This window comes from Acholeplasma laidlawii PG-8A, from assembly GCF_000018785.1.
Taxonomy (GTDB): domain Bacteria; phylum Bacillota_I; class Bacilli_A; order Acholeplasmatales; family Acholeplasmataceae; genus Acholeplasma; species Acholeplasma laidlawii.
Window position 1 is genome coordinate 749,729 of the sequence record NC_010163.1, and the last position, 57,671, is coordinate 807,399.

The 57,671-nt window shown below is 31.4% G+C and carries 55 protein-coding genes (2 of these 55 running past the window's edge); 8 read left to right on the forward strand and 47 right to left on the reverse strand.

Translation table 11 applies throughout. The features are described from left to right. The 20 genes from ACL_RS03560 to ACL_RS03655 form a co-directional block, all read right to left on the reverse strand. On the reverse strand, positions 1-825 hold the 5' end (the start) of the coding sequence (locus ACL_RS03560; protein ID WP_012242662.1) for a glycoside hydrolase family 3 protein. It extends 1,026 nt beyond the left edge of the window; only the first 825 of its 1,851 coding nucleotides appear in the window; it begins with the start codon at positions 823-825; its stop codon lies beyond the left edge, outside the window. Positions 826-829: 4 nt separating this feature from the next. Further along, positions 830-3,934, reverse strand: coding sequence for a hypothetical protein (locus tag ACL_RS03565; RefSeq protein WP_012242663.1), 3,105 nt, complete (start codon positions 3,932-3,934; stop codon positions 830-832). Between the two features lies 1 nt (position 3,935). Beyond that, positions 3,936-4,829 (reverse strand): glycoside hydrolase family 16 protein, encoded by an 894-nt coding sequence (locus tag ACL_RS03570; protein WP_012242664.1) that lies wholly within the window; start codon positions 4,827-4,829, stop codon positions 3,936-3,938. A 1-nt stretch (position 4,830) separates the two neighbouring features. Then, positions 4,831-5,958 carry a carbohydrate ABC transporter permease gene (locus ACL_RS03575; RefSeq protein ID WP_012242665.1) on the reverse strand — a complete coding sequence of 376 codons (1,128 nt, stop codon included), beginning with the start codon at positions 5,956-5,958 and terminating at the stop codon, positions 4,831-4,833. Next, positions 5,955-6,962, reverse strand: a complete 1,008-nt coding sequence (locus ACL_RS03580; protein ID WP_012242666.1) for a carbohydrate ABC transporter permease — start codon at positions 6,960-6,962, stop codon at positions 5,955-5,957. The genes ACL_RS03575 and ACL_RS03580 overlap by 4 nt, the downstream gene beginning before the upstream one ends. Before the next feature lie 12 nt (positions 6,963-6,974). Then, positions 6,975-9,497 carry a DUF5696 domain-containing protein gene (locus tag ACL_RS03585; protein WP_012242667.1) on the reverse strand — a complete coding sequence of 841 codons (2,523 nt, stop codon included), beginning with the start codon at positions 9,495-9,497 and terminating at the stop codon, positions 6,975-6,977. After that, entirely contained in the window at positions 9,484-11,526 is a 2,043-nt protein-coding gene (locus ACL_RS03590; RefSeq protein WP_012242668.1) for a YIP1 family protein, read from the reverse strand. Before ACL_RS03590 ends, ACL_RS03585 begins: the two co-directional genes overlap by 14 nt. 5 nt (positions 11,527-11,531) lie before the next feature. After that, positions 11,532-12,407, reverse strand: a complete 876-nt coding sequence (locus ACL_RS03595) for a carbohydrate ABC transporter permease (RefSeq protein WP_012242669.1) — start codon at positions 12,405-12,407, stop codon at positions 11,532-11,534. Between the two features lie 15 nt (positions 12,408-12,422). Next, positions 12,423-13,352 (reverse strand): carbohydrate ABC transporter permease, encoded by a 930-nt coding sequence (locus ACL_RS03600; RefSeq protein ID WP_012242670.1) that lies wholly within the window; start codon positions 13,350-13,352, stop codon positions 12,423-12,425. Further along, positions 13,336-16,326 carry an extracellular solute-binding protein gene (locus ACL_RS03605; RefSeq protein ID WP_012242671.1) on the reverse strand — a complete coding sequence of 997 codons (2,991 nt, stop codon included), beginning with the start codon at positions 16,324-16,326 and terminating at the stop codon, positions 13,336-13,338. Before ACL_RS03605 ends, ACL_RS03600 begins: the two co-directional genes overlap by 17 nt. Positions 16,327-16,405: 79 nt before the next feature. Further along, entirely contained in the window at positions 16,406-18,037 is a 1,632-nt protein-coding gene (locus ACL_RS03610; RefSeq protein WP_012242672.1) for an ABC transporter substrate-binding protein, read from the reverse strand. Between the two features lie 173 nt (positions 18,038-18,210). Continuing rightward, positions 18,211-19,572, reverse strand: a complete 1,362-nt coding sequence (locus ACL_RS03615) for a glycoside hydrolase family 30 protein (protein WP_049751949.1) — start codon at positions 19,570-19,572, stop codon at positions 18,211-18,213. Between the two features lie 100 nt (positions 19,573-19,672). Beyond that, a complete protein-coding gene (locus ACL_RS03620; protein ID WP_012242674.1) occupies positions 19,673-20,383 on the reverse strand; it encodes a glycoside hydrolase family 16 protein in 711 nt (236 codons plus the stop codon). Further along, positions 20,380-20,778: a hypothetical protein gene (locus tag ACL_RS03625; protein WP_012242675.1), complete on the reverse strand. Its 399-nt coding sequence runs from the start codon at positions 20,776-20,778 to the stop codon at positions 20,380-20,382. The genes ACL_RS03620 and ACL_RS03625 overlap by 4 nt, the downstream gene beginning before the upstream one ends. Continuing rightward, positions 20,768-23,260, reverse strand: a complete 2,493-nt coding sequence (locus ACL_RS03630) for a GH36-type glycosyl hydrolase domain-containing protein (RefSeq protein ID WP_012242676.1) — start codon at positions 23,258-23,260, stop codon at positions 20,768-20,770. Before ACL_RS03630 ends, ACL_RS03625 begins: the two co-directional genes overlap by 11 nt. Positions 23,261-23,265: 5 nt before the next feature. Further along, positions 23,266-26,331, reverse strand: coding sequence for a glycoside hydrolase family 3 protein (locus ACL_RS03635; protein ID WP_012242677.1), 3,066 nt, complete (start codon positions 26,329-26,331; stop codon positions 23,266-23,268). A gap of 152 nt (positions 26,332-26,483) precedes the next feature. Continuing rightward, a complete protein-coding gene (locus ACL_RS03640) occupies positions 26,484-27,179 on the reverse strand; it encodes a DsbA family oxidoreductase (RefSeq protein WP_012242678.1) in 696 nt (231 codons plus the stop codon). Between the two features lie 91 nt (positions 27,180-27,270). After that, entirely contained in the window at positions 27,271-27,483 is a 213-nt protein-coding gene (locus tag ACL_RS03645) for a hypothetical protein (protein WP_012242679.1), read from the reverse strand. 65 nt (positions 27,484-27,548) lie between these two features. Continuing rightward, positions 27,549-29,345 carry an oligoendopeptidase F gene (gene pepF / locus ACL_RS03650; RefSeq protein ID WP_012242680.1) on the reverse strand — a complete coding sequence of 599 codons (1,797 nt, stop codon included), beginning with the start codon at positions 29,343-29,345 and terminating at the stop codon, positions 27,549-27,551. 395 nt (positions 29,346-29,740) lie between these two features. Further along, positions 29,741-29,944 (reverse strand): helix-turn-helix domain-containing protein, encoded by a 204-nt coding sequence (locus tag ACL_RS03655; protein ID WP_012242682.1) that lies wholly within the window; start codon positions 29,942-29,944, stop codon positions 29,741-29,743. Positions 29,945-30,094: 150 nt separating this feature from the next. Between ACL_RS03655 and ACL_RS03660 the strand changes: the two genes are divergently transcribed. From ACL_RS03660 to ACL_RS03670, 3 genes are all read left to right on the forward strand, one after another. Continuing rightward, positions 30,095-30,934, forward strand: a complete 840-nt coding sequence (locus ACL_RS03660) for a DegV family protein (RefSeq protein WP_012242683.1) — start codon at positions 30,095-30,097, stop codon at positions 30,932-30,934. Positions 30,935-31,087: 153 nt separating this feature from the next. Beyond that, positions 31,088-32,923 carry an MAG1210 family protein gene (locus ACL_RS03665; protein ID WP_012242684.1) on the forward strand — a complete coding sequence of 612 codons (1,836 nt, stop codon included), beginning with the start codon at positions 31,088-31,090 and terminating at the stop codon, positions 32,921-32,923. A gap of 4 nt (positions 32,924-32,927) precedes the next feature. After that, positions 32,928-33,593: a LemA family protein gene (locus ACL_RS03670; protein ID WP_041634008.1), complete on the forward strand. Its 666-nt coding sequence runs from the start codon at positions 32,928-32,930 to the stop codon at positions 33,591-33,593. Positions 33,594-33,619: 26 nt separating this feature from the next. On the opposite strand, the gene ACL_RS03675 is transcribed toward ACL_RS03670, so the two are convergent. The 10 genes from ACL_RS03675 to ACL_RS03715 form a co-directional block, all read right to left on the reverse strand. Further along, positions 33,620-34,513, reverse strand: a complete 894-nt coding sequence (locus ACL_RS03675) for a cation diffusion facilitator family transporter (protein ID WP_012242686.1) — start codon at positions 34,511-34,513, stop codon at positions 33,620-33,622. A gap of 95 nt (positions 34,514-34,608) precedes the next feature. After that, on the reverse strand, positions 34,609-35,544 hold the full coding sequence (locus tag ACL_RS03680; RefSeq protein ID WP_012242687.1) for a DUF561 domain-containing protein: 936 nt from the start codon (positions 35,542-35,544) through the stop codon (positions 34,609-34,611). Continuing rightward, positions 35,525-35,965 carry a MaoC family dehydratase gene (locus tag ACL_RS03685; RefSeq protein ID WP_012242688.1) on the reverse strand — a complete coding sequence of 147 codons (441 nt, stop codon included), beginning with the start codon at positions 35,963-35,965 and terminating at the stop codon, positions 35,525-35,527. The genes ACL_RS03680 and ACL_RS03685 overlap by 20 nt, the downstream gene beginning before the upstream one ends. A 194-nt stretch (positions 35,966-36,159) precedes the next feature. Further along, positions 36,160-36,981 (reverse strand): ZIP family metal transporter, encoded by an 822-nt coding sequence (locus tag ACL_RS03690; RefSeq protein WP_012242689.1) that lies wholly within the window; start codon positions 36,979-36,981, stop codon positions 36,160-36,162. Positions 36,982-37,107: 126 nt separating this feature from the next. Further along, positions 37,108-37,761, reverse strand: a complete 654-nt coding sequence (locus tag ACL_RS03695) for a metal-dependent transcriptional regulator (protein ID WP_012242690.1) — start codon at positions 37,759-37,761, stop codon at positions 37,108-37,110. A 72-nt stretch (positions 37,762-37,833) separates the two neighbouring features. After that, entirely contained in the window at positions 37,834-37,965 is a 132-nt protein-coding gene (locus ACL_RS07560; RefSeq protein ID WP_012242691.1) for a hypothetical protein, read from the reverse strand. A 34-nt stretch (positions 37,966-37,999) separates the two neighbouring features. Next, positions 38,000-38,272 (reverse strand): SRPBCC family protein, encoded by a 273-nt coding sequence (locus tag ACL_RS03700; protein ID WP_012242692.1) that lies wholly within the window; start codon positions 38,270-38,272, stop codon positions 38,000-38,002. Then, positions 38,269-38,649: an SdpI family protein gene (locus tag ACL_RS03705; protein ID WP_049751951.1), complete on the reverse strand. Its 381-nt coding sequence runs from the start codon at positions 38,647-38,649 to the stop codon at positions 38,269-38,271. Before ACL_RS03705 ends, ACL_RS03700 begins: the two co-directional genes overlap by 4 nt. A 72-nt stretch (positions 38,650-38,721) precedes the next feature. Continuing rightward, on the reverse strand, positions 38,722-39,375 hold the full coding sequence (locus ACL_RS03710) for a peptidylprolyl isomerase (RefSeq protein ID WP_012242694.1): 654 nt from the start codon (positions 39,373-39,375) through the stop codon (positions 38,722-38,724). Positions 39,376-39,558: 183 nt separating this feature from the next. Continuing rightward, positions 39,559-39,789 carry a PF20097 family protein gene (locus tag ACL_RS03715; protein WP_012242695.1) on the reverse strand — a complete coding sequence of 77 codons (231 nt, stop codon included), beginning with the start codon at positions 39,787-39,789 and terminating at the stop codon, positions 39,559-39,561. 148 nt (positions 39,790-39,937) lie between these two features. On the opposite strand from ACL_RS03715, the gene ACL_RS03720 reads away from it, so the two are divergent. Together ACL_RS03720 and ACL_RS03725 are read left to right on the forward strand one after the other, a co-directional pair. After that, a complete protein-coding gene (locus ACL_RS03720; RefSeq protein WP_012242696.1) occupies positions 39,938-40,147 on the forward strand; it encodes a hypothetical protein in 210 nt (69 codons plus the stop codon). Between the two features lie 87 nt (positions 40,148-40,234). Further along, positions 40,235-40,801: a hypothetical protein gene (locus ACL_RS03725; RefSeq protein ID WP_041634018.1), complete on the forward strand. Its 567-nt coding sequence runs from the start codon at positions 40,235-40,237 to the stop codon at positions 40,799-40,801. Between the two features lie 16 nt (positions 40,802-40,817). On the opposite strand, the gene ACL_RS03730 is transcribed toward ACL_RS03725, so the two are convergent. From ACL_RS03730 to ACL_RS03775, 10 genes are all read right to left on the reverse strand, one after another. Beyond that, positions 40,818-41,618, reverse strand: a complete 801-nt coding sequence (locus ACL_RS03730; protein ID WP_012242698.1) for a TrmB family transcriptional regulator — start codon at positions 41,616-41,618, stop codon at positions 40,818-40,820. 135 nt (positions 41,619-41,753) lie between these two features. Further along, positions 41,754-42,005 (reverse strand): metal-sensing transcriptional repressor, encoded by a 252-nt coding sequence (locus ACL_RS03735; protein WP_012242699.1) that lies wholly within the window; start codon positions 42,003-42,005, stop codon positions 41,754-41,756. Continuing rightward, positions 41,995-42,300: a rhodanese-like domain-containing protein gene (locus ACL_RS03740; RefSeq protein ID WP_012242700.1), complete on the reverse strand. Its 306-nt coding sequence runs from the start codon at positions 42,298-42,300 to the stop codon at positions 41,995-41,997. The genes ACL_RS03735 and ACL_RS03740 overlap by 11 nt, the downstream gene beginning before the upstream one ends. Before the next feature lies 1 nt (position 42,301). After that, positions 42,302-43,933: an FAD-dependent oxidoreductase gene (locus ACL_RS03745; protein ID WP_012242701.1), complete on the reverse strand. Its 1,632-nt coding sequence runs from the start codon at positions 43,931-43,933 to the stop codon at positions 42,302-42,304. A 4-nt stretch (positions 43,934-43,937) separates the two neighbouring features. Next, on the reverse strand, positions 43,938-44,216 hold the full coding sequence (locus ACL_RS03750) for a rhodanese-like domain-containing protein (RefSeq protein ID WP_012242702.1): 279 nt from the start codon (positions 44,214-44,216) through the stop codon (positions 43,938-43,940). Positions 44,217-44,439: 223 nt separating this feature from the next. Further along, a complete protein-coding gene (locus ACL_RS03755; RefSeq protein WP_041634023.1) occupies positions 44,440-44,682 on the reverse strand; it encodes a thioredoxin family protein in 243 nt (80 codons plus the stop codon). A 15-nt stretch (positions 44,683-44,697) separates the two neighbouring features. Next, complete coding sequence (locus ACL_RS03760) at positions 44,698-45,708, reverse strand: permease (protein ID WP_012242704.1); 1,011 nt, start codon at positions 45,706-45,708, stop codon at positions 44,698-44,700. Next, positions 45,705-46,031: an ArsR/SmtB family transcription factor gene (locus tag ACL_RS03765; protein WP_012242705.1), complete on the reverse strand. Its 327-nt coding sequence runs from the start codon at positions 46,029-46,031 to the stop codon at positions 45,705-45,707. Before ACL_RS03765 ends, ACL_RS03760 begins: the two co-directional genes overlap by 4 nt. A 143-nt stretch (positions 46,032-46,174) precedes the next feature. Further along, positions 46,175-46,978, reverse strand: a complete 804-nt coding sequence (locus tag ACL_RS03770; RefSeq protein WP_049751952.1) for an ABC transporter permease subunit — start codon at positions 46,976-46,978, stop codon at positions 46,175-46,177. Beyond that, positions 46,975-47,850, reverse strand: coding sequence for an ABC transporter ATP-binding protein (locus ACL_RS03775; protein ID WP_197711667.1), 876 nt, complete (start codon positions 47,848-47,850; stop codon positions 46,975-46,977). Before ACL_RS03775 ends, ACL_RS03770 begins: the two co-directional genes overlap by 4 nt. 140 nt (positions 47,851-47,990) lie before the next feature. On the opposite strand from ACL_RS03775, the gene ACL_RS03780 reads away from it, so the two are divergent. After that, positions 47,991-48,485, forward strand: a complete 495-nt coding sequence (locus ACL_RS03780; RefSeq protein ID WP_012242708.1) for a GNAT family N-acetyltransferase — start codon at positions 47,991-47,993, stop codon at positions 48,483-48,485. 43 nt (positions 48,486-48,528) lie between these two features. On the opposite strand, the gene ACL_RS03785 is transcribed toward ACL_RS03780, so the two are convergent. The 3 genes from ACL_RS03785 to ACL_RS03795 form a co-directional block, all read right to left on the reverse strand. Further along, entirely contained in the window at positions 48,529-49,035 is a 507-nt protein-coding gene (locus tag ACL_RS03785; RefSeq protein WP_012242709.1) for a hypothetical protein, read from the reverse strand. Positions 49,036-49,157: 122 nt separating this feature from the next. Next, positions 49,158-50,147 carry a diaminopimelate dehydrogenase gene (locus ACL_RS03790; RefSeq protein WP_012242710.1) on the reverse strand — a complete coding sequence of 330 codons (990 nt, stop codon included), beginning with the start codon at positions 50,145-50,147 and terminating at the stop codon, positions 49,158-49,160. 132 nt (positions 50,148-50,279) lie between these two features. Next, positions 50,280-51,767, reverse strand: coding sequence for a CotH kinase family protein (locus ACL_RS03795; protein WP_012242711.1), 1,488 nt, complete (start codon positions 51,765-51,767; stop codon positions 50,280-50,282). A gap of 152 nt (positions 51,768-51,919) precedes the next feature. On the opposite strand from ACL_RS03795, the gene ACL_RS03800 reads away from it, so the two are divergent. Further along, a complete protein-coding gene (locus tag ACL_RS03800) occupies positions 51,920-52,738 on the forward strand; it encodes an aldo/keto reductase (RefSeq protein ID WP_012242712.1) in 819 nt (272 codons plus the stop codon). 226 nt (positions 52,739-52,964) lie between these two features. Here ACL_RS03800 and ACL_RS03805 read toward each other — a convergent pair whose 3' ends face one another. Further along, positions 52,965-53,189: a hypothetical protein gene (locus tag ACL_RS03805; protein WP_041634029.1), complete on the reverse strand. Its 225-nt coding sequence runs from the start codon at positions 53,187-53,189 to the stop codon at positions 52,965-52,967. Positions 53,190-53,340: 151 nt separating this feature from the next. Then, on the reverse strand, positions 53,341-54,375 hold the full coding sequence (locus ACL_RS03810; RefSeq protein WP_012242714.1) for a M42 family metallopeptidase: 1,035 nt from the start codon (positions 54,373-54,375) through the stop codon (positions 53,341-53,343). 209 nt (positions 54,376-54,584) lie between these two features. On the opposite strand from ACL_RS03810, the gene ACL_RS03815 reads away from it, so the two are divergent. After that, positions 54,585-55,994 carry an MATE family efflux transporter gene (locus ACL_RS03815; RefSeq protein ID WP_012242715.1) on the forward strand — a complete coding sequence of 470 codons (1,410 nt, stop codon included), beginning with the start codon at positions 54,585-54,587 and terminating at the stop codon, positions 55,992-55,994. A 44-nt stretch (positions 55,995-56,038) separates the two neighbouring features. Here ACL_RS03815 and ACL_RS03820 read toward each other — a convergent pair whose 3' ends face one another. Both ACL_RS03820 and ACL_RS03825 read right to left on the reverse strand, forming a co-directional pair. After that, the gene (locus ACL_RS03820) at positions 56,039-56,644 is read right to left on the reverse strand and encodes a hypothetical protein (RefSeq protein ID WP_012242716.1); all 606 of its coding nucleotides are present in this window, start codon (positions 56,642-56,644) and stop codon (positions 56,039-56,041) included. A gap of 165 nt (positions 56,645-56,809) precedes the next feature. Continuing rightward, positions 56,810-57,671, reverse strand: partial view of a leucine-rich repeat domain-containing protein gene (locus ACL_RS03825; protein ID WP_012242717.1) — the 3' portion only. It continues 827 nt past the right edge of the window; 862 of the gene's 1,689 nt are visible here — the last part of the coding sequence; the start codon falls outside the window, past its right edge; its stop codon occupies positions 56,810-56,812.

Genomic DNA, 57,671 nt, shown 5'->3' on the forward strand with positions numbered 1-57,671 from the left:
TACCATAATTGATTTTACACCAGCTTCTATAGCGGCTTCGTATAATGGAAAATGAATGGTTTCTAAGTCTTCTTTAGAAATGGTTGAATTACCTCTGTCTAGTTTATTATCTAAACCAGTACCAAAAGTTGTATAACCATCTCCCACGAAGTGTTTTGCTGAACCAATAACGCCATAACTTTGAATGCCTTCTATATAAGAAGGTATTAAATTTAATGCGATATCTGGTGACTCACCTAATGTTTCATAAGTTCTACCCCATCTTTTATCCTTGATAAGTCCTATCGAAGGGGAAAAGTTCATATTCATGCCTGTTTGACCCATCTCATAGGCAGTGATCATACCAATTTCTTTCATTAATTCTTTATTGTTAGCAGCAGCTAGACCAATATTATGAGGAAATATGGTGGCACCATAAAGATTATTATGACCATGAACTGCGTCCACACCATAGATAATTGGTATTTTTGATGAACTTTCTAAGGATGCATTGAGCATATTTTCATACATGGATACCCAACCAAAAGTTGTGTTTGACGATGGCCTGTTACCACCACCATTTAATACGGAGCCAAGATTTAAGTTTCTTACATCTGTAGGTTTAACACCGGATGCACCATTGTTATTAGAGCGCTCTCCTTGAACCATTTGACCTGCTTTTTCAGCAATCGTTAATTTATCTAACCACCAGTTTATTTTTTCATTCATAGTTAAATTTGAATCAGGATAATCATTATCATGAATGACTGGTGGTGTGTTATCACAGGATACAATCATTACAACAAAGCATATGATGATTGCAATCGTTATTAGTTTATTTTTCATACATTTAACCTAAATATGCATCTATATGACTATATTTTAGATTTCTAATATCATCAGCATGTTCACCCAGAATACTATCGCCTTGAATTTTAATACGCTCATTTTGATTGGATAGTGTGTAATGTGTTACATTTAAGTTAAATGTGTCAACATGATGTGGGTTATGGATAGTAATCGTGATATGAGAAAGGAATTTAAAGGATAACCTACCTTCTTTAAAGAAATCCTTTATAACTTTTGGATTCACTTTAAAAGTTAATTTATTTTCTTTATAACTAAAAGGTTGTTTACCTAGAAACATTAAATACATTAAAGTCATAGCTTCTGATGTCGTACCTGTGAGTCTGGCAACAAAACCCTGACCATGTACTTTTGGATTTGGATTGTTGGATGTAGCAATAAAACTTACATTTTCTAAAGTACTTCTACCATAAACTAAAGGATCCATAAAAGGTGGCATACTTGTTTTAATATCTTTGTAAAACTCATCATAAAGACCTGATTTAAACATGCCTATTAAATATTTATAACTCATATGTACAAAAGAAGACTCACGTTCAAGCCAGCCTTTTGTAAAAGCACGTGCTCGACCAATTTCTAAAGTCTCATCCTCTAAAGATGCAGATGTTTTATATACACCTAAAGTTTCATCATAAATACCTGATGCTTTTACATGTTGATGTACACTATGAGCATCTATTACATTGAGCATTGATTTTAGATAGTGCGCGGGTGCTTCTAAATAATGAGGTAGTGGTCTAACCTTCCAGTTCGTCACATCAATACACTCTAAATTCAAATGAGGATGTCTTAAACCATTTTTTTGATAAGTGGTAGCTTCAAATGTTAAATAAGTAGGAATTAATCCTTTACCTAGTTCAAATGCATTTTTAATACCCCTATGAATATAGTCATTTAATCGTTCAATCAATGGGATTAATTGGGCTATTGTAATATCCACAAATGCATCAGACAGATAGAGGTTTGTTTTTGCATCAAAACTTTCTCTAATGTCTTGTATCTTATCAAATCCATCATCAATATGATGAGTTAAGTTCGTAAAAAAATCATATATATCTGATTGAATAGATACAGTTTTAGATTTAAATAGATGACTAAACTCAATTAAGTATTTAAATAATCGAGCTAAATTTATAGTTTCAGTCGTACCTGATCCAAAAATGGCAGGTAAACCGTTCATTGCATCATTCCAACCAGGTTTTTCGCTATCCATCATTACACCCATACCCATTGGGTCTAAACTTGCTGTTTTGATCGTTGCTAAATGTAATAATTTTGAATATAAATTGACTGATACAGTTTTACCGTTTGTAAATTTATGAAAGTTTGAACCTTGTTTTAAATCTAAAGATTTTACTTTTTCTTTATCTTCATAAAGTCCACCTAATTGACGTGGAAAACCTTCTTTGTTAAGAACATACTTATATTTTCTTGGATAAACACTCATTTTTGACTGATAGAATTTAATAGGTTGGTCAAAAAGCATAAAATCTATTTTATCAGGAAAAATTGCTAGATATTGTTCAATTAAATCTAGATTATAAATCCAGTGATCTGACCAATAACCTGTTCCAAAGCTACTTTGAGTCGTTTGATCAGTATAATACATGATTAAGTCTAATAATGTTTGAGGTGAAATGTTAGTTTCTATATTGTTTTCAATAAACATCAATAAAGAGCCTGGAGTAAAAGGCTTTTTAAGATAATCTATGAGTTTATTCTCACCCTTAACAACATGTTCTAATAATTTATTTTGATACTTTTGATTAAACGTAAATCTTGAGCCTTCAATGGTCAATGGATTGTGTCCATCTAGTTGAATTAATTCTAAAAACTGTACTATATTAAAAATACCAGCTTCTTTTACAAAATACACATCATTTCTTCTATTTTGATTTACATCTCTATAACTACCATTACCATGAGAGTAATATCTTGGTTCTATATAAAAATTATTGTATTCTCTTTCCATATCACCGTGAATTCTAGAATATGTATGGTAAACATGATCTTTATTTAACCCCTTAAATATATATGGAAAACCACCTCTTAGTAAATTATCTAAGAACGATTGTTTCATATATTGATCAAATAAAGGATAATTCGTCTGTGTATCCATAGGAGCAACGAGTTCTTCAATAAATGATTCACTTAACGCTTCAAGTGACTCAAAATAATTAAAATCCCAATGACGTGCAGATTCATTCAATGAATCTAAATTGCTATAAGACCCTAGTAATGTATAAAATGTATAAGTTTCATCTTTTCTTAAATGAACCTCATGTGTTGAAAATCCGGAAAGTAGCTGGTTTGTTGATGCTTGATTTTGACGTATAAACTCATCATATGGCATCTGATTAAATACATGTGGTACTGCAAGTTCATTTTGGTATCCAAAGATGATAGATGAGTCATAAATTGGTTTTAATCGCTTATGATGTTGGTCCACACTTACATAGAAATTACCTGCTTCTAATGCACTAATTTCTTCTGTATCTTCCGTTGTAGAGCGATTTTTCATAAATGGAATGTGGTTTTCTTGATTAAATACATCAAACCATGCTACAGCTAAATTTGACATGTTTTTTTGTGCATATAAACCAGTTCCATAGGGCCAGAATGTTGCTAACCCATCGATGAAGCTTAACTTCATATCTTTAAGTGCTTTAAACTGAACTTTCCTTACTAATCCAGGATACTTTTTCTCAGTTACGTGAAAGTATTTAACAGTAGTTTGAACATCATTGTTCGTTTCTTCAATAGATACTTTATTTCTTCCAATGAATAATTTTCTATTGCTATCTGTTGTACCAAAGGGTTCAAAACATTGATCATTAACCTTTAAAAAAGTCCTAAAACCATTTACTGAAGTATTTCTATAACTTAAATTTGCAGGTGTGAAATCTAATATAGCGTGGTCTTTATTCTCAATACCAAAAGATGCAATTAATTGACCTCTATTGACATAATAAGTCCACATAGGTACGCCATTTTTACCTGCAATACCTGGTAAAAATGAAGCAAAAGGTTTTAACTTATGATAGTTTTCAAATATAAATTCTTTTGTTTCCTCATTAAAATATGTCATATTAATCAATTTCCCTTACTAAATTTTGAATTGTTGGTGATTGATACACTCTAACAAAATCAATTTCCATTTTGGCATAGCTCAATTCAGGATCTATACCTTGAGCTGCACCCCAATCACCACCTATTGCGATATTTAATAATAGATGAAAACGTCGATCAAATGGCCAGTGTCTGTTTTTTGGTATATCAACCAAATTAAAAGGATTATAAGTATAATACACTTCGTTATCAATTGAAAAAATTATCAAATCTGGAAACCATTCAACTGTATAGGTATGAAAAGCTTCACTTGCAGTTGGAATCACTTTAGAACCACCTTTTTGAGTGCCTATTTTGTGATTATATGCTTGGGTATGGATACTCGCATGAATACGGTTTTGGTCATAACCTACGTGTTCCATGATATCTATTTCACCACTATTTGGCCAACTACCATACTGCCAATCAGTAGGTAACATCCATATTGCAGGCCACGTTCCGCGACCTGTTGGAAGTTTAGCTCTCACTTCAATCTTACCCCACTTCCAATCACCTTTATTTCTGGTGACCATACGTGCTGATGTCCAACTTCCTTTTTCATCTTTTATCGCTTCTATGGTGAGTATGCCATCTTTAACAAAGGCGTTTTGATCACTTGTGTAATTTTGTAGTTCATTATTTCCCCATCCGTGTCCGCCTACATCATAACCCCATTTATCATCATCAGGTAAACCTTCATAATCAAACTCATCAGACCACACCAAAGCATAATCAGTAATATTGTCTTTATCATAAGTATAACCTTCAATTTTAGAGCGTTCTACTACAATGGGTGGTTCATCTTCTCTTTTATCACAAGCAATTAGCAAGGATGTAAACAATAATACACATAATGCAATCACAGTTTTTTTCATGTTATTCACCTGTCATTCCGGTACGTTCAATACCTGCAATAAATTGCTTTTGTGCAACTATATAAATAATAAATAAAGGTAAGATAGACAAGAATGTTGCTGCAGATTTATAACCTTCGTTAATTAAACCGATACCAACATCACCTGGTGCACTATTTGCTTGATCTGCAAATATTGAATCAAATAGACTTAATCTCATGACTACAAGCGGATTACCAGATTGATAATAAATAGTTGCTGTATAGATATCATTCCAATTCCAAATAAATGAAAATAGAAATACGATTAAAATAATTGGGACAACTAACTTAACATAAATATGCCAAAATACTTGGAATGAAGATGCTCCATCAATTCGTGCTGCTTCATCTAATGTAATTGGAATCATTTTAAAGAAATTATAGAAAATTAATATAAGAATAGCTGAGTTGATACCTTGGCCAAAAAATGAAAATAGTACTTGAGGAATTAGTGTGGAAAATAACGCTCTACTGAAAAATGAACCTAAGAAATTATTAGCAAATAAAGCATCATAAATAGGAATCCAAATATTTTCTTGTATACCGCTTATAATCATAATTCTAGGTACTGTGACCATTGGTAGTGGAATAATGAAGGACACTAATAACATCACAAAGAAGAATTTCTTAAACTTAAAATTATATCGTGCAAAAGCAAAGCCTGTAAATGCAGCAATAACTGTTTGAATTAGTGCAAGTGTAGTCATGTTAAATAAGCTTTTAATCAAGTTACCTGGATTTGTAAATGTACCTAAAAAACGATCGATAAAACTTAAACCTGGTGCAAACCAAGAAGGTGGTAGTAACTGTAGTACATGATTAGAAACAACAAAGTTACTAAAAGTTAATCCAGTTGGAATCCATGAAACCTCAGGACTTAATAAGTCCTTTCTCGTCATAAATGAGAGTAAAATCATACGAATAATTGGAAATAAAAATACATAACTAATACCAATTAATAATACATAGATGACAAGTTTACCGATAACACCACCACTAGCTTTATGCCCAAATAAGTATTTTCGTATTTTACTTATAGAAATGTGTGAGGTGACTTTTTTAAATAGTAATTTAATTTTACCAAATAGGTCATTCATATATTTAATCATGACATGTCACCTTTATCTTTCTTCTTCTTAAATACACGATCAAACCATTCTTTAAGTGTTTCTTCATCTCTTAATTTCTTCAATTGAACACGATTGATACGTGCGATATGTTTGAGTTGTTTTTCCTTTAATGTATCTAGATATTTTGTGTCATCTTTAGTTCTTAGAACTAAGAATATAACACCAACAAATGCAAGTACTATCGCAGAATAAACAATAACAACTGCAGCAGCAAATCCTAAACCATTCGTATAGTTGGAGTTGATAGTACCGACGACAAATGAGTAAATCGGATTCACTTCAAAGATTGCTATTTGTACCACAGTATAAATACCTACAACAAGTCCAGTAGATCTTAAATTTGGTAGCATAATCTTCCATAGCATTTGCCATGAATTAGCACCATCGATTTGTGCTGCTTCATATAAACTATTATCAATTTTTTGTAAACCATTTAAAAATAATATAATTGGTATCCCTGTAAACCAAAGTATTAATGTAAAATTATCAAAAATCGACATTAAAATGTTACTAAAGAAAGGCGAAATATTGTCGATCATCCTAAATATGAGTAATTCTGATATATCCATGAGTTGCATGGTATTAGAACTTCTTAATTGTGTCATAACAGGTCCACTAATAACAACTACAGGGAAGAAAAATATTAATCTGAAACCCGTTCTAAATTTAATTTTACTATTAAGTAGTATTGCTAGGATTAAAGATATAACTAAAATCATAGGCACATAAGTAATTTCCATAGAAATAAAGCCTACAACTAACTGGTTAAACTCAGTATTTCTAAAAAATGCTGTTACATAATTTTCAGTTCCAATAAATGAATATGTCCAACCATAGACGTCTTTAGATACTAAATTAAAACTTAACCAGATTGTATTGATGAATGGATAGATAATGAAAAATATCAATCCTATCAACCAAGGAAGTAAAAATAAGTATGCTACATTTTCATTTTTCGGTTTTCTAACCCTTAATTTTGACATACAAATCCTCCTTTAAATAACAAGCTTATAGTTAAGCTTTTCAACGGTTATACCTTTATAGATTACAGTATCTTCTGTGTAGTTAATTACAACTTCATAGCCGTTTGCATAGGTATTTACAATAACACCTGGTTGTAGTACGCTTCTACCTACCCACACCTCATTCATCACACTTGCGAGTGCACTGTTGACATCATTATAGATATCTTTTATCATCTCTTCATATAATGTAAATTCAGTAGAATAATAGTTAGATGAATGTGTTGCAATTAATTTATAGGCAGGATCGTGTGTTAATACAAATGATGGGAATGTATTGTAGTCTATCATTCTTAATACATCTTTTTGTTGGTAGAATGAGAAGTTTGAATAGGTCGCATAATTCTCCATAGCACCATTCAATACCAATTGTAAGAATGGTACAGTATCAGTTTCAACAAGGTGTTGAGAACTAAATAGGGGTGTACTTAAATGTCTATCAACGTATGGCCATAAATACATATTAGGCATGATGGCATTAATCTTTGTTGATGCATCAATCTTAGTAAAAGTATCTTCATAAAGTTTTATTGTATCTGTAACAGTAGTAATATTTTCATTACTTCTATAATGGCTATACAAGAGGTTTGAAATGCCATCATAAGTATAACTTTCAAAGCCCATTTTAGAGGTCTTATTATAAGTATTTAAGACCCATGATGATGCTCTATTAGGTGTAGCATAATACTGCTTTTCTACCGGGCCAGTTGTTCTTCTATAGTTATATTCACTATACCAACCTCCGATATGTTTCATCGCATTATCTATTAAGAACATATTTTCAGAGTAAATTGTTGTATAGTCTTGATGTAAGGATACATCGATACCAAGTTCATTTAGATACTTAACTGTTTGAGTAAATTTAGATTTACTACCTATTGAATCACTCCAATTAGGGCTTGATTTTCGACCGAGAGTTACACCACCTTTTTGGTAACCGAGTAACCCTGAATTAATATTATAGACACCTTCATTTTGTAATGTTTCTAAAATCTTTTTTACTTCATCAATTGTTGTAACAACAACATCTTCTGTTCCGATTAATGCATTTTTTGCATCACTCATTAAGAAGTCAATTCTCATTGGAATATTTATAAACTGTTCATTTTTATAACTTAATACGCCTGATTCATGTAAATAATCACGATATTTAATTGCCATACCGACATAATCTGCGCGATAAGGGTTATCTAGAGTTGTACCATCTCCTGCAAGCATATAAAAATGTTGATGGATGTCAAAGTGATTTCTTTCCTCAAATAAGGACTGATAGCTTGCTCCAGACTGATTATAAACTTGAGTATAGACTCGATTATATAGATATCTTGAATGTGCAATCATATAATCAGTTAAGTTATAGGCATCACTTGAGTTAGATGGTCTAGCATATATTTGCATATACTCATCACCACTACTAGTGTGTGATAAAAATGCTGCTTGAGTTCCATCGCCATAAGAGATACCAAATACTGGCATAGATGGATCTTTATGAGGTATAAAATTGGGTTCTGTGCGGCTATGTGATGGTAATTGTGCAATATCTTGTCCATATACATGACCAGTATAACCATTTAATGAGGATTGGTAATCTGTAAAACGGATTAATGCGCCACTTCCATCTGGAACGAATATGTAGCCTTCATTTCTAGGTTTATTGACTACCGTGTCCCACTTTACTTCTTTTTCTGTTATTGTGCCTTCTTCGGATTCAAAGGTTTCAGTATGTACACTTGGTAAAGAAATCTTACCACCGTAAGAACCCATAAAAGGTGCGATGGAGATTGATCCAATTAAATCTGTGTCATCTCCCTCAATTTCGCTATCTCTAATTTCAATAGAAAATCCATCTAAAGTTAAATGTAGATGTACCTTAACCTCTACATCAATGGCTTTAAATTTAAAATCAAGTCTAAAATGGTTAGGATCGTTGTTTACATTCTTTAAAACGTCCGTATTCACAGAATTAGATACACGTTCTTGAACTGTTTCTATTTCAGGATTGTTTAAATCTGGTGCAATAATGAAGTTCTTTGTACTACTTCCTGTTTGTGTTAAAGGACGATTTGGACTTAAGCGATTGAGATATTCAATCATGATTAAAGAGTTTGCAATACCTTCTCTAGAGTTGTTCATTTGTTCCTCTAAAGGTTTTGCAATAGCTAATATGTCTTCATCTGATGCACCTGGATTATTTTTAATAAATAATTCTACAGTACTTTCAATGTAACCATCATAGTCATGATCAATACCACTTTTCCAAGTAAAACCGTTTCTTTTATCATAGACAGCAAATATACCATTATGTTTTTTATAATAGTATTCAAAGTTGGCATTTTCTTGAATGAGTGTAAAGCCATCCTTATTTAGTGGTACGATTACGACTTCATCAGGTGGCATTTTAGTATCTTTACTAGATTCAATATATACCGCATTCACCGTGAAACCAAGTAATATAACGATACAGATTACTAGAATAGTTCTTTTAATTGAAAACATTTCTAATCAACTCCTTAATAATTGCATCTAAGAATAGATAGAGTTGTTGCCACATGGTGATGATGATGATTAAGACAACAACAATGATAATTGCAAACAGTAAACTCATAAATATACTTCGTATGGTTTCCTTACCAGAATATTCATGTATTTCACTAATGCCTAGATAAATTAATATGAACGACCAAATGGTGCCAAAAGTCATTATAAAATCTAAGAAAAAGACTTCATTATATGTAAGTACGTGTGATAGTAGTGTAACGAGTAATAAAGCTAAGAATAAAGGTCCTAGAGCATATACAAACATCATAAAGATCTGTTTAAGTTTACCGATACCATCATTAATTGATGTATCTAAATAATTACAGATTACAAACAATAAGGTTACTGCTGTAAACCCTAAAACAAGTGCAGTGATATCAATATCTTCTACTAATATGTATTGATAGATGAACCCTTTAGATGTATTAAAGAAAATAAAGGTGATAAAGATAGCTACATATAAAATGAGTGTGGCTCTAAAAGAACCTTGATGTCCATGTTTTAAGTCTTCAAAACTATCGATTGGTTTTCTCATGACTTTAAACATGAAACTTAATTCTCTTAAGATAGGTTTATCAAATGATTTTTTAATCGGTTGTGTGAATTGAGTTACTTTACCTGTTTTTTTATCTACTTTATGTAATACTAAATTACTAAAGTAAATAAAGATAAGTGCAATAATAAATATACCTAAATAACTTTGTATCACAAGATTTCTAACTTCCCAGGATGCTTCTGAATAACCTGTACGATTACCTGCAAGTTCAAAATGATGCATTGCAGATTCATAATCCTGTAACTGTAGATAAGATTTTGCAATGTTATTATGAGCAATCACAGACATTTGATTTAAATTAAGTACTTCGCTCCATGCATCAATAGCTTCTTGGTATAATCTGTCTTCATATAGATTAATAGCTCTATATATTTCTTTTGCATATGCGGTTGGTTCAAAGGATTGTAGAAATGATTTTGCATCATCTAAGGCAAATATAACACCATCATCTCGTACTGCAATCGAAGAAAGTCTTTGGAAGACACCAGAGATATCTTGATTTGAGGAGATATCAGAGTTACTTGCACCAAAATAGAAAATAAAATCACCGGTTTGATCATATACAAATATAGCACCTGATTGCATACCGGCATATACGATACCTTCTTTGTCAACATAAATATCTCTTGCATCATCAAAAGATATCATACGTTTGAAAATATTACCGCCTTGTGTGTTATGTTTTTTAACAGCATTGAAATAAGTACTCATCGTTGTAGTATAAACCATCGAGTTATCGTCGATAAATATGCTTGAGAATGTTTGTGGACTTCTCGCAAGTAAATTATCAAACTGTTCTGGTGTTAGTATGAGTTTTTGAAATTGTTGAACGACTGAAAGTCTGATTTTATTTGTTGTGAAAAATCCTAAGAATTCACCAATGTTAGATAATTGGATAATACCGTTTGAAACACCTTCACCATAGATATATAAATTTCCGCGATTATCCACTGCGATTTTACTTGGTTCAAAACTCGTTTCACCAAATGATAAGGAATCCGGACGTTCAAATTTTTCAATAAAAGTACCATCAAGATCAAATCTAAAAACTGCTTTAGCTGCACTATCTGCAACATATAATCCACGACTGGAAATATATAAACCTTTAGGTGCTAAAAATTCAGGATAGGTCAGTTCGAATAATAACTCATTTGTTACTGAGTCATATTTTAAAATACGCATATTTCCAGTATCGGCTATCCATAAAAACCCATCATCATCAAACATCATATCTTCTGGTTTGTTTAAATTTAATTCCATTGTAGTTCTTAGTGGTAAATACGCATCTTGAGTTCTTACAAACTCGCCCTTCGCATTTAAAGTCAACGTATAACTTGTAGCTGCTGATGCAAATACTGGTGTGGCGTATATGACTATGAATGCAACTATGAATAGTAAAATTGTAATTATTCTTTTAGTATTTTTCATCATATCACCTACTTAATCCCTGCATGAGCCATAGTGTTCATAACCCTAGACTGCATAATGATAAAAATAATTAAATTCGGTAAGAACATTATTAATCCGGCAGCTGCAGCCATACCAACACCTGCTAGTGCAGAACCTGTGTTTGCCAGTGCTAACGTATTTAAATAAAATGCAAAGGACTTCATAGATTCATCCTGAATGTATAAATTAGATGCTTCAACTGCTCCCCATGTAGCTTGAAAGGTTAAAATAGCTACTGTCGCAATCGCATTTTTAGTGAGTGGATAGATTATTTTAAATAGGATCTGAAAGTCATTTGCCCCATCGATTCTTGCAGCTTCAATTAATGCATCTGGAACTTGATCAATAAACTGTTTCATTAAAAATACATTCACTGGTACTGCTAAATAAGGCAGTATATGAACAAGTGGATTATTATTCAAACCAACTTGAACAATAATAAAATAAGTTGGAATCACAACTGCTGTTCTAACAAACATTAGGGCAGTTTGATTTAAACCAAATAACGCCTTTTTAGCTCTGAAGTGTTTCTTTGATAGCACATAGCCTGTCATGACACTTAAAAATATTGTTAAAAATACAAGAATGATTGTTACTACCAGTGTATTAAATAAGTATCGGATTAAAGGAACCCCGGTAGATGTAGCTGTTCTAAAGAGTTCAGTAAAATTTCCGAAAGTAGGATTTTGAACAAAGAATCTTGGAGGAAATAAGAATAATTCATCTAAAGGTTTAAATGCTTGATTAATTATAAATAGTACAGGAAGTAACATAAATATAGCCATCGGAAGCAAGATTAGATAAAAAGGGATTTGTGATTTAGAAAAACTCGTTGGATTTATTTTAGTTCCTTGAAAACTCATATCATCACCCCTCCTTTAATCTTTTTCCGCAAATAAGCGGTATGCTATTTTAGAAAATACCCATATTAGTAAAAGTAAAACTACTGATAATGCCGCAGCATAGCCCATTTCATAGCGAATAAATCCAAAATCATCAATATGGTTTGTGATTAGCTGTGCTGCATTTTGAGGTGTTGGATTAGATCCAGATAATGCAACGCCAATATATCCGTTTGTGAAAGTTGCCACGATCGCCATAACAGCTCCGAATAACATTTGAGGTTTCATCATTGGTATTGTTACATAGACAACTTCTTGAAATTTATTACGAATCCCTTCAATATAAGCTGCCTCATAAAGTTCTTCATTCCCATTTAATATACCAGCCAACATTGCTAAAAACCCTACACCCATACTACTCCATAGAGCAACTACGATAATAATTGGCATTAAATATTGTGGTGATTGTAGAAACTGTATCGGTCGGTCCAATATATTCATATCCATCAAAATAGCATTAATATAACCGGATTCATCACCTGAAAAAAGTGTACGCCAAACAACTGAAATAAATACTCCACCTACCATGGAAGGTGAATAAACTGCCAGTGCAATGATCGTTCTTGGTACTACTTGTATTTGTGCGAGCATCCATGCAAGTAGGAAAGATAGCATGTAGCCACCTGGTCCAACAATTAGTGAAAACATTAATGTATTTGGTAAAATATATTTTAAAAATACTGGGTCTTGTGTAAATATATTAATGAAATTTGTTAATCCCAAGTATTGAGGCATTTCAATTACATTAAAGGATGTTAAAGATAGGTAAATTGCAATTGCTACAGGAAATGCTATAAATAAACTAAATAACAAGACATAGGGTAGTAACATGAAAAATACTGTGAGGCTATCTTTAAACTTTGCATTTTTGAAAAATACATTTTTACGCTTAATCGTTTGATCCATGATAGCCTCCTGATGCATCTAACATTTGATTTCTAACCCATGTAATATCTCTAATTACATATGGTTTTATTAGGTTTCCTTCATTATCAAGAAAACCAAATTCAATCATTTTCTTTCGCATTTCTCTGTTTATTAAAATGGTATATCTGTCTACAGCAATACCTGTAGGTGTTCCATCAAACACTGCTGTATTCCATATATCTGAAATCGATCTTTCTAACATATATTGACCAGGTGTTCTCGGTACATCTATTAACCATTTAATTTGTTCTAAAATTACTTCTTTATCTTTTTCGGAAAAAGGTGATGCCATAAATGCATTAATATTACCAGAAATCCATGCATAAGTAGGTCCATAAGTAGACTGTAAATTAAATGAAAATTGTGATTGAGTTTCAGTTGACATCCACCACTTTAAAAAATCCCATGCATCATCAGGTTGATCAGTTTCATTCATAATCATACCTGCTGTACCATTAGCAATATAGTGACGGTTCGTACCAGCTGCTTCAGTAGTTATACTAGGATAAGGTGCTATTTCCCACATCCCAGTTAATTCAGGTGCAGCATTTTTAATAAGTTGATAAGTTCCAAAGTCCGCGATTCCAATTGGTAGTGTTGCATATCTAAATGAATTATAAAATGAAACTACTTGCTCAGGTAAAGCATAGTTTGTAAATAATTGATTTAAGAAAGTTAAACCTTGAACGGCTTCTTTTTCATTAATACTTGTTCTTAAGCCATCTTCAGAGTAAATATTACCACCAAATTGATATATAAACCCAGAGGTTTGATAAAACCACTTAATTGCAGTTCCACCTGCAATTGGATGGTAGAAATTCATACCATACTTTTGTAATTCAGGTAGAATTTGAATCACTTCTTCCCATGTATCTGGTACCATAAAATTTAAAGCATCAAATATATCTTTTCTATACATGACAACATTAAAGTCCAAAGTTTCAGGTAATGCATAAGCTTTATCATTTAAAATATAAGGAACAAATGCGCCTGGTGCAAATTGTGATGCGAATTCCCAATAATCATCAAAACTGGTTAAGTCATACGCTGAATTTCTAATTGCTAAGTCAAAAGGCATATAACTTGCTAGTCCTAGTGCAACATCCGGCTGTTGATTTGCAGCAGATGCCATAACAAGTTTATTTGCATCAGGCATTACTGAAATCTTAACTTGAATACCAGTTTGAGGTGTAAATGTTTGATCTGCCATCTTTTGCATCATATCTACATAAGTTATGGGTCTGTTTACCCAAACATCTAAAACACCATCTTCTTTAGTTAAGGCATATTTATTCGAACTAAAACTTGCGATAAATGATTGTGTTCCAGCATAAAGTGATTCAAAAATATTCGGATTTGCCTTTCTCAATCGCGTGTTATTATATAAATGCAATTGATTCAAATACATTTGTTGATTATTTAGTGTATCTAAAATATCACCTAAAAATTGATTAATAGAGCCAGTTCCCCCAACAAGATCCTCTAAATATAATGGCAATCTATTGTAATCTTTATAGATGTTTTCTGCTCTTGATAATGATTTTTGAAGGTTACTAATTGTTGCTGATTTTGCACCATTTGGTGCAAACAAACTGAGTTCATCAATACTAGCCTTTAGAAGTAAGATATAACTTTCCAAATATGCCTTAGATTCAGGCATTTGTTCACTAAATCTCCAAGTTCTATTCTTATCAACTTCTTTACCTGTAATTTTTCTGATTTCCAAAGTAAATGTATTGATATGATCTATAAGCATTTGTATGTTTCTAACAGCTTCTTGAACGGGTTCGCTTTCCGCTCTTAAAGTAATTGTATTTTTACCTGATTGGAAATAAAAATAGTAATCTGTTTGTTCATTGCCCAATGTTTCTACGCGCCAATTGCCTGCTTTTGTAGATTTAAACTGGTATGCTCTTACTTCATTAAACGGAATCTGTCCATTAATTTTAATAGATCTAAAAACAGGAAAATCAGCTTTAGGATTAGAATATCTAAATGCCAGTTTATAAAGGCCTGATTTTTCTACGTTGACTTCATAGGTTAAAGATTGACCTGGACGTTGCCAAGTTCTTCCGTCAATTACATTTAACTTTTTATAAACTGGGTCAAAAGGTAAAACACTAGGATTTACCTCACTGTATGCTTGTACATAACTTGAGTTTTTATAACTATAATTGGTTGCATCTATATCAATAATTCCATCAATAATCTCATAGTTGTTTTGGTTAATATATGTATCGTAGTCGATTTGTAAAACAGGTTTAAATACATCAATATCTCCTATTATAAATTTAGAGGAGGATGTATTTTCAATGGTTAGTTGATTTAAACCTTGTTTAAAATAAAATAAGAGTGGATCAATAGAAATATAGGTATTATTATATGCAGCTACATACTGCCAATCATCCATAATTATTTGATTTGGCAACACTTCATCACCATAGCGATCTGTCAGATAATTTTTTGACTCATCTTGCCAAATGATAGGTAGTTCGATAGTCTGCATTTCTTGATAATAACTTTCATCATTAATTTTTAGTGCAATAGTAATTTGATTCAGTGTAGCATTCGATACTTTATAGTTCATACCTACATGATAATAACCAGCTTCTTGTATTTCTATTTCGTAAGTAGCTATTTTATCTTTTGTCATTATCAAACTATATTGCATATTCTCTGAATCTATTAATGCATCAGAGTTTGTTAAACTTGCTGTAATTGTACTTAAGCCATAATCAACATTTTGTTGATGATCGCTTAAATAATCGACATACGTATATCTTGCATTATTAATGGATGCATTTAATAGTGTTTTTGTTTCTGAAACTAAATCATTTGTTATAGTTCCATCTGGCTTATAAATTGAAGTACCTCTTGTAAAGTAAATGATAGCAAAAACTAATAAAACAGTCGCTAAACCCCAAACAATAGATCGTTTAATTTTACCCATCATGATAAAAAACCTCCCTTTTTCATTATGAAGGCACCAAACAATTGTCTAGTGCCAACATAATAAAGATTACTAAAATTTATTATTTAAAATCAGCGTCTGTCTTGCCGTAATGTGTTTTAAGTCCGGCTTTCAACTTAGCCCATTCATCAGCAAATCTTTGGTTTACCTGTGTATTCCATTCAGGCAACTTAGCTAATACAGCATTTGTAAATCCAGCATCTGTACGACGTGGAGAAGTAGCTTCAGGGTTACCAGTTAAGACGGTTGGTAAGTTAAAGTTATTCCATTCATATAGAATTTCAGATCTTACACCATCTTTATCGTAATACCAAGGGTAAGCTTTATCAGAGACGTCAATAACTTTACCTGATGAGAATACTTCCATCATATAGTGGAAACCAGGGAATTGTTCTTTATCTGCAAGCATTGTATGATTTTCTGCAGAGAACCAAATATCCATTTGACGTTCAAATGCAGCACCAGTTACTAGAGGTACAGAGTCATTCATAGCAGTTTTAACTGTAGCACCATTTGTATACATTTGGTCAGCTCTTGCTTGCCATGCACGGTCATCACCAATCCAGAATGATGCAAATGTATAAGCAATTTGTAATTTATTAAATTCTTCATCAGATAATTCTGAATTATTATCATCTAAAGCATAATTATGAATTGCAAGTGGGTCAAGTACTACACCTACTGTATTATCAACGTAATCTGTACTAGGTCTTGGATAAATATCCCAATTGTTTGATTGAACAGCACCCCAATGTAATGGATCAGGGTTTGCAGCATCACCTAACATCCAAGGATCTCCATCAAGTGTTAATAATGCACCATTTTTAAAGAAGTTGAAACTCCACCAACCATTAGCATCCATAAATGGAGCCATTGGGTCGCCTACTTTATCAAATTGTGGCCATACTGAGTGTTCTGACCATTCAGCGATATAAGGAATTAATGATCTAACTTGTGCAGAATTAAGATCAATATATGGATCATTTCCAGTATGATTAACAAGTGATTGTGCCATTGTAGTTGATCCTGTGAATATAAAACTCTTTGGAGTATCCATAGAACCATACCAAGAATTAGCTACAGAATGGCTAACAAAGTCTGTATATTCATCAATTGTCCAATCTGGATCAGGAATATCAATATTGTTATCATCTGCTAATTGCTTATTGATATATACGCCCCAAGGTTGTAAGAATTGTGGTAAACCAGCTTGAACTCCATAGTAATTCATCATGCTCATAATACCTTTATTAAATGATTTATACATAGGGTCATCACTAAATACAGATAAGTCTGATACCATACCACGTTGAACTTCACCAGGTAAATCTGTTGATGCCCATATATCAATTGTTTTACCATGTTCTAAAATGAAGTTTTCTCTAAACTGAGACCAACTCACACCATCATCATGTGGACCATTGACTTTAGTGATAACATTGATCTTAACATTTGGATAATCTTTGTTAAACTCTTTAGCTACTGCATAAATAGTTGCAGCATTTTGAGAGACTAACTGATCAGGTGTTAGATTTTTCTTACCGATATCTTGGTAGAATTCTCCGTCTCCTGACCACAACATAATTGTAATTTCACCACTAGCCGCTTTATCTAATCCTTTATAACTAGGACCACAAGCTACTAATAGTAATACTACCATTGCAAGTAAACTTGAAACAAAAATCTTTTTCATACTTTTCCTCCTATTTGGAATGTATAATTAATAGACATTTTTATTATATCACCTTATGAAAACGATTACAACTATAGTATTCATCATTTTACAACGTTTTCGTATTTTACTAAATCGTTTTCTCAAAAATGGTCATTTTTCCGCAAAACTGTTAGTTTTTAACTGGATGTTTCTTAATTTTCGTTACTAATATTTTCGTTTAAAACAAATGTTGTAGTTGCTTTTGCTGGTAGTTTATAATTCATTTGGCTACCATTTATATCTAAACTAAACATCATTGAATTAGAAGATTTATTATGTACCACGACTGTAATACTACCATCAGGGTTTAAAAATGCTGTGTTTAGTAAATTTGCATTACTTGTTTTACTATCTATTCTATATGCTCCAACCTCTACAAATTTAGAAAAATGTCCGATCATATAGTATTCTTCATTTTTAATAACCTCTGAAGTTTCACTATGAATAGTTAAAATGCCACGGCAATTTTGGCACCCACCATTGATAGGTCCATTGTTTTCATTTAAGGCAATGTTCCACATCAATACACCTTTAGCGCCGCGATTTAGAGAACCCATAAAAATATTTTCCATATTCCACGATATATTGTCTCCAAAATTCGTAGCCCATAAACCACCGGATATTTCTGTGAACCAAATACCTTTATCAGGAAATATGTTACCTAATCTTGAAGTTTCTGATACATTTCCACCATAACCATGTAATGCAACCCCTGCAATATATTGATTTGCTTTACTATTTAGTACAGTTATTGGGTAGTCCATTCGATCCCAATTATGGTCATATGCCATGATTAATGTATCGATATTGGCTTCATTAAATTGGATGCCCATAGACTCAATTAAATTTATTTGTTGATCTGGCAACATTTTCATTGTAGGATAAGTGTTTGATTCATGAAGTGGTTCATTTTGCGGTGTAACTGCATATATATCGATGCCTTGAAGCTTCATAGCTTCAATATATTTAACAAAATATTGTGCATAGACATCGATGTACTTATCCAGTAAACTACCACCATTAAGGTGTTTATTATCTTTCATCCAAGCTGGTGCACTCCATGGAGATGCCATAATAAATAGGTCGTTATTTCTTATGAGTGCTTCTTTTAAAACTGGTATAAGATGTTGCATCTCTCTATCGATAGAAAAGTTATTTAATGCTAAGTCTTCTATGTTACTTGGCGTATCATTATACGTATAATTGTCTAAGGAAAAGTCAGATGCACCTATAGTAAGTCGCATAAATGACATATTTAACCCTTCTTTGTTAAATAGTTCATCTAATACATTATGTTTATCATTTTCATCCAAATTATTAATGACTAAAGCACTAGATTCTGTCATCGCTGCTCCAAAACCATCAATTACTTGGTATTTTATACTAGGATCAATATTGATTTTTGTGTACTCTGAATCTAAATCTATAGTGGTATTTGAAGCCTCTTCTTTTTTAAGTAATTTGCTTTTATCAGCCCATGTTGTAAAGCTATCCACTGAATAAGTTTTTTTCACGATAGGGGGTTCTCCATTATTCGTATTATCACATGCAATAAGCATCATTAAACATATACACACTAAGCATAACAAGAAGATACGCTTATGTATCTGTGTGCTAGCTTGTAACTTTAACATAATCGATTAAAAATTCTACTGGGAAAATTGAGTCATCTATTTTACCGCCCCAGTTACCACCTATCGCCAAATTAATTATCATGAAAAACGGTTCATCAAACGGCCAATTATCTAACCCTTGCTTATCTTCTTTAGGTGCTTTAAATAATAGTTCATTATCTAAATAATAATTAAAACCTTCTTTGGACCATTCTAGTTTATAGACATGAAAATCATCACTCAAGTTTTTAATTTCTTTTTTTAGATGTAGATTGTTTGATTTTGTATGATTGAAGTTTTTAGAGTGTAATGAAAAATGTAATGCGTCCGGTTCTTTACCTACATATTCCATCAAATCAATTTCACCACAAGTTGGCCAACCAACTTTATGAATATTATCCCCCAACAACCAAAATGCTGGCCAAGTTCCTAATCCCTTTGGTAACTTCATACGCACTTCAATTGCTCCGTATTGAATACTCACTTTATTTTTTGTAGTTATTTTCGCAGATGTATATTTTCGATGTTCAAAATCTTCTTTACGAGCCACAATATGTAGTAGGCTATCCTCTATATAAATGTTATCTAAGCGGTCTGTGTAAAACTGATCTTCATTGTTTCCAAAACCACTACCACCAACATCAATATTCCAGTATGTTTGATTAGGTTTTGTTCCTACATCAAAATGATCATAAAAAACTATTTTTTTCATAATATCTCCTTTATTTTTGTTCTAAGTTTGGAATCTATATAGTATTTCGTAGAATTCAGATCTCCTGTATTATCTTCTTCTATAATCAGTAGTTTTGCATCAATAGATAATACTTGTGTATGATATACATCTTTTTTAACATTATAAATTTTATTTTTTTCAAGATGAACTGCTTCAATACTTAATGATTTTTCATCATTAACATCTAAAAATAATAAAGTTGCAGAACCATCTAATAGAACAAATACTTCATCCGTTTCATGATGTGCTTCAAAATATATCAAGCCATCCAAACTACAGTCATCAATATAATTTAGTATGGCAACACGCCAATTTTGGTAAGTCATTAAACTTTTGTAGCCCTCTTGACTAAATTCAAATAGTTCATAATTCATCTAGATATACCTCGATGTCTCCCTCAATTTTTGTATGTTCAATGTTGATAGGTTGTCCTTGATATAAAACTTTATCAATTTTATAAGCGCCATAATCTAAGTTTTTCAAGTTAATATACGTGATTTTAATTAGTTTTCCATGAATAAAGGTTTGAATGCTTGCTCTATGATTTATAAAATCTTCTCGAACTAATTTTGGATTAAGTGTTAATTTTCCGTAATAAAATGTAATTCCGAACACCTGTTCTTGTAAGAGTTTTAATAGCCAACTTGCACTTCCAGTTAAATAAAGATATTTGCCAACACCTTTGTCAGTAAAATACTCTGGAATTCCAAGCACCGTATGTGCATCAGGGTGTATCGCACGCATTATCAGTGATTTATAACCTTCATTACCTAGTTGAACTAAATTATAATTATATAACCCATAGACATACATGATGGCCATATGTGAGAATACAGCACCATTTTCTTTGTGATTATAACTAAACCCGAATGCTCTGCCCATGTCCATCATAATTTTATGATAGTTAGAGTTTAAATGATACCCTCCATTATCTTTATTAAATAATAGTTTTTTTGTTGTATCTGCTACGCTTTTAGCCTGAGACATGGTTAGTGTTTCATTTAGAAGTGCCATCGCCTGGCCCGTTAAGTTCATCGTATCTGCAGTATCTAAAAATACATTACTATCTGTTATATAACTTTGAAGATGTGTATCCTTAATCCAAGCGTTTTCATTTATATGATCAATTCTTTTTTTATAGAGCTCAACGAGTTGATAAGATAACTTAGTGGCATCCACTTCAACCGTAGTATCTTTAAAATCAGAAACGTTATCAAAGAATGTTTTTAGATCAATTGTTTCAAAGATTAGATCATAGAGTGATTTAAATAGGCGAACAGGTCTATTAATTTTTTCAATCACTTCTGCCATCTTCATTAAATTACTTGCATAAAAATGGGTAAATGCTATCGTTTCACCGTTATTTTTGGCCATATCCAAACCATCATTCCAGTCAGCATTTTCTAATCTTACAAAGCCAAATTTACCGGTGTTAAAATGTGCAACAATATTTTGTAATAGTAAATGTTCCAAAATAGTGCCTAGATAAGGTTTGTTATGTACTCTTAGAATATGTTCACTTGTTTCTATATCTCTTGTTTTATTCGTATAGTGTGTGAATTGATCATGAAAGTAAGTTTGCTGCTTAAATAAGAACTCGATATGCCCAGTACTATGAATGTATGATAATGTAGTAAGTAATGGCCAAGCCCCATGATCAGACCATACACGGACTATTTTATTTCTATCTGCTAGGAACTCTCCAGGTTTATCGCCAATAATTGTTGCGTTAGAACCATCAATTCGTATCCCTTGAAAATTATTAAATAATAAGGTTTCGACGGATTCATCATTAATAAGGATTAAACTGAGTAAATCTTGCCAAAGATCACGCCAACCCCTTCCCCCTCTACCATAATCATGATGTGGTAGGTAGGAATTACCAAAAATTCGTCTTAACACAGGTTGAAATCTTACCCATCTTAGAAGTAATTCAACATCCTTATTTACCATGCTAATAGAGAGTTTGCTACTTTCTGCTTCAAAATAATTACGCATGTGTTTAAATGCTTCTTCAACAGATTTTTTTGTTTTGTACTTGTTTATAATATGTAATGCATCTTCATTTTGATTAAAAATACCCATACTTATATTAAATGTTGCTGTTTCTTCAGGTTTTAGTATGAAGGGTTCAAATCCAATCGCGCCAATAACTTCATACCCAGGTTTGGGTTCGAAATCTTTTCTGTAAATACCTTTAGGAAAATTAAATGAACCACCATCTATAAAATCCTCTAGGCTCGTAATGATTCTATTTACTTTCGTTGTAGGACTATATGCAGAGACTGTATAAGCCTCATGATTTAAATGATGACCTCTTTCATCAAAACTTAAAGTTGGTTTAACTAATACAGTTTGTTCATTGATTTCAACTTTATTTAGTAAGGATGTGACATGACGATGATCTCTTATATTATCGGCACTTCTTGCATAAATCGGTATGGCTGTAATTACATCTAGAGTTAGATTCTTATTAGATGTGTTTTTAATGGTGACCTCTAATAGTTCTAAATTATCATGTAATGGTATGAAAGAAAGTGATTCAATAGAAAATAAAGTGTTACTTCTAACAACTCTTTGATAGAGTAAATCATACTCTACTTGCAATTCATCATTCTGCTGTAGATATGTGTTGCCATTTAAAAAATACATTTCATCATCGATTGTAAAGATGATATTTCTTGACATATGATTGGCATAAAGATCATTTTCAGTCGTTGGTTCAAGTAAGTAATGATGATGATCCGTTTTAATATCTCCACCGAAAAATGGTGTAATCGAAGATTTTAATTGTCCTAAATTATATAAAGGCAGATATTGTCCATAATTTTTCTTAATTGATTGCTTTTTTTTCATATATTTTAACCATGTCTCATCATTTTGATTTCATAGATATGGATATTTGATTTATTAAATTTTATCGAAAGTACTTGTTTTCCAGGATCAGCTAGCAGACTCGCTCTTGCGTGGACCTTGTTACCTTCAGTGCCATGTATTGTAATTGTTGTTTTATATTGATTATTCAGGTACAGTGAAAATGGTAATTGCGCTAAACTTTGTACATCACTTGATAGAGTAAAATCGACCAAGTACTTCCCTGGCATTTCTAGAGCTACAGGAAAATTTAAGATAGCATCTTTTTCTAAAATAGAAAGGACATTATTATCAAGTGAAACGGATTTTATATGCTTTAGAGCAGCATCAAAAACAAAGTTTAATGGTTCCCATGGTTTCATACCACACTTTGGATATTCCATCTTACTAAACAGGTTTAAATCGACTATATTTAGGTTACTTGATTCAAAATTTTCAGTGTTAAAATAATAAATATTTGTATCATATTTATTTGATTTTACTGCGATTGCGTGTTGTTTATTTTTGTGAATATAGACTTTAAGTTTTTTATGCTTTATCGTGTCAATTTTGTCTATTTGATGGTTAAAAATCAACGGATTTATAACGAATTTTTGACCATTTACCAATAGTTCTTCTATAAGCGGCAATTTTATATCCTTTGCATCATATTTAAACCAATAATTTCTCCTATTTTTTGAGGGTTTAAATTCTAGTTGATGCATACGACTAAATGCTGGCGTTTTTAGTAAAAAGTTTAGAATATTTTTAGCTACCCTTTGCAAGTGAGACTTTTTAAGTTCGCCATTTAAGTAACTTTCTTTTGAATTGTCATGATTTGAATTTGATTTGGCATCACTAATAACCATATATAAATCATTTTGGCTGATGATCATTGCCTTAGTATTCTTAACATCACCAGGACCATTAAAATCATTCATTTTAGCCCACCAATCGGTGACTAAAATACCATCAAATCCCCACTCATCCCTTAAAAGGAGTGAGTTAACCTCAAAATGAGAGGCTGTCCATAAACTATTCACCGGATTATAAGATGTCATGATTGCACGGGCTTTACCCACTTTTATTGCAATTTCAAAGCCTCTTAAATAGATTTCTCTTTGAGCACGTTCAGATACTACTGCATCTACATTAAATCGATCTGTTTCTTGATTATTTGCAAATAAATGCTTGAGTGTCCCTGTAACACCTTCTTTTTGTAAACCAATGACTGCACTTGATGCCATAAGTCCTGTAAGCAGTGGATCTTCTGAATAATATTCAAAATTACGGCCATTTAGAGGATGTCTTAAAATATTCATACCTGGACCCAAGATTAAATCAATATGATAAGCTTTCATTTCCTTACCAAGTAGTTGGTAAAGTGTTTCAACCATATTCAAATCAAAACTTGAGGCTAAGGCTATGCCATTAGGTAAACTTGAAGCATAAAAACCAGAGTCCATACGAATACCACTAGGTCCATCTGCTGCACATGCAATCGGTATACCCTTATCAAGTAATTCATCGGTCACACCGCCAAATGCTGATGCAGTTCCTGGTGTCACTTTAGGTGAACTCATACCTTCACCTCGTGTGAGTTCAATGAGTTGATCAATTTCAAGTGATCCGATAAATTCATCCATAGTATGTTTATGCTCATAAACATCTAATAATGTAATATCAGATGTATTGCTTGGTATTTCTCTAGGTATATGATCTTTAATTGTTTCATTATAATTGGTAGTTCTTAAAGGTACATCTTCATAGATAATTTGATAGTTTTCATCTGGTTTGATACGTTTAAAAGGCTTAACCGGTGCTGATATTTCTCTTGATAAATGTGTAATGATATCATCAATAATTTCAATTTCACCGTATTGTGTGTGGTGTCTTGATGAATTTCCAATATAGAATTTATATAAACCTTTTTCTAGCACAAAAGAAGATTTAAATACATGCCCAATATCATCAAAGCTTGCTAGATTATATAAATCAATTTTAATTTCGATGATTTGATTTTCTTTTGGTTCAAGTTCTCTGGTTTTAGCAAATGCTGCTAAAACCATTTTAGGTTTACCTAATAATCCTTGAGGTGCATTTAAATAGATTTGGACAACTTCTTTTGCTCTATGTCTACCAGTATTCTTAACCTCTATTTTAAAGGTTATAATTTTATCATCCATATCAAAAGATATAGGTTTAATTTTAAATTCAGAGTAAGTGAGTCCAAAACCAAATGGATATCTCACAGCAGTGTGATTAAATGTCTCAAAATATCTATAACCAACATAAATATCTTCTTCATATATGACTTGTGATTTATGTCCGAAATTATGGAATGCGGGCTCTGATGATAAGTCATTAACTAATGTCATAGGTAGTTTACCTGATGGTGACTTATAACCTACCATTACATCTTTTAGAGCTAATGCTCCATACTGTCCACCATGCCATGCAAAGATAAGTCCATCAATTTGATAAGTATCCATAAAAGTTAGATCCATAGCATTACCAACATTTAATACAACTATTGTTTTCTTAAAATGAGAAGTTACATCTTTAAGTAGACTTAACTCTTCATCTGTTAAATAATAACTTCCTTTTGTCGGTTTGTTATCTTTATCTTCCCCTGCTGTTCTACCAAATACTACTATCGCAATGTCACTTTCTTTAGAAGCATTTAATACTAAACTAGTGTCTAAAAGCATTTCTTGTTGATTCCATGGTTCAGATGCCCATTGCCCATTACCGGAATCGAATGGATTTTCTTCTACCCATTTTTTATAAACATCATAAACGTTCATATTTACAGATACATTGGGATCATTAATAAACGATTCAATTAATGAAGGTACATGCTTAACATTTACCAAACCTCCAGAGCCAGTACCAGATTTATAGTAATTAAACTGAATTCTACCGAAAACAGCAATTTTTTTATCTTTTAGTGGTAACACATCGTTATTTTTAAGTAAGACGATACCTTCACCAGCTGCATACTTTGAAAAAGTTGCAAGCTCAGCAAGCGGATTCATCCGTTCGATGTTCATATTATTTAAATATTTTTGCATGTCATATCTCCATATCAATAATTTAAGAAATCGTTTTCTTAACTATATTATATGGTTTTTTTAGAATATTGCAAGCGTTTACAAAAGAAAAAGAGTTTTCGTTAAGAAAACCCTTTTTCGTTAATATATTTACTTAAATAAAATGAAAGTAATTAAATTGCACAACCATCCGGACCACATATATCATCATCTGATCCGATAGTTTGGAATGGATTTGCTTCTTTGTATGCTTGTTCAATTGCTTGATTAAACATTTCTATGGGTTGAGCACCACTTACTGCATATTTTCTATCTAATACAAAGAATGGTACACCACGCACGCCAATGCTTTGAGCTTCTTCAATTTCTTTAGCTACTTCATCATGAAATTGGTTAGATTCAAGTACTACTTTTGCTTCATGAACGTCAAGTCCTAATGTGTTAACAATATCTAATAAGACTTTATCATCATGAATGTTTAAACCCTTAGTAAAATAAGCATCAAAAAGTTTTGTTGAAAGTACTGATTCTTTACCAAAAGTTCTAGCCCATTTTGCTAGTCTATGTGCTTTAAAAGTGTTTGTCATCTTCATGTTGTCATAATCATAAACGAGACCTACTTGTTTTGCACGCTCTACAGTCTGCATAAACATTTGTTTTGTTTGATTCAAACTAACACCTTTCATTCTAGAAAAAATAGTATAACTATCTTCTGTTGTTTCAAAAGGTGCATCTGGACTTAACTGATAAGCCTTATAAATGACTTCGATTTTATCTTTATCTTTAAAATTGTTTAGTGCTTGTTCAAATATTGTTTTACCAATATAACAAAACGGACATGAAAAGTCACTCCATACTTCAATTTTCATCTTCATACCTCTACTTTCTTATAGTATTCATTTTAACATGACCTACATAATAAAAAGTTGCCTAGGCTTAGGCAACTCTGATTATGTGAATTTACTTACCTTCTAAGGCAATTAAACTCACGATAAGTAATAATAAAGGTTGATAGACGGTGTTCCAAATAACTGCTACAACTGCTTGTACTTGAGTCCATAAATCACTGCTTGATTCCCATGCATCCATGTATGCTTGGAAAGAACCTAAAAACAATGATGCAAAAACAACACCTGCTACTACTAAACCTACTAATCCAATAAGTCTTCTCATTTATTAAACACCTCCATGTTTAATTCATTTTACAATATTATAAACTAGATGTTTTAAAAAATACTTTACTTTTTGTCGTAGGCAATAATTTCATCAATAGTTTGACTAATAAATTTAATAGCTTCTTTTAATGGTTTACTTGTTTTTAAATCTACATCAACCATGAGTGCTAAATCTAATGGCTTTTTAGTAGCTCCAGCTTTTAAGACTTCAATCCAATCTTTTGGATCTAATGTTTTTTCAAAAATTCTTTGTGAAACAACAGTACCTAATGTTAACCCTGCTGAGTAAGTATAAGGATATAGACCCATAAAGTAGTGTGGTTGACGCATCCAAGTTAAGCCTGCATAATCAGGAATAACGACTGCATCACCCCAAAATTGTCTTAATACATCTAATTTAATATTATTTAAGACACTTGCAGAGATTGGTTCATAATTATCAATCTTTTCATAAACTTTTCTTTGGAATGCTGCTTCTAGTAAGTGTGTAACAAAGTTATGATAATACGTTCTAGAAATCATTACGGATTGAATCCAACGTTTTGTGCGTGCATCTGTTGCATGTTTCATTAAATGACGTGCCATAATCAACTCGTTTGTTGTAGATGGTGCCTCAATGAAATATAAAGAAGGTCTTGTATTAAAAATGTTTTGATATTTATTTGCATATTGGAAATGACCTGCATGCCCAATTTCATGGGCAAGTACCATTACTTCATCCATTTGACCATTCCAGTTAATTAAAATGAATGAATTTTGACCATAAGGTGATGAGCAAAAACCACCTGTAGATTTACCAACGTTTTGAGGAAAATCAATCCATCTTTCATCAAATGAACGTCTAACAATCTCTAAATAGTCTTCACCTAATATAGATAGACCATCCATTAATAACTCTTTAGAAGACTCAATTGTAACTTTAGGCTCAAAAGAATCATCTACAGCAATCTTTAAATCTGCATAAGTTACTTGGTCAAGACCATGTAATTTGCCTAAATGTTTAGCATATTTGCGCATTGCAGGTGCTAAATCTTTCATAATGACATCGATTTGACGATCCATAAATGATTTAGGTACTTTTTGACTATATAAAAGATAGTCAAAAACGGATTTAAAACCTCTTGCATCAGCAAGTGCTTTTTCTTTTTGAAGTTGAGCATAATACTGACTAGCAAAACCGTGTTGATATTCACTTAACTTGCTATAGAAGGCTTCATATGATTTTCTACGCACCTTTGTGTTTCCATCATATTCATATTCATTTTCAAATAAAGTAAATGAATTCGGGTATGTTTGACCATCTACTTCAAAATCACTAAACTTCATATCGACTAACTTGAAGCGGTTGTAACTTCCATAAGGTGCATTTAATACAGGAGATAATGCATTAAGAAGTTTTTCAGCTTCAGGTTTTAGTGTATGTTTTTTATACTCTAAAACATCTTCTAAATAGAGTTTATTAGATTCATCTATCCTCATCGCATCCATCAGTACTTTCTTAGTGACTTTATTGAGTTCACTATGAAAGAAATTGAGTTGTTTGGATACTTTTTGTAGTCTTATAGAAGTTTTACCACTTCTCATTTGGTTTGCCTCATCCACACCATCCACAGAGGATTGTAAGGATGCATAAGCACTTAAACTGGTAATCATTTCATTAATGACTTTTAGATCGTTTAAACTGCTTGTAATAATATGAGCATCTGTTAATCTTTTTTCATATTTAACGACGAACTCTTTAACCAAACCTTCTAAAGTATCAAATGTTTGATTAAATGCTTGGTCATCTTTATAAATTGAATGAACATCCCATGTATGCTTAATATCAATCTCAGATCGTTTTGGTAATTGTTTTTTCATATTTATCCTTCTTTCTTAACGCTTTCGTATATAAATCACATATAACATAAATAGTATAAATAAATAGATGGGTAGGATGATGATATATACCCAATAATTATATATATCACCAATTAAAAGTGTAATGCTTAAAGCTAGAGACCATTGAAACAATGTAAAGTATAAGAATATGTACTTGATTTGCCTCCAAAAGAAGAAAAACCAGAGTAATACTAAACTAGAAACAGGTATAGCATATATAAGCACATGCCAAGCAGGATAATCAACTTTTAAAATAGATAATATACCAAAAGTAGTACCTGCAATTAACCATGCTATGGATGCATAAAAGTAGGCTAAAAGATAACGATGTTTAAATAAAGAAAATCGTTGTTTTCTTTTGGATATCAACTGATCTACACTAATTCCAAGAACACAGATAATTCTTTTATCACAAAGATATCAGGAACCCCTTCTCCTCTTTCCCATTTAGATATCGATTTATCTGAGTAGTTTAGTTTATCCGCTAACTCTAGCTGTGTAAGTGCCATTTTTTTTCTATAATATACAATGTTATCAGCTAAATATTTAGTTATTAAGTCTTTATTATTATTTTCCATGTCTATATTGTATCATAAAGTATCATTCTACTCCCAGTAGAATCTTGAAAATTAACTCTATTGTGTGAAAATAATTAGTAGGTTTACCTATTAGCGAAGCGGATTTATAATAAATAGTAGTAAATAGACACTATAAAGGAGTAATTTGACATGATAAAAATAATTGTAGATTCAACCTGCGACTTAAGTGAAGCTTTTATCGAAAAATATCAAATTGATATCGTACCACTTCAAGTCATCATCAATGACAAAAACTATAAAGATAAGTTTGAAGTAGATATCAATCAACTATACGAGCACATTAGACAAAAAGATGACATCAAAACTTCATTACCAAGTTATGACGATATCTTCCCAATCTTTGAAAAATACGCAAAAGCAAATCAACCATTTATATTCTTCTCATTTTCTAAAGCACTGTCTGGTACATTTAACTTTGCAAATTTATTAATCAAAGATCTAAAAGATACCTACAACACACAAATGAGCGTTGTAGACTTTAAAAATGGTGGTCTTGCAAGTGCAGTAATGATGGAAGAAATTGTAGCTTTCATGGAAACTAATAATAACATTGATGATGTAGTTAAGTTTAGTGAGCATTTAGTCAATCGCATGCATCACGCAGTGATGCTTGAAGACTTATCTCAATTAAGAAAAGGTGGCAGAATCTCTGCTGTCAAATCCATCATATCAAGCGCATTATCAATTAAACCTATCTTAGAACTTGTTGATGGACATATTGCATCCTATAAAAACGCAATCGGTTCTAAACGTGCACTAAATGATCTCATGCATTATGTAACTTCAAAAGCACCAGACAAAGAAACTAAAATCGGTGTACTTTATTCAGCAAATGAGGATTTATTAAATCAGATGCTAACAAGACTTGATAAGCATGGTTATAAAAACATTGTTGTTGGTAGAATCGCAAGTGTAATGACAGCACATATTGGCTTAGACGCTGTATCAGTTTGTTTCTTAAGTAATTAATTTAAAACACTTCAAACCTAAATCAATGTTTGAAGTGTTTTTTTTTTATTCATATTATATGTTTTTTAATTGAATTCTCCCATAGAATATTAGAATTAATGTATAATATGTATATATTAAGTATTTTTGCACGAAATTAGAGGGTAAGTACATATGACACATACAAATGATTCTGATTATATGAGTCTTCATCAACCTTTAGATAGTTATAAAGCTATTTATAAGGATTTACACAACAAACATGTTAACGATAAGTTAGATAGTTTGGTCTTAGAATCAAAAATTGATATCCAAGCAAACAAATCGACTGTTAAAGACATAAGACTCAATGAAAAAAATAGAGATAATTTAGCAAAAACAATCCGCAATAATCGAAGTTTACGTTCTTTTTTAATTTTCTTAATTGTTGTTTTAGTAGGTGTAATTATTTATGCTATCTATCAGCTGACATTAGCACCGAACACTTTAAGTTATATACTTATACCAACTTCTATTCTGTTATCCATACTATTTATATTTTTGATATCTAAAAAGATTAATCCTAAAATTAGAATACTTGTTAAAGATAAAGAAGCTATCATTAAAAAACTAGAAGGACTCTTTAAGGAAGCTTGGACACAAATGCAACCATTAAATGACTTATTTTATGAGGGTATGAGTCAAGAATTATTCCAAAAGACAGTACCGTTAATTAAGATGGATCAAATGTTTGATTCTAAGCGTTTAGATTATTTAGTCAATAAATTCGGCCTTGATGATCTTAATGTTTTAGATAGGTCAACACTTTATGTTCAATCTGGTGAAATTAAGGGTAATCCATTTTATATCGCAGAAGATTTAGTACATAAAATGGGTACTAAGACGTATTCTGGTTCAATTACAATCACTTATACTTCTACTTCTAGAGTGAATGGTCGTACCGTAACAACCACCCATACTCAAGTACTTACTGCATCAGTTAATAAACCTTACCCATTATATACAGAACAATCTTATCTCGTTTATGGAAACGAAGCTGCTCCAGATTTAATGTTTTCTAGAATAGACTCAGATGCGGAGCATATGAGTGAAAAGCAAATAGATAAACATGTTAATAAGACCATTAAGAAGTTAGAAAAGAAATCTAGAAAAAGCGTTAATCAAGGAACCAATTATACGGTATTTGGTAACTCAGAGTTTGAAGTCTTATTTGGTGCAACCAATAGAAATCATGAAGTGCAGTTTAGGTTATTATTTACACCACTTGCACAAACAGAACTCCTAAAACTTATGAAAGAAACAACACTAGGGTTTGGTGATGATTTCGACTTTATCAAACATAAAAAGATAAATATTATCGTGCCGGAACATCTAGCAACGATTAAACTAGATATGGCGCCTAGCTACTACACAAGTTATGACTTTGAGGATATTAAGAAAAAGTTTGTAGATTATCAAAATGCATACTTTAGACACATATACTTTGCTTTTGCACCAGTACTTGCAATTCCTCTTTACCAACAAACAGTTACTCAAGAATATCTCTATAAAGATTTATATAGTAGTTATGTCTCCTTCTTCGAACATGAACATGTCGTAAATAGTATGGATATCAATAAATTTAGACATGAAGAATCTGCTACACGTAATATATTAAAGACTAAAGTGGTTCGAAGCAGTGATCATAAAGACGTTGTTCAGGTTACTGCATATGGTTATAAGAGTGTACCACGCGTAGATTACGTTTCTAGATTAGGTAGAGACGGTAGAATGCATGTTATACCAATTCCTTGGAATGAGTATATTCCAGTAGATAGACAAACAAACGTTGAAATCAATGTAACACCTGAAGACAAACCATTAACACCTAGACAACGTGTTGAGGAGATGGTTGAACGTCTAAGAACTAATAATATGACACCAAAAGATATGTTTATTATTAAAAATTTCGCTGCTCGTGTATTAAACCCAGAAAAAAATGATAAAATAAAGACAAATGAAAGGAAATAAGTCAATGGGAAATGAGTTAAATGAATTAAATGGTCCGGTAAATCCAGACGGTCGTGACATCAATGTCATCGAAAAACAGTTACAAGTTAAAGTGGGTGTGGGTTCATTAATATTTGAAATCGCACTATGGGTATTGGGAATTATTCCAGGGTTGATTTTCTTGTTTATGAAGATTAATGCTAAAAAATATTTCAATCAACTTCAACAACGTATTCAAAGAGATGCATCTCAAATTGATAATTATCTAGAACAACGTGTTCAAGTGCTACAAAACGTAGTTGGTATCGTTAAACAATCAGTTGATTTAGATAAAGATGTGATGAAATCTGTTGCAGCACTTCGTTCTGGTATTCATCCAAATGAAGAAAATAGAAATGAAATTCAAGGTACAGTGGATAGTGCAATGCGTTCAATTAACGTAGCATTCGAAGCTTATCCTGATTTAAAAGCTCATAGAGCATTAGCTGATGCTATGCAACAAAACTCATATCTACAAAAAGAGATTACTGCGGCTAGAGAGTTATATAATGACACCGTATTAAGATGGAACTCTGATATCTTTGCATGGCCAACAAAAATGATTGTTGCAGCGCGTTCAAATTATACAACACGTATTCCATTCTCTGCTTCTCAAGAAACTAAAGCTCAAGCAAGATCAACATTCTTCTAATAGTTATTCATTAAAAAAACCACATTTCAGGATGTGGTTTTTATATGCTTAACTAACGGATTTACATGGACCATACAGTGAATTACATCATAGTTTGCTTCAATATAATGGTGAACATCTTCTGCTATCTTGTGTGCAGCTTCAAGTGAAAGTTTATTATCCACTGATATTTCTACGTCCACATAAAATTGTGACATATGTTTTCTAACCTTTAAGTCATCAACTCTTAATACACCCTGACAAACTAATATACTTTTCTTTATAGACTTAATCGTGTCATGATCAGGTGCTTCATCAACTAAAAATGAAATAGCCTCTAAAATCATTTTAAAGCCGGAATAAAATATAAATATAGAAATTAGTATAGATGCGACCGGTTCAAAATATATAAAACCTACAAGCGCAAATGTAATACTAATTAAACTAATTGTTGTAGAAAAGATATCAAACATGTGGTTTTTACTGTCTCCATATAAGACGACAGATTGATATTTTTTAGCTGTTTTATAATTTAGAATAAATAAACCTATTTTGATGACGAGTGAAATCATTGAAGCAATTACAGTTATGAATTCAGGCTGAGCTATAAGTGTTGGGTTATTGATTGTAGTAATTAGACTTCTTATACTACTGTAACCTAGAATGCTAGCTAATGCCATAATAAATAGACTTAAGAATAAGTAGAGTATACCTTCAAATTTCTCATGACCATACGGATGATTTTCATCTGGTTCTTTTGCTGTAACTCTAATGACCACAAGTAACATCAAACTTATAAAGATGTCTACAAAGGAGTTTACCCCGTCACTGAATAAACTTTCTGATGATCCCAAATAACCAAATATTAACTTAATAAGTGTCAACACGATATTACCTACTAGACTTATAAGTACGACGCGTCTTAAAATATTTATTCTCATATTGTCCTTTGAAAAATACTGCGAGTATGAATTACTCACAGTATGATTATTGATTTAACATATGATATTCTATCACAGATTAAGTTAAATAGTACTTACAAAATATTAAGGGTATCCTTATAACTTTCAACGTCTATAAACATGTTATCAAGGACTTCCTTGACAGTTTTTACCTCTTTAACTAGACCTGCGATTTGACCTGCCATAAACGATCCATTTTCTACATCGCCTTCCATGACTGCTTTTCTTAAAGAACCTAAGGTAAGATGCTCTAATTCTTCAAAACTTGCACCTGATTTTTCTAAATCGATGTATTTTACAGCCATTTGGTTTTTAATAACTCTAACAGGAGCTTTTTCTGAACCAGTAATGATTGTGGATGTATCTGTTGCATCAACTACAAGTTGTTTAAAGTTTTCATGGATTGGACATTCTTTTGTAGCAAGTAATACTGTACCAATTTGAACACCTTTTGCACCAAGTGCAAATGCAGCTAAAACACCTCTTTTATCTCCAATACCACCAGCTGCAATTACAGGGATTTTTACTGCATCAACAATTTGAGGTACCATTGCCATCGTGGTTAGTTTACCGATGTGTCCACCAGCTTCCATGCCTTCTGCAATAACAGCATCTGCACCTGCTTGTTCAACGCGCATCGCTAATTTTGCTGTTGGTATGACAGGTATTACAATCATGCCTGCTTTTTTCCATGCTTCCATGTAAGGAACTGGGTTTCCGGCACCTGTTGTAACTACTTTAACACCCTCATCAATAAGTAATTGAGCAATGTCTTTTGCATGAGGACTCATTAACATAATATTTACACCAAAAGGCTTATTCGTTAACTGTCTTATTTTTTGAATTTCTTCTTTAACCCATGCAGCATCGTTTCCGCCTGCACCGATTAATCCTAAACCACCTGCATTAGATACTGCAGCAGCAAGTTTGGCGGTTGCAATATTTGCCATACCACCTTGTATAACCGGATATTTTGTTCCTAATAATTGATTAATGTTGTTCATGTTCATTCTCCTTTTTTGGTGGCATCACAACAGCTTCTCCAATCACAACTTCTTGATCATGTTGATTGGTCGCAATAGTCTTTAGTGTGACTCTGTTTCTTTTTTCATCAATACTTGTTACCTCTACTTTAATAGATACTGTATCCCCAATAAATACAGGTTTCACGAATTTAGAATCTTGTCTTAAATAAATAGTTCCTAAACCAGGTAAAACAGTACCTAAAACTGTTGAAAATAATCCTGCGATAAATCCACCATGCGCTATTCTTTGTTGAAAAATTGAACAGCTCGCATATAGATCATCTAAATGAACTGGATTCATATCTCCAGTAACACCTGCAAATATATGAACATCTGCATCGGTAATCGTTTTGTTTAATAAAGCAAACTGACCAACATACATTTGGTCTATAGTTTTTCCATGCATATTTGTTTCCTTCTTTCTGTATTAAATTGTAATCTGAATGGTTTTTACACCCTTATATTAAACCTTAAATACCCTATTGTCAAGCAATGTTATAACAATATATGAATATTTATTCATACAACATAATTTTATATATTTAAACACAATTAAAAATAAAAAGAGCTCGAAAGCTCTTTTATAGTTTTTCATGGATATTAGCCAAGTGCTACGTCTAGAATCATCATAATTACAAATCCTAGCATAAATCCAAAAACTGCAAAGTGTGTGCCGGATGTCGCATTCTCTTGTGCCTCAGGTATTAATTCTTCTACAACTACATAAATCATTGCACCTGCAGCAAAAGCTAATGCATATGGAAGTATGACAGTCATTGAAGTCACTAAAATAGCACCTAATACTGCAAACAGTGGCTCAACTAATGCAGAAGCTTGCCCCCACATAAAAGCCTTTTTTTTACCCATTTTTTCTTGTGAAAGTGGAATAGATACTGCAGCACCTTCTGGAAAATTTTGAATACCGATACCTAAGGCAAGTACCATTGCAGCAATTGTGGCTGCTTCTATCGATCCTGTTGTTGCACCAATAGCTCCAAATGCTACACCAATTGCTAATCCTTCAGGAATATTATGCAAGGTAATTGAAAAGACTAAAAGAATAGATCTTCTCATTTTAGTCGTAATACCCTCTTTTACATTTTTCTTACCAAAATGCATATGTGGAATGACTTTATCTGCTGCGAATAAGAATAAGCCCCCTAAACTAAACCCAATAGCTACAACTAACCAAGCAATATTACCTTGTTCTTCTGCAATTTGAATACCAGGAGCAAGAAGGGACCAAAAACTAGCTGCAACCATCACACCTGCTGCCACACCATACATCATACCTAACACATTTTTACTAATATTTTTAAAAAAGAAGACAAGTGCTGCACCAAGGGCTGTAACAAACCAAGTGAAAATACCACCTAGTAATGCCTGCACCCAAAGTTCTAAACTCATGAACCATTCAAACATAATAACCACCTCTTTTGTCATTCTACATTTATATTTTATCATAGTTTTACGTAATTTTTAAGCATGTGCTTAAAATTAATTTAACCAAATGATTAATTTAATAAAAAAAGAGTTTTCACTCTTTATTTAAAGGACAGTTCCATAAATTTTATCAGTAATAATATCTGTTAAATCCAATTTTTTATCATCATATTGTATGGTATAAAGTTTAGTAAATTCATCATATTTAATAATAGATAATTCTATGCCAAGGTTAATATGATGCTTATCTAAGAATTCTAATAAACGCCTTTGATCAACTACTCTTTTGACTAGAAATATATCACCAACTTGAGCTTGAGATAAGGAAACTAAAGTATCATATTCTTGGGGTTGTTTCACACCAGGAATTGGATTTCCATGGGCACATACAACAGGTTGACCTAAAGAATCATATATATGACTCATCAAAACATCAGAGGATGCATGCTCGAGTCTTTCTGCTTCATCATGGACTTTAGACCATGGATAATTTAGTTTTTCAACTAGATACTTTTCCCATAAACGGTGATTTCTTACTAACCTAATAGCTTCTTTTAATCCTTTTGGTGTAAGTTTAACACCCTTATAAGGTATAAAGGTTACTAATTTTTTTGTGGCTAATCTACGTACCATTTCATTCACAGTTTGATCCGTACTTTCCATGATGTAGGCTATTTCAATATTTTTAACAAGTTCTCTGTTTTGTTCAACAGTCAACTTATAAATATTTTTGATATAATCTTCTTCTGCTCTGTACATAAATTTTCCTCATTTCTTCTATTTACTATGTTGCTATCATACATCTTTTAGTATGTATATGCAACAGATGAACTATTTAAAACTCTTGACTAAATTATCTAAGACATAATCCCATGCTTTATTAAAGTATTCGTAAGCAAATTCCCATGTTTCACCTTCTAAGTAACCACTATTTGTTAGTCGAAGTAATGTATGGTTATCCATCTCAATAAATTCTAATAAAACCCTTGTCTGTGCCTCACTTTGTCATTAAGGACTCAAAAGTAGGCGGCACATTCCATGTAAATGATAATGTATGATTTGGTGTAAAGGATAGGACTTTACAGCCCTCACTACCTCTATGTTTAATACTTTTGTCGGTAGTAAAATATATTTCATATTTTCCACCGGGTTTTATTTCTATGTCATTATCCTGACTAAAAAACGTATTAAGACCATCTTTAGTTGTCCATTTAAGATAAACATCTTTAACTTTTGCAGGTATTATTCTTTCTTTAATCAAAGTTTTCATTTTAAAGTATCCTTATCTTCATCTATAAGTTTTTTCAGTGCTTTTTCAACCGGAACAATAGTTAAAGACATGATAACTACCTGAATCATCATCAAAATGAAACCAACGACTGCTAATGTATCTTCTTTACTATCTGTTAAGTAGATAAAAGGAACTATGGATATCAGTAATAGAATGAGTGATAGTCTACTCCAAATTTTTCCAATATATACTTGAGCAAAATCCCAAGTCTTTTGATTCATCTTGGATCTTTTTGTTCTATATCCATAATAGTCATTAATCCATTTAGGTGGTTTTTTACTAAGTATAATACCAATAATATGCATTAAAATCGGAATAAAGATGCTACTGATCAACATAAAGTAGTAGAAAAACATTGAATTTTCTCCTTAAGTGACTTTAGTTATATTCTATCATAAATAAACTGCCATCCTAAAATGGCAGTTTATTTACTTACTATAATATATTACAGGACTTGGTTCATAGTTCTTTAAATCCACTTCAATAGATTCAATCACTACCTTGGTTAAAGGTGCATCATTGGAATTCGTACTTAGACTCTCAATTTGGTTTAAGATAGTAAAACCGCTTATAATACCACCAAAGGATGCATATGCGCCATCTAAATGTGGTGAGGTGGATGTCATCATAAAAAACTGTGATGTTGCACTATTTTTATCACTAGTTCTTGCCATGGAAAGCACACCATAAGTATGTTTTAGGTTGTTTAAAAACCCATTAGAAGTAAACTCACCACGAATTGGTAATTTTGAGTCCTTAACCATACCGCCTTGAACCATAAAATCTTTGATAATTCTATGAAAACTGCTATCACTAAACTGATCATCTAATATATAGTCAATAAAATTATTGACGGTATTTGGTGCAACATCATGAAATAACTGTGCTGTAATAATGCCATAATCTTTGACTTTAATAGTGATTATAGGGTTTTCATCATTTAAATAATTAAAGTACGCCAAATCCTCTAATTTAACATCTACTTCTTCGCCTTTATCAGTTTCATCAGGTGTTTTACTTTCACATCCTACAACTATAAAAACACTAAATAATACAAGAATTGATAATATTAATTTCCTCATCTATATGCTACCTCTGCAAATTTTTCTCTAAGAAAGATTATAACATGCTCTAGTTATATTACCAAGTGTATTATGAGTAGACTTTATAGAGATAGTTTTCAGATGCATCAACAAATATTATAAATCCATATGTATGAGGTAATTCTTAGTATGTCTACAACTCAAAGTATATGTTACATACTACTAGGCATCTAAATCTAAAACTGGTGTGATAATAAATTTACATGATCTACAATAAAAGGATACAGCCTTTTTTTTAGTTAAAAATGGTGTTTTTGTTATCATAATACTATTTTGAGGTCTACCAAAAATTGTAAGAGGCATCATCTCATCCTTGGGTAGCCACATAATTGGCATTTTAGTGTTGTAAATGTAGCCTTCTTTCATCGTATTTAGACATTTTGGACATTGCATGGTTCATCTCCTTTTATAGTCTATTGATTTATTTTTATGATTCTGTTGTACTGTAAATTCATTATATCATTAACTTAGATTCAAATACTTTATAGTTATAAGTAAATCATAATATAATTAAGACAACATCATATAAAAGGAGTAACTTATGGAAAAAGAATTAAAGTATATGATTTTAACTGTCGAGAGTTATCCGTTTGGGTTTGAAATTAAATATTTTTATTTACCAGTTATGAACCATATTCAAATCGGTGATGTTATAAAAAGTAAACATGGTCATCGATATAAAATCATAGATGGTAAAACTAAACTTTCTATGACAGATATTGATACAAAAATATACATACCTTTCGAATAATTACCACATCACTTAATCAACGGTGATGTGTATCTACATAGATTTAACCAAACTTATCACATGATAACTATACACGGAGGAATACATATGAAAAAAATCCTGATTAGTCTCTATTTAGTTTTGTGTTTTTATACACTGTTTCATCTTATATTTAACTTTCAAAATGAAGGTGTTCTAGAAAGTATTTTTTTATTGGAAGCCGATCCACTTGTTTTTGCAGTATTTAATCTTCTTGGTTTGTTTCCATTAGCCTTTTTAACTTTAGCACTATCTACAAACAAATTAAAAATTTTGGACTTCGCATTACTTTTCTCTGGATTTATGTTGGGTGGTTTTGTAAGTACTCTTTATTTTATACGCGCTTCAAAACCTAGTTTCAAACCTATAAAGTGGTTGCAGTCAATCTCTATACTTGGTATATTATTGACATTTATGACGATTGTAAGTGGTTTAATTTTCGGAAGTATTACTACCTATATAGAACTATTCAAAAGTGACTCGTTTATACATATTATGACACTAGATTTTATATTTATGGTGTTCATTAGTCCTATATTATTAAGACCAATATCCAAATACTACTTGCTAGGTTTAATACCAATCATTGGCATATTTATACCATTCATTATAGATAAAAACATACAAGCAAAATAATAGTTGACTTCAACTATTATTTTTTTAGTATCTCTTTACCTAATTTTTCCGCTTTTGTATGTATAGCTAAATCGGGATAAGTTTCAAACAAACTTTTATTTATCTTTTGTTTTAGTTTGATTAAATATATATCATGATGAATGTGTTCTGATACAATACTAACCATCAAATGATTTTGGGTTGTTGTAGCCTGCCATTCCCCTCTAAAAGGGTCATAATTGGCCACCAAAACACTTTTTAGGTCACTTACAAGCATTAATCTATTAGATTCGTTTTGTTCGTTTTGGTGACTATATATGAATACATTGGGTTTACTATAATTTGTTTTAGCAAAACTAAATACGTGTACATCCACACCTTTTCTATTTAGAAAATCAAAAGCATCTTCAAATAACTCTAATTTTAAATCTGTGTTCATGTACACTTCTTGTCTCGATTCATAAAGTAGTGTTCTGGCTTTTCCAATAATTGCATCAAAGCCGTTCATGTTAAAATAAGGTGTTTTTAGTGGCTGAACCTTAATTTGGTTCAATTGTTTTCTTAATTGCTGCATATGTTCTTGATGCTTGAATTCTAACATACTTAAAAGTTCATTAGGATCTTGACTATAATAAAGTTCCTTATTTCCACTTTCAAGTAAAAGTACACCTTCTTGATGCATTTTATCAATAATGCCATAAATAGAAGATCTCGATAAACGAATATTTTTCGAAATTTCATAGACAGTTTGTCCTGGATTTTCTAATAAAAATACATAGATCATGGATTCATTTTCCGTAAAATAAACAGACTTTAATAATTCAATGGTATCATTCATAGCTATTACTCCTTATCACTGTAAGCGTTGTCTCTATTATACAACGATTTTGTAATACTTACAAAAAAAGCGCTAAGTTATAAAAAAAACTTAAGGTGTTTAGTCTCTTTTGACTATTTACCTTAAGTTCTTTAGTTATATACTCTTTATAAGTAGATTTAACGCTTCATCAATGCCTTCTAAATCTACCTTATTAATTTCTTCTATTTTTTGTACTAAATTGGATGTTGTAATTAAACCAATGACACGGTCTACACTAGATCGGATTGCTTTGAGTTGTGTCACAATATCCTCGCAACTTGCTTGATTGTCGATAAGTTTAAGTACACCATTAACTTGTCCTTGTGTTCTTTTGAGTCTATTTACAATCGTAATATCACATTTCATATTCAACATCTCCATTATAAGCACTCATGCCACCTAATACGTTGGTAATCTTAAAACCTTGTTGAGCTAAGAAGTTTGATGCGACTTGACTTCTTGATCCACTCCAACAGACGACATAATAATGATCTTTTTTATTGATTTTTTGTAGATGATTACCAAATTCTGATAAAGGCATATGAATCATATCTTTAATGTAACCCATACTCATTTCACTTTTTTCTCTTACATCAATAACTTTTACTTGACCTTTTCTTACTAACATTTCTAGTTCTTGAGCCATAATTGTTTGATACATATTATTTAACCTCCTTTTGAGTTTTACTATATATACTATATGAACCATCTAGATTATAACAATCATAACCTAATGGTCTTAAAATTTGTTCTGCATTGTAACTTCTAGTACCACTTTGGCAGTATAGTACTATTTTTTTATCTTTAGGTATTTCATCTAGTCTTGAACGCAAGTCATCGATTGGGATGTTTAATGCGCCTTTAATTTTACCTAGACTTCTTACTTCTGATGTATTTCTAACATCAACAAAGAAAGCACCTTCTTCAATGAGCGCATCCACTTGGTGCCATTGAACCGTCTTAGATAGACCTAATATAACATTTTGACTTACATAACCTGCTAAATTCACGATATCTTTAGCACTACCAAATGGTGGTGCATATGTAAATTCTAGTTCTTGTAACTCAGTAACTTTTAAGCCTGATTTTATTGCTGTGGCAATAATATCAATTCGCTTATCTACACCTTTTTTACCAACTGCTTGTGCCCCAAGAATTTTTTGAGTTTTCGGATCAAAGATTACTTTTAAATTTATGGAGGTAGCACCTGGGTAATATCCTGCGTGATCATTTGCTAATAAGTGGATGACCTCATACGCTCTATTCCCTAATTGTTTTTCATTTAATCCAGTTGATGCAAATGTTTGATCAAATAAGCGAACAATAGAGGTACCTAATGTACCTTGATATTTAACATCTAATCCATTTAATATATCAGCTAATTGACGCCCTTGGCGATTTGCAGGGCTTGCTAGAGGAATTAAAGTATCTTCGTTTGTAATAAAGTTTTTGACGATGATTGCATCACCTACTGCATAGATATCTTTAATAGAAGTTTCAAAGTATTCATCTACTTTAATTCCATTTCTCATACCAACTTTAATACCAGCTTCAACAGCCAAATTTGATTCAGGTACAACACCAATTGAACTAATAATAAAGTCTGCATCTAATTTTAGGTCATCAAATATAAGTTTATTATCTTCGATTTCTAATAGGTCTTTAGATGTATAAACATCTATACCTTGCTTTTCAAGTTCTAACCTAGCAAATTGACTCATTTCATAATCAAGTGGTGTTAACACTTGGTTAGCTCTCTCTATAATAGATACATGAAGTCCTAATTTCTTTAGGTTTTCAGCAACTTCTAACCCGATGAATCCAGCACCAATAATCGCAACCTTTTTAGGGTTGTTAGTATGGATAAAATCCATAATATAATCTAAATCCGGTATATTTCTAAGTGTAAAGTATGGTATGGTATCCATGCCTTTTACTTGAGGGATAATTGGTTTCGCACCTGTAGAAATAACCAGTTTATCGTAAGGATAAGCACTTTCTACACCATTATTTTTTACAATAACTTGTTTCTTTTTAGGTTCAATTTTGACTACTTCATGATTTTGTTTGATGATTAGATTAAATCTATCAATGAGCATCGTATCTTTTGCAACTAACAGTTTATCTCTACTATCAATTTCCCCTGAAATATAATAAGGTAGACCACAATTAGCAAAAGATACAAATGGACCCTTTTCAAATATAGTGATTTCATCTGCCTGATTGAGTCTACGATATCTTGTCGCAAAACTCATACCACCAGCTACACCACCTATAACTACTATTTTCTTCATGACATTACCCCCTTGTATAATATTTAAGCATGCCGCCTTTAATATTTACCGCATCGACACCATTTTTCTTTAAAATCCTTACTGCCATTCTACTTCTCATGCCAGATTGACATGTTACAAACACTTTTTTATCTGTTTTATATTTAGAAATTTGTCCTATAGGTATGTTTTTAGCACCCTTATGATGAAAAGGTTGAAACTCATATGGTTCTCTTACATCGATGACAATATCAGCATCTTTAATGTCTCGCCATGAAACGGAATTTGATTTGAAAAAAAACATTTTTTATTCTCCTTATATGGTTAAATAGGTTCATCCAACGATACCCCATTGGGTATACTTACATCATTCTATTACAACCTATTTATTTAGTCAAGAATAAGCACTTACACATTTTAGATTCGCTAAATATTCACATATTATATATGCTTGTACATATAAATAAAAAAACAATCTAAAAAACTTAGATTGTTTTTAGGTATAGCATACGATCTATTATCGTAGACTACGCTTTATGTTTGTTTATCAACTCAACTATTTGTCCAACTGATAAAAGTTTTCCTGATGATACGACTTTTCCATCAATGACTAAACCTGGAGTAGCCATAACACCTAATTTTAGAATTTCGTTAGTATCAGAAATTTGTTCAACACTTTCTTCTATTCCGCATTCTTTTGCGGCATCCATCGTATTTTGATAGTTTTGCATTGATTTTTTGCAGCAACCACCAAGTGCTTGTATTTTCATTTTTATTTCCTCCATTTATATGAAAATATATCCAATAAAATTAAATAAATAACCAATAATGATGATACCTATCATGACAATCACTATAAACCATACTAAGAGTTTAGTTTTTACCACACGCTTTAGCATAATCAGTGATGGGATAGATAGTGTTGTAACACTCATCATAAATGCTAATATTGTACCTAAACCTGCTCCTTTGTTGAAAAGTGCTTCTGCAATTGGTATGGTACCAAAAATATCTGCATAAATTGGTGCACCTACTAAAACAGCAATTAGTACAGAAAATGGATTATCTTTTCCTAAAACACTTTCAATCCACGCTCCTGGTATCCAGTTGTGTATGAGACTACCGAAACCAACACCAATAACAATATACCAAAATACTTTTTTATAAGTATCTTTGACCTGATCGAGTGCATAGGTCATTCTTTCCTTCGTTGTCAAAGACTCTACTTCTAAATCTACATTAGCACCATCAAACACAAATCCTTCGATATAATTACCTAAACCACTCACCTCAATGATTGAACCACCTAAGACTGCAAGAACTAAGCCTACGATTACATATGCAATAGCTACTTCAAATCCAAAAATACTTGCAAGTAGGATCAGTGCACCTAAATCCACCAATGGACTAGATATTAGAAATGAAAATGTCACTCCACTGGATAACCCAGCTCTCGTAAACCCTATAAAGATAGGAATAGATGAACATGAACAAAACGGAGTTAGAGTACCTAATAATGCGCCTATTGTATTTGCTCTAACACCTTTAAATTTACCTAATATCTTTTTAGTACGTTCAGGTGGAAAAAATGATTGAATGTATGAAACAATAAATATTAATACACACAATAAGATACCAATTTTAATAAAGTCATAAATGAAAAATTGTAAGGATAAACCCCATTTACCACCAGCAAATTCAGATCCAAATAAAAAGTTAAGTAATTCTCCAACTAAGCGATTGAGCCATTTCATAGCCAGTATTTCATTTGTTATAAACCCTAGTACATCACTCATTTATTTAATACTTTCCTTTCAGTAGGTATATGGCATATACAGTCTTCAGATACAGTCACGATATCTTTCATATATTCCATAAATTTATCCGTCATATGTGTATTAAGTGAATATCTCATCCAAGAACCATCCTTGTTACCTTCTACTAATCCAGATTCTGTTAACATTTTCATATGGTAACTTAAGGTGGACTGTGTGATATGTACGTTTTCTAGAATCTCACACGCACAAAGTGAACCGCAAGATAGCATATCTAAAATTTTTAATCTGGTCGGATCACCTAAAGCTTTAATTACTAGTAAATATGTTTGATATTTTTCCATCTTTTCACCTCTAAATAAATATAATAAAAACACATTGATAACTATCGATATGATACTAGTATACTCCTGATATCGATAATCGTCAATATGTTTTATTCAATATGATTTATTTCATTACTTTTAATTTATATAATTAGAAAATACTACGCTGTAATATCCTTTTTCTTGTAAAAATACCAAGATAGTAATAAAGATATCGCGATGATGCCTAAAGAAATAACTAAGTATAACGGCTTAATCATCTGATCATTTACAATACTTACCGCATTGACAAATTCATACGGTGAAATGTATTTTAAATATTCAAATTCATCTGTTAGTTTACTTATTAAGTCAATAACATACATGCCAATAACAAGCCCTAATGCAATGCTCAACACTCTTCTTGATTTTGTAACAAACACACTAATTAGGAAGGATATACTTGCAAAAATCATTTGAAGAACAAACGGTGCATAACTGTATAAAAACCATATGGTCATATTTACATCACCATAAATTACAAATGCTGCCATTAATACAAGGGCAACCAAGCTATTTAGTATAAGTAAATTTAGAATAATGACCATTATTTTACCAAATACGATTTGTGTTCTACTAATCGGTTTACTTAGTAGAAACTCAATCGTCTTATCATCTTCTTCTTTACTTAATATACTTCCGCCTAATATTGCAGCAAAACTTCCACCAATAAGATTTACAAATAAATAACCTTCAACACCAAACCAACCATAGAAAGTACTCATATCTAGTCCACCTTCACCCATGCCAAAAATTTCTAGAAACTCCGGTGGATACATACTTAAAAATTCTTCTATATTAGAAAAGGCATCTTCAAATGCAGGAAATAACATAAGCATTAATGCTGCAGTACCTGCAACAATTACTGACCATAAGATTAAACTTTTAAAGTTTCTTTTAAATTCTGTCATAATGAGTTTGTTCAAGATATGTCCTCCTTCTCATAAAAGTGCATAAATATTTCTTCTAAAGTTGGTTCAGTAATGCTCAAATCTTCTATGTTTATCGCACTTAATTGTTTAAGTAGTTCATCTATAGAACCATTAAAAATAAATGATATATTACCGTTTTGATGTTCTACTTGAATCATTTGTTCCGTTATCTTAAGTGTATCTTTAGTTTTAATTTTTACTCTTTTTGACTTGGATTTAAGTATATCTTCTATTGTTTCGACGCGAACTAGTTTACCTTCTCTAATAATCCCTACTCTGTCACAAATACGTTCTACTTCACTTAAGTTATGGGATGAGAAGAAAATGGTTGTACCCTTTTTCTTTTCAGCATCTAGAATTTGAAAAAACTTATTTTGAATTAGTGGATCGAGTCCGGATGTAGGTTCATCTAGAATAAGTATCTTAGGCTTCGTTACAAGTGCTGTTACAATAGCAACTTTCTTTTTATTACCAAAAGATAAGTCCTCAATTTTTCTGTCAACATCTAGGCTAAGCATTTCAACTAGATGGTCCATATAACCCTCATCTACTTCCCCATTAAAGCTTGATGCGTATTTAATAAACTTTTTGACTGTCATATCACCGTAAAAGTTTACTTCACTTGGAATGTAACCTACTTGTTTTCTAATAGCTATCGTATCTTTTACAATATCTAACCCATCTACTTGTGCAGAACCACTTGTAGGATATATCAAATTTAGTAAAGTTCTAACGGTTGTTGACTTACCAGCTCCATTAGGGCCAATAAACCCAAAAATCTCACCAGGATGAACCTCTAGTGACACATCAATAATACCTCTTGATTTTTTATTATAGTATTTTGTTAGTTGTTCTAGTTTAATCATAGCATCCCACATCCTTTATCTTTATTATACTCTAATTATAAACTTGATTCATTCTATATTAATCTATATAATCTTTTACGACACCAACTTATATTCCAATCATAATACGTGTATAATATAAATAGTCGAGGTAAACAATAATGATAAGGTTAGCACAAATAGATGACTTAGAGGGTATTATGAGTGTCATCAAGGACGCTCAATTAAGAATGAAAGAGGCTCACATGACTCAGTGGCAAAACAATTACCCAAACCCTAAGGTCATTACAAAAGATATTGAAGATAAATCTCTTTATGTTTATACTAAAGATGGAGATATCATAGGCACGATGAGTGTTTTCTCATATGATTCAGTTTATGATCATATAGAAGGTACATGGCTAAATCAAAATCCTTATATCGTTATTCATAGGATTGCTTTAGCATCTAGTGTTTTAGGACAAAATAAAACAAAAGAAATGATTAATTTTGCTTTTAATCATTTTAACATTAAGGATATAAGAATAGATACACATCCTAAAAATACACCAATGATAAAGACTTTAGAGCGTCTAGGCTTTGTTTACTGCGGTATTGTCTATGTTACAACTGATACGGATGCTTTAAGATTAGCCTACCACAAACATATTATTTAATAAAAAATGTGCAAACCTTACAAATTGGGTTGCACATTTTTCATTAGTAAAATTCTATATGTTTAGCTCTTTGTCTTCTTATCATTCTATTAATGTCTATGATGAACCAGACAATTAAACAAATACTTGAAAGTATAACAATACCTAATAGTGCATTTGTGTTTTCAAGATAGAGTGCACTAAATACAATCAATAAGATTGGATAAGCATAATGGCTTATCTTTTTTAATACTTTAATTAATTGCATTAGTGGATGACCAGATTTATCTTTATTAATTACTTCTAAAAGGGTCACTACGAGTTGGAATAAAATGTAAGATAAAGATATTGTTACTAGGAATTTAGTACTGTAAATGAGTGATGTGACAACTAAAGTGATCACCAGTCCTAAAAATATATAGGTTAATACGAATTTTAATCGTTTTCTAAATAAATTATCCGTATCAACTTTTTTGAAAAACAGTCCAATGAGTTTTGCAATACCTGTAAATAAAATTTCTCCAAATAACTCAAAAAATAGTTGAATTACTATTTCAAATAAACCTTCCATATACTTATCCCTTTTTCTATGTTTGACATAATTGTATCATAATAAATAAAAAACTTTGCAGATTTTTGATATAAGTCTTTTATATCTTTTATGCAAAGTTTATTAAAAATTTTATTTATAGTTTAAATTAATTTCTTTCTAATTTCTTCAGCAGATAGATTTATTAAATAGGCTGGTGCAATATCAGCAATTGTTTTAGCTCCACTTGCACCTTCTTTGTTTAGTCTATAAGCCGCTCTTGCATATGCCAGTAATACACGTGCTGTAAAATCCGGATTAGAGTCTAATTTAAGCTGGTATTGAATCATTTGGTGATGTTCATTGTTTAAGCCTGTTTGACCGTATCTAATAACTAAGCCACCATGTGGTAAGCCTTGATGATTTTTTAGAAGTTCATCATGACTTATGAAATGCACTTTTGTTTCATACGGTTCAAAATAATTAGGCATGGTCTTAATATCGTGTTCTATTTTTGTTAAGTCTGCACCAGTTTCTGCAACAACATAACAAATTCTTTTATGCTTATCCTTTACAGATAGTGTTGGCATGTCTCCATTTTTAACAGCATCAATTGCTGATTTAATCGGTACTGTATATTGAACAGCGTGTTTTACACCTGATACTCTTCTAATGGCATCTGAATGCCCTTGACTTACGCCTTCTCCCCAAAAGGTATAGGTTTCACCAACTGGTAGTATAGCTTCAGCAAGTATTCTATTGATTGAAAACATACCAGGATCCCAACCACTTGCTACTACACTTAACTTTTGAGCCTTTTTAGATGCTTCATCCATATGGTTAAAATACTCATTTATTAAAGCATGGTTATCATATCCGTCTACAGTATTCATAAGACTTGCGATTAAAGGTCCTTGAACTGGTAAATCAGACATGCTACCACCGCATAAAATAGCTACATCTATCCTATCTTTTAAGTTTTCGACTTCATCCAAATGATAAACTGATACACCTTTAGTCGTTGTCTCTAACGTTTTAGGATCACGTCTTGTAAATACACCAAACAGTTCCATATCATCACTTTGCAACAGACCAGTTTCTATGCTTTTACCAAGATTACCATATCCAATAATTGCAATTTTAATTTTACTCATTTTCTAACCTCTCTCATCACTTCGTATACAAATTACTTTTACATTATACTTCATAATTTAGTTTTTAGTTTCGTTATTGATTATATGAATTACTTATAATAATACTTGTTTATTCAAAAGAAACAATTACTTCTAGTCATTTATTGTTTGATTAATTGTAGTGGTTTTACCACTTAAATAACTACTAAATTTCATATTTTTAGTTTCATTATAGTTGAATAAACATTCAAAATAGCCCATACCCGAAATGGTAATGTTAACCGCATTATCATAAATTTCTTTGCGTATTTGGTAGACTTCATTAAACATTTCATCTTTATAAAACTTAGTACTCATGGCTTCTAATATGACTTTTTTGTAGTTTTCTAGATAAGCTTCAGGTGCACCCTTAACTACAGTTTTAAGCACTAGTGGATTGATTTGATCATCTACACCACCCATCGTAGTCATTTTAGCATATGGACTATATGAAGTCATACCATCTCCACTTGGGTTCCAATCTCTTGTAACACCAAAGGTTCTATCAAAATCATAAGGGATAAATATCGCTTGATTCGTATCTTTTAAAAAGTAAATGTAGTAGTTATTATAGTGATGTCTCAGATCATCAGGGTTACCTACCAAATACGAAATGGCTTCATAGACTAAATAATAGTTCATATTCACTAAACTAGAAAAATCTGTATCTTGATTCAGTGTTTGAATCAATGTTTTTAATAGTATATGTTCATTATTCTTCTTATTTGTTTTTAGATCATATACCGGAAAATACGATTCATCTTCATTTTCAACACCTATTTTATTTATTGTATCCATCGTAAGACTTCCACCTTTTTCATAGTCCCATCCTACTTTATAGAGATCTCCACCTAAGTGTTTCGAACCTAATCTTTTTTCTAAAAAGAGTTCATCAATACATTCAAGTGCAAAATACACGCCTAAGTTTTCATAATCTTGGCGATATTTTAATTGCATATTTACAGATGTTATCTTAGGTGCTAACACACCAAAACTTGAATACATTTCATAAGTCCAGTACTCTCTTGAATAAGTTTCATCAAAACTCTTATTCCACTTTAAATCTAATTTTTCCATACCAGCAAAAGTTCTATCTTTTCTTTCATCACGAGCTTCTTTACTTGCCCAAACTTTAGGGTTAGCATAGTATGCTTCATCATCAAAGGTTTGTTTAAAGGATAGTTTATAGTGAATTAGGTGATATAGACCTTGCTCTTGATTATAGAAATTAGTTCTTGAAGTATTACCCTTCATACGAATACCTACTTCTTCAAAAACATGAGTTTTACCATTGATAATGAATGTTACATTACTCATTCTGTATATCGGTGATTTGCTACCCTTGGAAGCATAAGTTTCATAATCACTTTGAATGAGTGCAAGTTCACTTTCAGCAATATCTATTTTGATTTGCACATTTGAGTTTACATCAAAAAATTCATCATATAATCCAGATGTATTCTTTACATAATCCATTTTAGTATCAAGAGAGACTATGTCATCATCATCTTCTTTATCTGGAGCATCCTCAGTCTTTGGTGTACAACCAACTACGAATATGCTCAAGATTATTGATAAAACGAATAGAAACGTTTTTTTCATCTGAACCTCCAAAAGTAAATCAACTTTAATTAAATTATACCACTTATGACATATTTGATGAGTTCATGCATATAAATTATAAACTTAGAAGTTTGATAATTTGCTTCGTGATATAATGTAGTTATACTAAATATATTAAAGGAGCGCTTCATATGAAAGTTATTAATCAGCATTACACATTAAGCAATGGGGTCAAAATACCAAAAATTGGACTAGGTACTTGGCAGGTAAAAGATGGTGATGAGGCATATAATTCTGTCTTAATTGCCCTTAAAAATGGCTATCGTCATATTGATACTGCAGAAGGCTATCGGAATGAAGCATCTGTTGGACGCGCCATTAAAGATTCAGGCATTCCTCGTGATGAAATATTTGTCACCTCTAAACTAGAATCACATATTAAAACGTATGAAGGTGCACTTGAAGCATTTGACAAGACACTAAAAGCCCTTGATTTTGAATATTTAGATTTATTCTTAATTCATGCACCTTGGCCATGGGATGAAGTTGGTAAAGAATGTCATGAAGGTAATGTATTAGCTTATAAAGCCATGGAAAAACTATATAAAGATGGAAAAATTAGAGCAATCGGAATATCTAATTTTGAACCAGTTGACATAGAAAATATCATTACTCATTGTGAAATTGTTCCACATGTGAATCAAATTGCTTACTTTATTGGACTAGATCAATCAAAAACTATTGAAAGTTGTAATAAGCATAATATATTTGTTGAAGCCTACTCTCCTTTAGGTACAGGCCGTTTATTATCTAATGAAGTTATAGTTCAAATGGCAGAAAAATATCAAGTATCACCCGCACAAATCTGTATCCGTTACTGCTTACAAAAAGGCACTGCACCATTACCAAAATCAACACATGAAGAACGTATTATTATGAATACAAAAGTGGATTTTGAAATTAGTACTGATGATATGAATGTCTTAGATCACGTCAAGAAGAATTTCTAAACATACCTATTTTGATATTTAATGAAAAACCTTACTTTTCGTAAGGTTTTTTTGAACATCATGTTTAATTTTTTAGGTACTTTTTAAATCATAAAATGAATTAATTTAATTTTTGTAATTGATCAATTTTAAGCTTGAAAATCAGCAAAAATACATATTTTAGTAAACGATATGAAAAGAATATCTGTAACAGTTAGATTCATAGATATTCTTTTTACTGATTGTATTAAATTTTTTGAGCATACTTGCTATCTTTAATTTTTGTTAGATCTTTTTTATCTATCCATGTTTCTGTATAACCACAGTCACTACATACATACAACCTTACTTCTACACCACCAAAACTACTAGTCCGTACATAGATATAAGCTAAACCACCTGAAGCATAGTATCTATCAAATTTTTTGATGTTTAAACTTTCACATTTTGGACATACTTTTGTGTCTTTCATTATATAACTCCCCCCCATTTTATTAAATTTATTACTACTTATTATATGACGTTCTTGTTACTTTAATTTTATGCTAATTATTTTATTTTAACAAATAAAATCATAAAAAAAGACTTGAATAAATCCAAGTCTATTTTTAGAACTATAAATTTTACTTAATCAAATATGTATAAATTAATTTTAGTGTGTTTTCAATACCTTTTAAGTGGGTTCTTTCCATACCATGTGAGGCACTCACACCACTCCCAATTAATGCACCCTTCATATCGACACCAGCTCTTCTTGCTGCACCAATATCACTACCATAATATGGGAATATATCTACTGTAAAATCAAGTTGGTTTTCTTTAGCCATCTCAATGAGTTTTGTTGTTAACTCGTAGTCATATGGACCACCTGAATCTTTAGCACAAATAGATACTGCATATTCACTACCTGCTAAATCAAGACCAATACAACCCATATCAAGTGTAACAAACTCTGAGATTTTACTATCAACAATGGAAGCACCATGACCAACTTCTTCGTAAACAACAAAATATATTTTTGTATCATACTTAAATTGAATTTTATGTTCTGAAGTGTATTTCAGAAGCATGAGTAAGATAACTACTGAAGCTTTATCATCAATAAATCTTGATTTTAAAAAACCTGTGTCTGTTATGGTAAATTTAGTATCATAGCTTACAATATCTCCGTTTTGAATACCAAGCTTAGTAACATCTTCTTTAGAAGACACTTCTACATCTAATCTAACTTCTAAGGAATCTATATCCCTAGATTTAGTATTCGCATCCTTAAATACATGTACAGCAGGAGATGTAGAAAGTATGGTACCAGTATATTTTTTGCCATCACGTGTATAAATAGTACAGTATTCTCCATCAAGTGTTGGTGTACTAGGTCCTCCTAATGTTGTAAGTGTTAAATTTCCATTAGATTTGATGGATCTAACCATTAAACCTAGTGTGTCACAGTGAGCAGATGTTGCAACTATTTTTGATGAATCTTTACCTTTGATAAATATCTCTAGTGCACCACTATTTAATATGGTAGATTTATACCCATAATTATCAACATATCGCTTAATCAATTCTATAACTTGTTTTGTAAATCCTGTTGGGGAGTCACATTCAAAAATCTCTTTGGCTACTTGTTTAAAATACGCTAAATCAAATGATATCATATTTTTACCTCTCATTAATTAATGTATCAATTATATCAAGAATTAATTAATAATTAAAGATTAATTATTCATACATAACATGTTGCAAATTGGTATATTTTTAAAACATTTAAGGATATCATGTGATTTCTCATAAGATGTGTAGAATGTCTTTATTATTGTATACTTTATGATTATTGTTTGCTACAATTATCTTTGAGGTATTTTTTATGAAAAGATTTTGTAAATATTTTGGCGATAAAGCCTTCTATAAAATGGCATTAGCAATCATAATTCCAGTAGTTATTCAACAATTAATTTTAAACCTAGCAGGTCTTATTGATACCTTTATGATCAATGGGTTTTCACAAACAGCATATACCGGTGTATCCACAGCTAACAGATTTATGTTTATAATCAACTTCTTTTGGATCGGATTAGCAGCAGGTATTAGTGTGTTTGTTTCACAATATTTTGGGGCCAAGAATAAAAAAGGTATTATCGGAACCTTTCAACTAGGTATCTTATTAGCAATCGTTTTTGGTATTTTTTCTACTTTCTTAATTAATGTATTAGGTCCTGAAATGATAAAAATGTTCTTACCAACAACTGACCCTGAACAAGTTGAGTCTGTAATGTTTGGTATTGAGTATATTAAGATTATAGGATATGGTGCGATTGTATTTTTATCATCTTTTATGATTGCAACCTTCTTTAGATCAGTTGGTCGTGCTAAGGCACCATTATTTGCAGGTGTCATTGGTATTGTTGTAAATATGGTTTTAAATATGATATTAATATATGGTTTCTTAGGTTTCCCGGCAATGGGTGCGATTGGTGCAGCTTGGGCTACTGTAATATCTAAGATTGTGGAATTAGTAGTTTTACTTGTGATTGCATTCTTCTATAGTAATGAGAATTATGCTAGAGAAATATTTAAAAAATTCCTAATAACAAAACGCTTAGTCATAATGTATATATCAAAGGGTGGTCCAATAATTATAAATGAAATATTATGGTCAATCGCAATGGTACTTTATGCAATGTTTATTACTAGTGGTATTTATGAATGGGTAACTGCTTATGGCTACTCACAAAATGCTACAGACATCTTCTTTGTATATTACTCAGGTATGGCAACCGCAACAGGGGTAATACTTGGTCAAGCCCTTGGTGAAGGTGATTTTGAAAATGCAAAAGACTACCTTATCAAACTACGTGCCGTCATGATGGTAACAAATATAGGTATTATGTTATTAATTGTTCTATTATCCCCTATAATACTCCTCATGTTTACACCCGTTAACTCGCTTTATTGGTTGGCATATCAGCTGATATTAATAAATGTTATCTTCATTGCAATTTATGGCTATAATGTAATGAGTTATTACGCACTAAGAGCTGGAGGCGATTCAATTAGAACATTTTTACTAGATCAACTTCCAACATACTTAGTCGGGTTACCTATAGTTATGTTATTAAGTCATTATAGAGTAGAATTAGGTGTGAATATTCTAATTATATTCCTTGCAAGTAAGTCAACAGATGTTGTAAAACTCATATTTGCTAGACATATTATTAAAAAAGGGACTTGGTTAAATAACTTAACTCTTGATGAAGTCAAAATAAAAACAGCCTAGGCTGTTTTTTTATTAATTTATGTAATTAAATATTTATTTATAAATTATTTAAGTATTCGAACTTCATCAGTTAATATGTATGAATCATTCACAACATCCATATAAAGGTAAACTTCAAAGGTAGATTTATGATTTATAACTTTGATGATCAGTGTGTTTTCAGTAAATTCACTTTCAATTTTATCGATTGAAAATGGATACATATGAGAATTTAAATCAGCAACCGACTTGGCAAATACACCTGATTTTACATCATAAAGGTCGTAATAATAGTCCATAATGCCATCAGTTCTAATTATAATCATATTTGTATCGGGTACTTCATAAATAGTATTTGCAAAACCAAAAGTGAACCCTAGAAGTAAAATAAATGAAAGTCCTATACTTACAAAACCAATAAATAAACCTATTAGTAATTTAAAAAGCGTTTTGATCTCAGAAAATAAAAGTGTTATACCCATAGCTATTAAATATAGGGCTAAGACTGGATATACAAACCAATCCTTTGAAAATGCATAAGAAAATAGAATCATATATTCGATTTTCGCTAATAAACCTATAACAATCATTAACCAAAGTAATATGATAACTGTAGAAATCATCATAAAAATATATTTCTTATTTAATTTTTTTTGTTTAATTAACTCCATAAAATTCACCCTTTAATTTATTTGACAATCATATTTAAATAATCCCCATTATGTTAAGTTGATTATATCATATTAAATGCTTGATTTGATATTTAGTATAAGTTGTTCTACAATGAAAAAGGCTTGATATTGGAATCAAGCCTTTTATATTCATGAACGAACACATTAAGAAACATTTTTAACGATGTGATCAGTCAAACTACCTTCATATATATAAAATTCATCTTGTGGGATTCTAGACCATGCAATGCGTATTTTATCATACATTTCCGGTTCCACATGAATTCTAAAATCCTCATAAATCTTTGCATATATACGATTATTTTCTAATTGATTTGACTTCATGATTAAGAAACTTCCTATGTAAATATCAGCAGGTGTTCCTTCCTTTAATCCATAATAAACATCTTTTAGATTATGACATTGTAAAAATGCTGCCATTTCAATGATTTTTAATGAGTTCGGTAAATATACTTTCTCTAACTCAAGATTAACAACGAACGCTTCTCGCTCAATATGTTCTACACCTTCGTTTAATTTCAATATCCTAAAGCCGGAAGTATTAGAAAAACTTAATTTTTCAATTAATTTTGAAGAAATCTCTATTGTTTCCCCTAAATCAGCATAGTAAAAAGCGTTAGATTTAATGATTTTTGCATCTATAATAAGATTTGAGATGATAGATGTTGAAAATGCATATGGCTCAATGGTTTGAATATTTGTAGGGATATGTAATGTATCAATCGTTCTGCCAGCATAAGCATAACTACCAATGTGATGAAATAACGTTAGCTCGGTTAGATTGCTTGGAGCTAAAATAAGATAGTTTAGATCATTATCCTGTTTGGATACTGCATTATCTATCATTTTATAGTTTGGGTTAGTACGGCTGATTGACATCCCACTTAATGAAGAACCAATGAATGCTTCAGGTTTTATAAGTTCTAAATCGTTGAACTCAACGTTGTTCAGTTGTTGATTTAGACCAAATGAATACATATTCATCGTAATTTTTGGATGATTAAAT

Bases quoted from the DNA above. Each gene is read 5' to 3' on its own strand.
- ACL_RS03565 (WP_012242663.1), bottom strand. From the start codon at position 3,934: ATGACATATTTTAATGAGGAAACAAAAGAATTTATATTTGAAAACTAT.
- ACL_RS03570 (WP_012242664.1), bottom strand. From the start codon at position 4,829: ATGAAAAAAACTGTGATTGCATTATGTGTATTATTGTTTACATCCTTG.
- ACL_RS03575 (WP_012242665.1), bottom strand. From the start codon at position 5,958: ATGATTAAATATATGAATGACCTATTTGGTAAAATTAAATTACTATTT.
- ACL_RS03580 (WP_012242666.1), bottom strand. From the start codon at position 6,962: ATGTCAAAATTAAGGGTTAGAAAACCGAAAAATGAAAATGTAGCATAC.
- ACL_RS03585 (WP_012242667.1), bottom strand. From the start codon at position 9,497: ATGTTTTCAATTAAAAGAACTATTCTAGTAATCTGTATCGTTATATTA.
- ACL_RS03590 (WP_012242668.1), bottom strand. From the start codon at position 11,526: ATGATGAAAAATACTAAAAGAATAATTACAATTTTACTATTCATAGTT.
- ACL_RS03595 (WP_012242669.1), bottom strand. From the start codon at position 12,407: ATGAGTTTTCAAGGAACTAAAATAAATCCAACGAGTTTTTCTAAATCA.
- ACL_RS03600 (WP_012242670.1), bottom strand. From the start codon at position 13,352: ATGGATCAAACGATTAAGCGTAAAAATGTATTTTTCAAAAATGCAAAG.
- ACL_RS03605 (WP_012242671.1), bottom strand. From the start codon at position 16,326: ATGATGGGTAAAATTAAACGATCTATTGTTTGGGGTTTAGCGACTGTT.
- ACL_RS03610 (WP_012242672.1), bottom strand. From the start codon at position 18,037: ATGAAAAAGATTTTTGTTTCAAGTTTACTTGCAATGGTAGTATTACTA.
- ACL_RS03620 (WP_012242674.1), bottom strand. From the start codon at position 20,383: ATGAAAAAAATAGTTTTTTATGATCATTTTGATGTAGGAACAAAACCT.
- ACL_RS03625 (WP_012242675.1), bottom strand. From the start codon at position 20,778: ATGAATTATGAACTATTTGAATTTAGTCAAGAGGGCTACAAAAGTTTA.
- ACL_RS03630 (WP_012242676.1), bottom strand. From the start codon at position 23,260: ATGAAAAAAAAGCAATCAATTAAGAAAAATTATGGACAATATCTGCCT.
- ACL_RS03635 (WP_012242677.1), bottom strand. From the start codon at position 26,331: ATGCAAAAATATTTAAATAATATGAACATCGAACGGATGAATCCGCTT.
- ACL_RS03640 (WP_012242678.1), bottom strand. From the start codon at position 27,179: ATGAAAATTGAAGTATGGAGTGACTTTTCATGTCCGTTTTGTTATATT.
- ACL_RS03645 (WP_012242679.1), bottom strand. From the start codon at position 27,483: ATGAGAAGACTTATTGGATTAGTAGGTTTAGTAGTAGCAGGTGTTGTT.
- pepF (WP_012242680.1), bottom strand. From the start codon at position 29,345: ATGAAAAAACAATTACCAAAACGATCTGAGATTGATATTAAGCATACA.
- ACL_RS03655 (WP_012242682.1), bottom strand. From the start codon at position 29,944: ATGGAAAATAATAATAAAGACTTAATAACTAAATATTTAGCTGATAAC.
- ACL_RS03660 (WP_012242683.1), top strand. From the start codon at position 30,095: ATGATAAAAATAATTGTAGATTCAACCTGCGACTTAAGTGAAGCTTTT.
- ACL_RS03665 (WP_012242684.1), top strand. From the start codon at position 31,088: ATGACACATACAAATGATTCTGATTATATGAGTCTTCATCAACCTTTA.
- ACL_RS03670 (WP_041634008.1), top strand. From the start codon at position 32,928: ATGGGAAATGAGTTAAATGAATTAAATGGTCCGGTAAATCCAGACGGT.
- ACL_RS03675 (WP_012242686.1), bottom strand. From the start codon at position 34,513: ATGAGAATAAATATTTTAAGACGCGTCGTACTTATAAGTCTAGTAGGT.
- ACL_RS03680 (WP_012242687.1), bottom strand. From the start codon at position 35,544: ATGAACATGAACAACATTAATCAATTATTAGGAACAAAATATCCGGTT.
- ACL_RS03685 (WP_012242688.1), bottom strand. From the start codon at position 35,965: ATGCATGGAAAAACTATAGACCAAATGTATGTTGGTCAGTTTGCTTTA.
- ACL_RS03690 (WP_012242689.1), bottom strand. From the start codon at position 36,981: ATGTTTGAATGGTTCATGAGTTTAGAACTTTGGGTGCAGGCATTACTA.
- ACL_RS03695 (WP_012242690.1), bottom strand. From the start codon at position 37,761: ATGTACAGAGCAGAAGAAGATTATATCAAAAATATTTATAAGTTGACT.
- ACL_RS07560 (WP_012242691.1), bottom strand. From the start codon at position 37,965: ATGGATAACCATACATTACTTCGACTAACAAATAGTGGTTACTTAGAA.
- ACL_RS03700 (WP_012242692.1), bottom strand. From the start codon at position 38,272: ATGAAAACTTTGATTAAAGAAAGAATAATACCTGCAAAAGTTAAAGAT.
- ACL_RS03705 (WP_049751951.1), bottom strand. From the start codon at position 38,649: ATGTTTTTCTACTACTTTATGTTGATCAGTAGCATCTTTATTCCGATT.
- ACL_RS03710 (WP_012242694.1), bottom strand. From the start codon at position 39,375: ATGAGGAAATTAATATTATCAATTCTTGTATTATTTAGTGTTTTTATA.
- ACL_RS03715 (WP_012242695.1), bottom strand. From the start codon at position 39,789: ATGCAATGTCCAAAATGTCTAAATACGATGAAAGAAGGCTACATTTAC.
- ACL_RS03720 (WP_012242696.1), top strand. From the start codon at position 39,938: ATGGAAAAAGAATTAAAGTATATGATTTTAACTGTCGAGAGTTATCCG.
- ACL_RS03725 (WP_041634018.1), top strand. From the start codon at position 40,235: ATGAAAAAAATCCTGATTAGTCTCTATTTAGTTTTGTGTTTTTATACA.
- ACL_RS03730 (WP_012242698.1), bottom strand. From the start codon at position 41,618: ATGAATGATACCATTGAATTATTAAAGTCTGTTTATTTTACGGAAAAT.
- ACL_RS03735 (WP_012242699.1), bottom strand. From the start codon at position 42,005: ATGAAATGTGATATTACGATTGTAAATAGACTCAAAAGAACACAAGGA.
- ACL_RS03740 (WP_012242700.1), bottom strand. From the start codon at position 42,300: ATGTATCAAACAATTATGGCTCAAGAACTAGAAATGTTAGTAAGAAAA.
- ACL_RS03745 (WP_012242701.1), bottom strand. From the start codon at position 43,933: ATGAAGAAAATAGTAGTTATAGGTGGTGTAGCTGGTGGTATGAGTTTT.
- ACL_RS03750 (WP_012242702.1), bottom strand. From the start codon at position 44,216: ATGTTTTTTTTCAAATCAAATTCCGTTTCATGGCGAGACATTAAAGAT.
- ACL_RS03755 (WP_041634023.1), bottom strand. From the start codon at position 44,682: ATGAAAATACAAGCACTTGGTGGTTGCTGCAAAAAATCAATGCAAAAC.
- ACL_RS03760 (WP_012242704.1), bottom strand. From the start codon at position 45,708: ATGAGTGATGTACTAGGGTTTATAACAAATGAAATACTGGCTATGAAA.
- ACL_RS03765 (WP_012242705.1), bottom strand. From the start codon at position 46,031: ATGGAAAAATATCAAACATATTTACTAGTAATTAAAGCTTTAGGTGAT.
- ACL_RS03775 (WP_197711667.1), bottom strand. From the start codon at position 47,850: ATGATTAAACTAGAACAACTAACAAAATACTATAATAAAAAATCAAGA.
- ACL_RS03780 (WP_012242708.1), top strand. From the start codon at position 47,991: ATGATAAGGTTAGCACAAATAGATGACTTAGAGGGTATTATGAGTGTC.
- ACL_RS03785 (WP_012242709.1), bottom strand. From the start codon at position 49,035: ATGGAAGGTTTATTTGAAATAGTAATTCAACTATTTTTTGAGTTATTT.
- ACL_RS03790 (WP_012242710.1), bottom strand. From the start codon at position 50,147: ATGAGTAAAATTAAAATTGCAATTATTGGATATGGTAATCTTGGTAAA.
- ACL_RS03795 (WP_012242711.1), bottom strand. From the start codon at position 51,767: ATGAAAAAAACGTTTCTATTCGTTTTATCAATAATCTTGAGCATATTC.
- ACL_RS03800 (WP_012242712.1), top strand. From the start codon at position 51,920: ATGAAAGTTATTAATCAGCATTACACATTAAGCAATGGGGTCAAAATA.
- ACL_RS03805 (WP_041634029.1), bottom strand. From the start codon at position 53,189: ATGAAAGACACAAAAGTATGTCCAAAATGTGAAAGTTTAAACATCAAA.
- ACL_RS03810 (WP_012242714.1), bottom strand. From the start codon at position 54,375: ATGATATCATTTGATTTAGCGTATTTTAAACAAGTAGCCAAAGAGATT.
- ACL_RS03815 (WP_012242715.1), top strand. From the start codon at position 54,585: ATGAAAAGATTTTGTAAATATTTTGGCGATAAAGCCTTCTATAAAATG.
- ACL_RS03820 (WP_012242716.1), bottom strand. From the start codon at position 56,644: ATGGAGTTAATTAAACAAAAAAAATTAAATAAGAAATATATTTTTATG.